Source organism: Nocardioides sp. Z13_37, from assembly GCF_058355585.1.
Map to the genome: position 1 here is coordinate 508,448 of NZ_JBZGDV010000001.1, position 55,546 is coordinate 563,993.

Below are 55,546 nucleotides of genomic sequence, written 5' to 3' on the forward strand. Positions count from 1 at the left end.
GAAGTGGTAAGGCGTCGCCGAGCGGGGCGTTCTCGGAGGCCGACGACGAGGAGCCCGAGGCCCCGACGCCCGGGAGGTGCAAGCGCTCGAGGTCGAGCGCTCGAAGACGGGGATGTCGAGCGGTGCCGGCCGCTCAGGACATTCGACAGATGGCCCCGCGCACGTGGCACAGGTCAACCATCCGGCGCATCGTCAGCGCGGTCGCGAACATGCTCAGGAACGTAACGTTCGCGGACCCCCCGTTTCCCGCATCCCGCTGGGTGAGACGCTGCCGCCCCGGTGGGGAACCGAGCTCGGCACCCGCACAGGCGTGCCGCTCGTGCGCCGTCCAGATGGATACTCATGGCGTGAAGCTCTTCACCAGGAAGCTCTCGTCCGGGCGCGGCTCGCAGGCTCCGCCTCCCCCCGACCCACAGACTGCTCCGCCAACCCCACCCGTCGCGGTGCCGTCGTACCCGCCGTCGCGGGAGGAGACCATCGGTGCGGGTGTGGCCTGGACCGCACGCTGGAGCCTGCGGCTGGCTGCCATCGTCCTCGGCGCGGTTCTCCTGGGATACGTCATCAGATATGCCTGGGTCATCCTCTTCCCGGTGCTGATGGCACTGGTCCTGTGCACCGTCCTGTCGCCCGTCGCCAGGTTCCTGCGGACCAAGGCGCACCTGCCGAACGCCCTGGCGGCCGCCGCGACGTTGCTCGGCGCAGTGGCGATCGTCGTCGCGGTGGGCTTCACCATCGCGCCGTCCGTGGCGGCACAGAGTGGGGACATCGTCGACAGCGCCAGTGACGGACTCGAACGCGTGCAGGACTGGGTCCAGGAATCGGACTTCGTGTCGAAGGAGCAGATCGACGCCGCCCTGCAAGCACTCCAGGAACGGCTCGCGGGCTCCGCCAGCAGCATCGCCTCCGGAGTCCTCACCGGCGTCTCAGCAGTCACGAACGGCGTCATCAACCTCGTGCTCGTTCTCATCCTCAGCTTCTTGTTCCTCAAGGACGGGAGGCGCTTCCTGCCCTGGGTCGGTCGCCTGGCGGGGCACACCGCGGGACACCACCTGCAGTCCGTCGGGCAACGGGCCTGGGACACCCTGGGCGGGTTCATCCGCACCCAGGCGCTGGTCTCGTTGATCGACGCCGTGCTGATCGGCGGCGGGCTGCTCCTCATCGGCGTGCCGCTGGCGGTGCCACTCGCCATCATCACGTTCTTCGCCGGATTCATCCCGATCGTGGGCGCGTTCGCGTCCGGCCTCCTCGCCGTGCTCATCGCGCTCGTCTCCAACGGCACGACCGGCGCTCTCCTCGTCCTGGCGCTGGTCGTCGCCGTGCAACAGCTCGAGGGCAACGTGCTCTCGCCGTTCCTCCAGTCGAAGTCGATGGACCTGCACGCGGCCGTGGTGCTGCTCGCGGTCACCCTCGGCGGCACCCTGTTCGGCGTCACCGGCGCGTTCTTCGCAGTCCCGGTGACAGCAGTGCTGGCTGTTGTCGTGCGCTACCTCGACGACGTCGTCACCCAACGCTCCCGAGAACGACCCCCGCCTGCCGTCGCACCGCCTCCCGCCCCCTAGGAAGGGTCAACGGCGCAGGCGAGGCATCGGTCCGCCCTGCCCGCGTACGGCCTCAGCGGACCTCGACGGGATCGCCGACGCTGATCTGACCGGTGGTGTCCGGGATCAGGTTGACCGCGAACAGGGTCTTGCGACCGACCCGCCGGTGCTTGGCCAGGGTGCGGATCGGCTCCTTGCCCGTCTGCAGCGAGTCGGGATCGAGCGTCGTCATCACGCACCGGGCATTGAGCTTGGCGGCCCGGAACCGCACGTCGCCGATGACCACCGAGCTCCAGTGGTCCTCGGCGAAGGGCTGGTCGCCGTCCACCACGATGTTGGGCCGGAAGCGCTCCATCGGAAGCGGCGGGGGCGGGTCCTCGCCGCGCTGGACCGCACCCTCGGCGATCCAGTCGTTGAGCTGGCGCAGGGAGGCGAGCGACGCGATGGTGACCGGATAGCCGTCGGCGAACGCCGTGAAGTCCTCGGGTCGGGAGTGCTCGGGGTCCAGGCTGCGCCGGGTCGGCTCGTCGCACCAGAGCAGGCGGACGTCCTCGCGGCCCAGCACCGCCCGGAGCCACGCGTCAGCCTCTCGGCCGGCGGGAACGCCCTCGAGCTGCTGGCCGAACAGCCGGGTGCGCACTCGCTCCCCGCTCGGCCGGTCCAGGAGCAGGTCCGGCATCTCGTCGGCGCGCAGCCGCAGCCCTCGCTGCAGCGCGGGATCGGTGGCCGGCGTGTCGGCAACGATCCTGAACAGGGAGTGCGCCTCGCGGGCGGTGACCATCGTCCCGTCGCCGTCGACCACCATCCACGTCCGGTCGCTCTCGAGGCCGCCGAGCAGGACCAGGGCGCTGTCCACCGGCCGGATCGCCGTGCTCTTGACGGGGTGGATGGCGAGGCCGCTCACGAGCATGGCGTCAGCGTAGGCGAGAGCGGAGTCGCGAGCCGTGGTGCGACGCTCCCCGCAGATCCGTGGGCGGCGGCCGATGCGTCACTTCACCGCGTTCCGGCTCTAGGCTGCCATTCCTCACAGGACAAACGATGTCGAGCCGAAGTGACGGTCAGGACGTCCCGGGGGCAGGGTCGGCATCCGCAGGTTCCCCAGCACTCCTGGCGTCGGCGACCTCGACTCCGTCCTGGGAGGAGTAGTCGGTCGACGCCAGCGCTGCAGGGACGCTGTCGTCGAGCTCAGGCGGAGTCACCGTGGCGGGACGAAGCTTGGGCGGCGCTGCGGACCAGGCCCGCAAGGTGCCGAGGACTTCGGCGTAGAAGTCGTCCACTGCAGTGAGGACGGAGTCGATGAAGGATCCGCGACCACGGCCTCGCTTGGTCCCGAGCGTGCCGGTGCTCGCGAGGCGGAACGACCGCAACTCCTTCGTCGGGTCCAGCACCAAACTGGCGGGGTTCTCGCGCACGACCGACAGCAGCTCGGCTGCATGCGAGCCGCGTGCGTGCGCGACGAAGGCTTCCACCCTGGTGCTGTCCGGTGCGTTCTTCAGCTGCCGGACCAGCCAGTTCACCCGCGTCGTAGCCCGCCCCTCTCGCGGCGCATCGACATCGACGTGGCACGAGATCTTTCCCGCCCGGAGATCCGCCGTGACGACGAGGTGCCCCACGGTGTCGGGGATGCGGATGGCGCCGGACAGTTCGCCGGTCGCACACAACGACTGAGCCAGGGCCTGCGCGCGCACCACGGGGTCAGCCGCTTCCTTGCGGGACAGCACGGGCACGACCTCCGTGCCAAGCTGGCGGCCCAGCTGCAGGCTCGCGAACCTGAGGAGCGCATCGAAGCGCGCGACGACCTCTCCGATGCCCTTGTCGGTCGTTCGCAAGGTTCCAGCCGCAACCTGATCCCTCACGCCGACCCAGGACTCCCCCATGTCATCGAACTCGAGCGCCCCCGACTTGCGGTGCTCGAGGTAGCGGATGAGCTCGCCGAGGATCCAGGCCTGCTCGGGATCAGCAACGCCCCGGAACTCTTTCTGCATCACAGCTTCGGCGAGCACTTGCGACCACGACACGTGGTGCAGCCCCACCTTCTTGAGCTTTCGCTTGTCCACCTTCGTCGGGTGCTGCCCGGCGACGGCGGGGATCTCGTTCGAGATGGTGATGACGGCGTCGAATCCGTTCTCGCGAGCGATATCGAGGTAGTTCTCAAGCTGCTCGACAGCGAGCCGGTTTGGACCGGTCTTGACTTCGACCAGGGCCGTCCAGGACTTCGAGCCGCGGGAGACGCGGATGAGTCCGTCCGGGTAGAGCCGTTGCTCTCCGAGCATGAATGGCACTTCGATGAAGCACTCAAGCGTGCCGGCTGGGGCACCGAATGGGCGGACGAAGCCTCTACCGAACTCCTTGACCGCTGACAGGACCGCGAGCAGAGCCGACGTCGCACGTCTCTCCTGCTCCTCCGCCCCGTTGATGCCCGAGGTCGGAATCAGTCGTGCCTCGTGCCATGACTCCTCAGCCATGATGTTCCCCCGTCGAATCGTCGATCCCATTCACCGCAGGGTCGGTGCAGACCCGCGCGATGGTGACGTTAACCAACAGCGGCCGGATTCGCCGGGCATTCATGTCTCGTGGCGAGCGAACAGGGGGTGTTTCGGCGCGTGAACAGCCGCCAGTCGTCGGATCCCGACTCAGGAAGAACTCGTGGCCGCAGCCGATGGAGGGGGCGTACCGCTGCCCCCGCAGCTCGGCACCTCCGCCGGTGCCTAGGCTGGGACGGCCATCCCCGAGCACGAACCGAGGTCCGCTGTGCCCGCCACCCGATCTGCCCGTCAGAGGAAGGCCAGCGCCGAGGCGGGACCGCTGGCCGTGGTCCGCATCGACGAGAGCCCAGACGGCTCGTACGCCTACACGATCTCGTGCACGCAGTGCGAGGTCCCGCGACCCGGGACCGGCACCCGTGCCTGGAGCACGCGCCGGCCGGGCGAGGACAACGGCTACATGGCCGCGATGGATCGATGGATCCTGCACCTCACGTCGAAGCACCCCGACGCCGAGGCGCCGTGCCTGGCCTACCTGCCCGAGGCCCGCGCGCGTCTGCAGGAGCGACGCGACGCCAGAGGCTGACGCTCAGTCCAGGGCGGTGACGCAGATGGCACGGACCACGAACCGGGTGACGACGGCGCCGCTGCCGTTCTCCACGATGGCGCCCCACGTGGATCCGTCCGCCGACGGGTACTCGGCGCGGACCAGGAAGGTGCTCGTCCCGACGTCCCGTCCCGCCGCGTCGAGCGCGCTGACGCCACCGCCGACCACCCTCTTCCCGGCGGGACAGGCGACCGCGGCGCTCCCGAGGAAGGACCCGCTGACCGGCGTGGACCGCTCGACGACCTGGTAGCCGGACACGCCCGGGGCCCCTGCAGGCCCCCGCTCGCCGGCAGGGCCGGCGGCGCCGGCAGCACCGTTGGTCCCGTCGACGCCCGGGACGCCCCGCTTGTTCCAGGTGACCGCCCGCTCGCCCTTGCGGCACGACTTCTTCGTGTCGACGAGGCGGAGGGAGCCGTCGCTCTTGCTGGCGCACGCCTTGACGACAGCGGGCGTACGACCGGCGCCGGTCGCAGCACCGACCGCCACGGTCAGCGTGGCGACGAGCCCCAGGAGCAGGGCCGTGACGACGGTGGAGGTGGCGGGCGTCCAGGAGATGCGCATCGTGAGCTCCGGTGCTCGAAGGGCCAGATGCCCGAACCTACGCCCGGGCAGCACCCGGTCGCCATCACCCAAATCGGTCACCGCGATGCCGGGGCGGGGGGCGGCGCACCCCGCGGCCCTTGCACGATCTCGCCCGGACGTGTCGACTCGAGGCCGGCTCGCCCGTCACCAGAGCAGACGGCCGCGGCAGGCGCCGTACCCATCGCTCCCCCACGAGGAGGCACACCATGAAGCTCCTGCTCACCTCCGGAGGCGTGACCAACGCCAGCATCCGCGACGCGCTCGTCGGGCTCCTCGGCAAGCCGGTCGAGGAGTGCACCGCGCTGTGCATCCCCACGGCGATGTACGGGCATCCGATGCTCGGGCCGGGGGTGCGGGCGTGGAGCTTCATCGCCGGCACGTCGGAGAACCCGATGGTCGGCCTGGGCTGGAGGTCCGTCGGCGTGCTGGAGCTGACGGCGCTGCCGAGCATCGACGAGGAGCGGTGGGTGCCGGCGGTCCGCGAGGCCGACGTCCTGCTCGCCGCGGGCGGCGACGTGCTCTACCTGTGCCACTGGATGCGTGAGTCGGGACTGGCGGACCTGCTGCCGTCGTTGAGCGAGACCGTCTGGGTGGGGCTCAGCGCGGGCAGCATGGTGCTGACCCCGGCCGTCGGCCACGACTTCATCCAGTGGCGGCCACCGAGCGGGGACGACAGCACGCTGGGTGTCGTCGACTTCTCGATCTTCCCCCACCTCGCGCCCGACGGCATGCCCGGCAACTCGATGGCCGAGGCGGAGGAGTGGGTGTCCGGCATCCCCCACGCGGCCTACGCGATCGACGACCAGACGGCGATCACGGTGGTCGACGGGGAGGTCGGTGTCGTGTCCGAGGGGCACTGGACGCAGCTGCGGACCTGACCCGGCACCCCAACCCCCTTGACGCCACACTTGCATTTTGCAAGTGTCATCGCATGAGCCTCTTCATCACCTGCCCGGTCGACAGCGTCGAGCGCGCGACCGCCTTCTACACCGCCCTCGGCTGGACCCTGAACCCGGAGATGTCCGACCACAACGTGTCGTGCTTCGCGATCGCGCCCGAGCAGTACGTCATGCTCGGCAGCCGCGAGATGTACGCGAGCGTGGGCGGGGCCGAGGAGCTGGTCGGCGGCTCCGACACCCCGTCCAAGGTCACCGTCTCGTTCGACCTCGGCAGCCGCGAGGCGGTCGACGAGATCGTCGAGCGCGCCGGGGCCGCCGGCGGGCGGATCGGGGACACCGACAACTATCCGTTCATGTACCAGCGCCAGTTCGACGACCCCGACGGCTACCACTACTCGCCGTTCTGGATGAAGCCGGACGCCGACCCGACCGCGTGAGCGACCTCGCCGCGGCCCTCGACGTGGTCGGGGCCCGCTGGGCCCTGCTCATCGTGGAGCGGTTGCTCGACGGTCCGCAGCGCTACGGCGACCTGCAGCGCGACCTCGGCGTGCCGACCAACGTCCTCGCGACGCGGCTGCGCGAGCTCGAGGCGGCCGGCGTCCTGTCCCGCCTGCCGCTGCGCCACAACACCCGGGCGTACGCGCTCACCGACCGTGGGCTGGCGTTGCGCGAGGCGGTCGTCGCGCTCGGCCGCTGGGGCGGGGAGAACGCCCGGGCGAGCGTCAGCGAGCCGCCGGAGGGTCCACGTTGACGGTCGGGAGGCCGCCGCCGACCCGGGCGATCACGGCCAGCGAGGGCTGCCGCCCGGGGTTCGACTCCCGGTGGACGGTCCACGCCGGCACGTGGACGAAGTCGCCGGGGCCGGCGTCGAGGTAGCCGTCATGGCCCTCGAACTCGAGTCGCAGCACGCCTCGCACGACGTAGAGGCTCGACTCGTTGCGCTCGTGGTGGTGCCAGCCCGACACCGCTCCGGGCTCGGTCTCGACCTGTCCGGCCCACAGCAGCGGCAGCTCGAACGCCAGGTCGCGGTGCATGCCGGGCGTCGGGTCCGCCGGCGCCAGGTCGGCCGGCGTGAACACTCGTACGGGCCGAGGCAGCTCACCGCTCACGGCCCCAGCGTGCCATGACGCGACGTTCCCCACGACCGCTCCGCGTGCCCGGATCCGTCCCGTGCCGGGACACGGATCGGCGCCCGGGCTTGTGTGCACGGCCGGTGGGGGTAACGGTAGAGCGAGAGCCCCGCCCACGAACCCACCCAGGAGAGCCCGTGTCCCTCACCCAGATCCCGCTTCGCCTCGCCACCGGCGCCTACATCCTCAACTCGGGCGTCAGCAAGCTGGGTGCCGACGAAGGCACGGCCCAGTTCCTCCACGGCGCGGCGGCGAGCACCTACCCCACCCTCTTCAAGGACATGGAGCCGGCGAAGTTCGCCCGACTGCTGGCCTACAGCGAGATCGGCGTCGGTGCCGCGCTCCTGGCGCCCATGGTCCCGGCGACCGTGGCCGGGGCCGCGTTGACCGGCTTCGGCTGCAGCCTGGTCGGCATGTACCTCAGGACCCCGTCCATGACGTTGGACGACGGCATCCGCCCGAGCCAGGAGGGCACCGCCCTGGCCAAGGACGTGTGGCTGGTCGGTGCCGGACTGACGCTGTTCAGCCAGGGGGTCGTCTCGGCGGCCAAGGCGGGCGCGAAGACCTCCAAGCGGGCCCTCCGCAAGGCCTCGCCGCTGTCGAGCTGACCGGGTGGACGTGGACCTCGCGTTCCCGTTCACCGGGCTCTGGCTGACCCAGAACAGCCCCGCCGACCGGGTGCCCAGCCACGGCACCGCGCTGCTGGCCACGTCGTACGCGATCGACTTCGTCCCGGTCGACGAGCGCGGGCGGACCGCACCCGTCACGATCGGGTCGCTGGTGCGCCCCGAGCCGGCCGGGCGGTTCCCGGGCTTCGGCCGTCCGATCCTCGCCCCCGTGTCGGGCGTGGTCGTGGGCGTGCACGGCACGGCGACCGACCACCCGTCCTACCGCGGCCTGCCGTCCGTGGGCTACGCCCTCACCCAGCGCCGCCGGGTCGCTGCGGGGTGGGAGGCGCTGGCCGGCAACCACGTCCTCGTCCGGACGGCCGAGGGGCCGGTGGTCGCGGTGTGCCACCTGCAACGCGACAGCCTCCAGGTACAGCCGGGCGACCGGGTGGAGGTGGGCGAGGTGCTCGGGCGGTGCGGCAACTCGGGCAACAGCACCGAGCCCCACGTCCACCTCCAGGCGATGGACCGCGCGGACGTCGTGCAGGCCGCGGCCGTGCCGATCACGTTCGGCGGCCGGGTGCCCCGCAACGGCGAGGTCGTCGACGCCGGGTAGCCCTCAGCTCACACCGGGGCACCCGTCGTACAGTCGCGACATGGCACGCCTCCCCCTCCGCGGGCACCACCTCCTGGCGGCCGCCGGCACCCGCTCGCGGGCGCGGCACCACGCGGACACCGCGGGTCTCGGCCTCCCGGGCGGACCACCGTCGGCGCGTACGACGCTCGGCGAGCTGGGCTCGGCGCTCGACGCCGCCCGCCTGGTCGGCGCCCTCCCGCGGCTCGCCACGGCGCCGCGCGGCGACGGCCACCTCGTGGTGGACATCCCGGGGTGGAAGGCGCCCGAGCTCACCGGCGCACCCCTGCGCGGCTACCTCGCGCGGCTCGGGTACGACGCCCGCGGCTGGGGCTTCGGCACCAACACCGGCGACCCGCGGCGCGACGTCGAGCGACTCTCGCGCCGCGTGCTCGAGCTCGTCGACGAGTTGGGCGCCCCCGCCTCGCTGGTCGGGTGGAGCCTCGGCGGGGTCATCGCACGCGAGGTCGCCCGCCGCCACCCCGACGCCGTACGCCGCGTGGTCACCTACGGCACGCCGGTGACCGGTGGTGCGCGCCACACCAGCGTCGCCCGGGCCTCCAGCACCGGAGCCGATGCGGACGCCGACCGGGTGTCGCGCCGTCTCGATGCGTCCTCGCCGATCCGCGTGCCGCTCACGGTGCTGTTCTCCCGGCGCGACGGGGTGGTGGCGTGGCAGGCGTGCATCGACCGGTCCACGCCCGGGGTCGAGCACGTCGAGGTGGGCTCGACCCACCTCGGGATGGGCGTGGACCCCGACGTGTGGACGGTGGTGGCCGACCGGCTGGCCCGGCCCGTGGAGCTCAGCCGCTGACCACCGGGTTGACCAGACGGCCGATGCCCGGGATGCGGCACTCCGCGACGTCGCCCCCGCGCACGTGGATCGCGCCGGGCGTGCCGGTGGAGATGACGTCGCCGGGGAACAGCGGCATCACGGCGCTGTGGAAGGCGACGAGGAACGCCGGGCTGTAGCGCATGTGCGCCACCGCGTTGGTGCGCGTCTGGTCGCCGTTGACCACGGTGGACACCTCGACGTCGCCGATCGAGCCGAACCGCCCGAGGACCTCGGCCATCGGCACGATCTCGGGGCCGAAGGAGAAGAAGCCCGGGAAGTTCTTGGAGCGGGTGAGGAACCGCGGGTTGCGCTGGAGGATGTCCTCGGCCGTCTGGTCGAGGATCGTGGTGACGCCGAAGACGTGGTCGAGCGCGTCCTCCTCGGAGACGTTGCGGCACTCACGCCCGATGACCAGGCCGAGCTCGCCCTCCGCCGTGGTGCGCTCGCTCTGCGACGGGATCGGGATCTCGTCGCCAGGGCCGATGATGGTGTGGTCGCCCTTGATGAAGGAAGCCGGCTCGTCGGGCACCGACTCGGAGAGGTCGGCGGCGTGGTCGACGTAGTTGAGCCCGATGCCCCAGATCTTGCGGGGCCGCCGGTAGGGCGCGGTCCACGTGACGTCGGCGGCCGGGCGGAAGCGCTCGGCGCCGGCCGAGGCGGCCGCGGCCACCAGGTCGTCGTAGAGGTCGTCCTCGAGCACGGTCAGCAGCGAGGGCACCGGCCGGTCGGTCAGCGACGCGATCGGCACGACGCCGCGGTCGGGGTCGACGAGGACCGGCACGTCGGTGCCGTTGTCGAGGATGGTGGCGAGTCGCACGGGTGGTCTCCTGGGGTGGTGGGGGTCAGTAGGCGCCGACGAGTCCGCCGTCGACGCGGACCTGCTCGCCGGTGAGGTAGGCGGCCCGCTGCGAGGCGAGGAACGCGACGACCGCGCCGAACTCCGCGGGGTCGCCGTAGCGCCGGGCGGGGATGGTGGCCTCCGACGCGGCGCGGGAGGCGTCGGGCGTGGTGCCGGTGCGCTCGGCCGCGGCGCGGTCGAGCTGGGCGACGCGATCGGTGTCGATCCGGCCGGGAAGCACCATGTTGACCGTGACGCCGTCGGCGGCGACGGTGCCCGCGAGCGTCTTGAGGTAGGCCGCGAGCGCGGCGCGGCCGACGTTGGACGCGGTCAGCGTGGGGATCGGCTGCTGCACGCCGCTCGACCCGATCGCCACGATGCGGCCCCACCGGCGCTCGCGCATCCCCGGCAGCACCTGGCCGACGAGGCTGACGTGCTGCTTGAGGAGGAGGTCGAACGCCGCCTGCGCGGCCTCGGCGGTGAACGCGTCCGCCGGGCCGGGGGGCGGGCCGCCGCCGTTGAGGACCACGACGTCGACCTCGCCGAACTGCTCGCGGGCGCGGTTGACGAGCAGCGCCGGGGTGTCGGGGTCGGTGACGTCCGCGACGACGCCCGCCGCGGACGGGAGCGAGTCGACGAGCGCGTCGACCAGCTCGGCGCGGCGCCCCGCCACGACGACGTGGGCGCCCTCGGCGGCCAGCGCCTCGGCGGACGCGCGTCCGAGTCCGGCGGTCGAGCCGAGGACGAGGGCGACCTTGCCTGTCAGGCCGAGATCCATGGGGTTCCTCCTGGGGAGTGGGGCAGGTGGGCGAGGTGCTGCTCGAGCAGCGGCACCAGGGTGGGGGGAAGGGTGGCGGCGGGCGGGCGTACCCGTCCGGTCGCGAGCACGCCGCGACGACACAGGATCTCCTTGCGGATCGCGAGCCCGATCCTCAGCTGGCCCTCGAAGTTGGCCAGCGGCAGCCACGGTGCCCACGCCCGGTGGGCGTCGGCGAACCCGCCCGCCGCGTGGGCGTCGAGCGCGGCGCGGAGGCCCTCGGGGTGGCTCATCCCGGTCATGGCGCCGGCGGCACCGCAGCCGAGCTCGTCGACGAGACCGACGCCGCCGAGACCACCGAAGACCGGCGCCGCGACGGACGCCGTCAGGGTGGCGACCGCGGGCGGCGTCGGCGCCGCCTCGGCCTTCACGGCGGAGACGAAGCCCTCGCACTCGCGGACCACCTCGACCAGCACGTCGGCGGCGACGGTGACACCGGATGCGGCGGGGTAGTCCTGCACGACGACCGGCAGCCCGGTCGCCTCGTGGATCGCGGTGAAGTGCTCCACCAGCGCCCCGGCGCGGGGCGTGTTGGCCTGCACCATCAGCGCCCGCGGCGGCCGCTGCGCGGCGTCGAGGCACGACAGCGCCTGGTCGACCGCGACGGCCGTGGTGCGGGCCGGCAGCCCGATCACGACCGGGAGGTCGGAGGCGGTGGTCACGGTGCGGACGACGTCCTGCTGCTCGGCGCGCGTCAGCGCGTCGGCCTCGCCGAAGACGCCCAGCGCGACCACGCCCTGCGCCGAGACCGAGTCGGCCAGCGCGAGCTGCCGCTCGAGCGAGGCGGTGTCGAGGGCGAGGTCGTCGTCGAACGGCGACGCCAGGACCATCCAGAGGCCGCGGTCGAGGTGGGGGCCGCTCACCGCGCCACCTCCCGGCCCAGCACGACGTCGACGACGTGCTCGGCGATCGCCAGGCTGGAGGTGGCGGCCGGTGACGGGGCGTTGCGCAGGGCGGTGACCCGGTCGCGGGTGGTGATCCGGAAGTCGTCGACCAGCGCTCCGTTGCGCTCCAGTGCCTGGGCCCGGATGCCGCTGGGGCCGGAGACCACGTCCTCGAGCCGGAGCTCGGGGACGTAGCGCCGTGCGGCGGCGACGAAGCGGCGCCGGCTCAGCGAGCCGGCCATCTCCATCACCCCGGTGCGCCAGTGCTGCCCCGCGAAGCGGCGGAACCCGTCGTACGCCGCGATCTCGCGCAGGTCGCGCGGCGAGACGGTGCGCCAGTCGTAGCCCTCGCGGGCCAGGGCGAGGACGGCGTTGGGACCGACCATCACCTCGCCGTCGACGCGGGGCGTGAGGTGCACGCCGAGGAACGGGTAGCGGGGGTCGGGCACGGGGTAGACGAGGCCGTTGACCAGCGAGCGGCGCTCGGGACGCAGGAGGAGGTACTCACCGCGGAACGGCACGACCTGCGGCTCACGGCTGTCGCCCGCGCGCTCGGCGGTGTGGTCGGCCCACAGCCCGGTGCAGAGGACCACCCGGTCGAAGCGCTCCTCGAGCGTGCCGGCGGGAGTGCGGCCGGTGAGCACCACGCCGGTGCCGTCGTGGCGGATGTCGGTCAGCTCGGTCGAGAGCCGGACCGAGCCGCCGTCCTGCTCGACGAGCTCGGCGAGCCGGCGGGTGACGCCCGGGAAGTCGACGATCGCCGTCGACGGCGAGTGCAGCCCGCCCACGCCCCGGACGTGGGGCTCGATCTCGCGGAGCTCGCCGCCGGAGAGGCGGCGGATGCCGGGGACACCGTTGGCGAGAGCCTTGGCCTCGATCGCGTCGAGCCGGCCCTCCTCCACCTCGTCGAGGGCGACGAGCACCTTGCCGCACGCGTCGTAGGCGATGTCGTGCTCGGCGCAGAAGTCGCGGAGCAGGCCGACCCCGCGCCGGCACAGGGTCGCCTTGAGCGAGCCGGGCTCGTAGTAGAGGCCGGCGTGCACGACGCCGGAGTTGCGGCCGGTCTGGTGCGCGGCGAGCCGGTCCTCCTTCTCCCACACGGTCACGGACGCGTCGGGGTCGACGACCTGCAGCCGCCGCGCGACGGCCGCGCCCAGGATCCCGCCGCCGACCACGGCGTACGACACGGCGCTCATGCCGCACCCTCCGCGGAGTCGCGCTGGTCGAGCCAGGGCCGGTCCCACGCCAGGTCCTCGTGCTCGCCGAGCAGGGGCGGCGGCACGGGCGAGGCCGAGGCCGCGCCGTCGTAGCGCAGCGCGCCGCCCGGCACGGCCACCTGCCCCAGCGTCGTGTGCTGGAGCTGGTGGACGAGGCCGAGGTGGTGGACCTGCTCCCACTCGTAGACCTCGGGGATGCTGCGGATCCGGCCCGCGGGGACGCCCTCGCGGGCCAGCTCGGCGAGGACGTCCTCGGCCGCGCGGTCGGCGAGCAGGCCGTCGATCTCGGCCTGGAGGGCGTCGACGTTGCCGACGCGGTCGCGGTTGGTGGCCACGTCGGGTCGCGCCGGGTCGATCTCGACGACCGCCGCGAAGCGTCGCCACAGCGACTCCGAGCCGACGGCGATCACCAGGGAGGCGTCGGCGCACCGGAAGGTGCCGTAGGGCGCGATGGAGGGGTGCCGGTTGCCCGTGCGGGCGGGCACCCGGCCGCCGTTGAGCCACCCGGAGCCGTGGAAGGCGTGCACCGAGGCGACGGCCGCGAGCAGGCTGGTCTCGACGGCCCGGCCGACGCCGGTCGCCTCGCGCTCGCGCAGCGCCGACATGACGCCGAAGGCACCGAACATGCCGGCGAGGATGTCGGCGATCGGCAGCCCGACGCGCGTCGGGTCGCCGTCGGCGTCGCCGGTGAGGCTCATCAGGCCGGCCTCGGCCTGGACGATCTGGTCGAAGCCGGGACGTGCGCCATCGGGACCGCCCGAGCCGAAGCCGGTGATGGAGAGCGTCACCAGCCGCGGGTTGGCCTCGCGCAGCGAGGCGGGATCGAGCCCGAGGCGGGCCAGCAGCCCCGGGCGGTAGTTCTCCACCAGCACGTCGGCGTCGGCGCACAGGTCGCGGAGGCGCTGGGCGCCCTCGGCGGACTTGAGGTCCAGGCGCACCGAGCGCTTGCCGCGGTTGGCGGAGAGGAAGTAGGCCGACTCCTCGGTGGTGTCCGGTGCGGCGTCGGGGCCGGGCGGCGCGAAGGGGAGCCAGCCGCGGCTGTCGTCGCCCGAGGGCGGCTCGACCTTGAGCACGTCGGCGCCCACGTCGGCCAGCATCATCGTGGCGTAGGGACCGGCCAGCGCCCGGCTCAGGTCGACGACGCGCACGCCGTCGAGGGAGCGGTGGTGGTGTCCGGACGGGTTCATGATCGTCCTCCCATCAGCTTGAGTCCCAGGCTCATCAGCACGATGACCGACGTGATCCTCAGGACGTGGATCGACAGCACGACGGGGACGTTGGCGTTGGCCTCGGCCGACAACGCTCCCATCTGGGCGATGCCGCCCGGTGCCGTGGAGAGAAGTGCGGTGTGCACGTCGAAGTCGGTGAACCTCCACAGTCCCCAGGCGAGGGCCAGCCCGAAGAGGAGGAACAGCACGACGGTGATGACGATGGGCACCGCGGCGGAGCGGAGCGCCACGAGCGACTCGCGGGTCACGGACTGCCCGAGCAGCGCACCGATCGCCACGTAGACCACCCACTTGGCCGCGCCCGGTGCCTGCCAGCTCAGCTCGCTGGACAGCGAGAGTGCGGCGACCCCGATCATCGCCCCGAGCAGCGGGGCCGCCGGGAGCTTGAGCACGGTGGCCACGCCGGCGCCGACCAGGGCCGCCGCCGACGTGGCGAGGATGCTGGCGATCACCGCGAGTCCACGCGTTCGGGCGCGGGTCCGCGGTCACCGTCGTCCGTCGGGCCGTCCGTGGGACCGTCCGCCGACCCGTCCGTGGGACCGTCCGCGGGCGCGTCACCGGACGGGCCGGCGAGGTCCTCGGGCGGCGGGACCGGGCTACCGCCGCGGGCGTGACGGCGCCGCATGGCGCCGAGGCGCGCGACGGTCCGGGCGGCCGCCCGCTTGATCAGCCGGGTGAGCAGCGGGAGCACCAGGAGCAGGACGATGAGCGCGATCAGGACCTGCGAGGTGGTGCGGTCCCAGAAGATGCCGAAGCTGCCGCCCGAGATGATCATGGTCTGGCGCAGGGACTCCTCCGCCATCGGGCCGAGCACCAGCGCGATGACCAGGGCCGCCGGGGAGAGCCCGAAGCGGCGCATGAAGAAGCCGAGCACGCCGCAGGCGAGCATGATCGCCACCTCGACGATCGAACCGTTGACCGTGAAGGTGCCCAGGACGCAGATCACGATGATCGCCGGGCCGAGGACCCGGAAGGGGACCCGGGCGATGCTGGCGAAGGCCGGGATGCAGAAGACGTTGACCAGCAGCAGCATGATGTTGCCGAGGAACATGCTGGCGATCAGGCCCCACGCGAACTCGGGGTTCTGCGTCATGAGGAGCGGGCCGGGCTGGAGGCCCCACATCATGAAGCCGCCGATGAGCACGGCGGTCGACGCGGAGCCCGGGATGCCCAGCGTCAGCAGCGGCACCATGGCGCCCGAGGACGCGGCGTTGTTGGCCGCCTCCGGGCCGGTGAGGCCGGCCATCGCGCCCTTGCCGAACTTCTCGGGCGTCTTGGAGACCGACTTCTCCAGGTTGTAGGACATCAGCGAGGCGACGGTGGCGCCGGCGCCGGGCGTCGCGCCGACGAAGAAGCCGAGGAACGATCCGCGCGTGATCGGGCCTGCCGACTCGCGCAGGTCGGTCCTGGTGGGCCAGAAGCCGCGCGTGCGCGCGGACACGTTGAAGTACGCGAGCTTCTCGAGGTGACCGCCGCGCCACAGGGTGTGGAGGATCTCGCCGACACCGAAGAGGCCGATGGCGACCGGGATGAAGTCGATGCCGTTGATCAGCTCGACCGAGCCGAAGGTGTAGCGCTGCTGGCCGGTGCCGATGTCGATGCCCACCGTGGCGATGCCGAAGCCGATCAGCGCCGACAGCGCGCCGAGGAGCCGGTTGCCGCCGATGATGACGATGAGCGTGAGCAGGCCGAGCACGACGACGAGGAAGAGCTCGGGCGGACCGAAGGTGGCCGCGAGCGAGGCGGTCGCCGGCGAGGCGATGCTGATCAGGACGGCGCCGATGGTGCCGGCGACGAAGGAGCCGATGGCAGCCATCACCAGCGCCGGTCCGGCCCGGCCCTGCTTGGCGAGCGGATAGCCGTCGAAGGTGCTGGCGACCGTCGCCGACTCCCCCGGTGTGTTGATCAGCACCGAGGTGATCGTGCCGCCGTACATCGCGCCGTAGTAGACCGCCGCCAGCATCACCACCGCACCCGTCGGGTCCAGGGTGAAGGTGAGGGGGAGCAGGATCGCGAGCCCGGCCGAAGGCCCGAGGCCCGGCATCACGCCCACGATCATGCCGAGCATGACGCCCGCGAACAGCAGCAGCAGGTTCATCGGGGTGGCGACGGCGACGATGCCGTTGGCCAGGTTGTCGAAGATGTCCATGTCGGGTCTCCCCGGTGTCAGAAGCGCGGCAGGATGCCCTCGGGCAGCCCGGCGTTCAGGAGGGTCTGGAGCAGGATGTACATCACGAGCGGCAGGCCGATGGCGACGACCGCGTTGGCGACGTGGTGCCCGCGGTTGAGCAGGCTCAGCATGACGCCGAGGAAGATCGCGCACGAGATGATGGTGCCGAGCCAGAGCAGGGTGGCGACGAGGGTGGCGGCGGCGAGCACCATGATCGCGAGCAGTCGCGGGTGCTTGCCGAGGTCGGCGTCACCGACCTCGTCCTCGAGGGCCACCACCTCGTCGTCCTCGGGGGTGCGGATGGCGGTGACCAGGGCCCACAGGGTGATCAGCAGGCCACCGGCACCGACGATCCGCGGGAAGAACCCGGGACCGATCCGACCGGCCTGGGTGCGCCAGTCGAGGCCGAAGGCCATCTCGGTGTAGACCGCGAGCACGACCAGCAGGCCCGCCAGGAAGACGGTCTTGGGCCGGACCCAGCCTGCGACCCGGCCCTGGGGCCGGGCCGCAGGCGTCGCGGCGTCCGTGAGCGTCACAGGGCACCGAGGTCGGTGAGCTGCTCCTCGAACGCGGTCTGCGTGTCCTCGAGGTAGGTGGTGAAGTCCTCGCCCCAGCGCTCGTCCTCGAGCAGGAAGTTCTCGTCGAGGTACTCCTGCCACTCGGGGGTCTCCACGACCTCCTGCATCGTCTCGATCCACCACTCCTGCGCCTCCTTCGGGGCCTCGGGGGGCAGGATCAGGCCGCGCGGCATCGACGGGATGTCGGAGATGCCGTTCTCCTCGCCGGTGGGCACGTCGGGCAGCGCGTCGAGCCGCTCGGGCCCGGTGAAGAGCAGCGGCGTCACCTGGCCGGCCTCGACCTGGCCCATGATCGAGCCGGGGTTGGAGATCATCGTGTCGATGGCGCCGGAGAGCAGCGAGGTCTGCATCTGGCCCTCCTCGTTGTAGGGCACGTAGTCGATCTCGTAGCCCTCGGCGTCGGCGATCATCTGCTGGATGATGTAGTCGACGTTGACCGTGCCGATGCCGCCGACCACGACCGTGCCCTTCTCGGTGGCGTAGTCGACCCACTCCTCGTAGCTCTGGAAGTCGGCCTTGCCGGACGCGATGAGCAGCGCGTTGTCGGCGGCGAGCAGGCCCACCGGGGTGAAGTCGGTCGGCTCCCAGCCGGTGTCGGCCTGCAGGGGCGTGGTGATGAACGATCCGGAGGTCGTCGAGATGCCGTAGCCCTCGCCGGACTGGTTGAGCAGGTATCCCCACCCGGTGGCGCCCGATCCGCCGTCGCGGTTCTCGACGCGGATGTTCTCGGGGTAGAGGTCCTGGCGCTGCAGGATGTCGACCATCGTGCGCGCCATGATGTCGTTGCCGCCGCCCGGCCCGAACGCGATCGTCCAGTCCATGTCCTCGGACGGGTAGGCCCCGCCGGACCCACCGCCCGAGTCGCCACCACAGGCGCTCAGGGTGAGCATCAGCGCCGCCGCTGACGCGACTGCGATCCTCGTGTGCTTCATGGTTCCTCCTGGTTGCGGGGCACGACGCTGCCGTGCCGGTTCGAGAGTGGTCGGTGGGTGGGTCACACCGCGTCGAGGCGGTGCCACGACCCGGTGCCGAGAGCGGTGAGTCGTCCCTGGTCGTCGGTCATGCGCGACTCGAGGTGCACGATGCGGCGACCCGCGCGGATCAGGCGGCCGGTGCAGGTGCCCGTCCCGGTGAGGGGACGGAAGAAGCGCATCTGCATCTCGATCGTCACGGCCGGCGACAGGAACTTCTTGCAGAGGTGGCCCATCGAGATGTCGAGGGCCGTGGTGATGACACCGCCGTGCACCGATCCCTGCGGGTTGCACAGGTGGGGGCCGTACGGAAGGACGACGGTGCAGGTCTGCTCCGGCTCGTCGTAGGAGATCTCGAGCTGCAGGAACCGGCTGAGGAAGAAGGAGCCGAACTCCCAGGCCGGGTCGGACGCCGCCTGCCGCGCCAGGGCCGACACCTCGTCGGGGTCGACGCGCGGCACGGCGCGTCCGGTCGCTGTGGTCGTCATGTCAGGACCAGGTGAAGCTGGGCGGACGCTTGGCCATGAACGCCCGGACGCCCTCGGCGAAGTCCTCGGTGTCGAACGAGGAGTTGCGCAGGTCGAGGGTGGCCTCGTCGTCGCGCACCTGCCCGGCCACGACCTTGTCGGCCATCACCTTGCCGGCTCGCACGCTGAACTGGGCCCGGCTGCACACCGTCTCGGCGAAGCCGTAGGTCAGCTCCTCGAGCTCCTCGGCGTCGACCACCTCGTCGAAGAGGCCGAGCTCGTAGGCGCGGGCGGCGGGCACCTGCAGGCCGCTGAAGAGGATCCACTTGGTGCGCGAGGGGCCGACCAGGTCCACCATCCGCTTGGTCGACTCGAGGCTGTAGACCAGGCCGAGCTTGGCGGGGGTGATGGCGAACTTCGCCGCCCGGTCGGCGAACCGGATGTCGCAGGCGAGGGCGAGGCCCGCGCCGCCACCGATGCAGTAGCCGTGGATCATCGCGATGGAGGGCTTGGTGAGCCCCTCGATGGCGTGCTCGGCCGCGGCGACCTTCTCGTTGTAGGCCTTGGCCTTCACCGCGTCGCTGCGCTCGGCCGCGAACTCGGTGATGTCGGCGCCGGAGGCGAACGAGCGGGTGCCGGCGCCGCGCAGCACGATCACCTTGACGCCCGGGTCGGCGTCGAGGTCGCCGACGACGTCGGGCAGGTCGCGGTACATCGCGACGTTGATCGCGTTGTGGCTCTCGGGACGGTTCAGGACGACGGTCGCGATCGCGTCGCGCCGCTCCACCAGGATGTGGTCGGACATGCTCAGGCTTCTTCCTCGAGTCGGTGGTGCAGGTCGGGGCGGGCGTCGAAGACGACCTCGTTGGCGAACAGGGCGGCGATGGACTCCTCGCTCTCGCCGATCTCGCGCAGCAGCTCGGCGGTGTGCTGGCCGAGCCACGGCGCGGGGCCGCGTACGGAGTAGTCCATCGCGGAGAACTTGGTCGGCGGGGCGATCGTCCGCATCTCGCCGATGACCGGGTGGTGGAGCTCGGCGATCATGCCGCGGGCCTGGACGTGCGGGTCGTCGAGCGTCTCGTCGAAGGTGAGCACCGGTCCGCAGGGGACGCCGACCGCGTCGATGGCCTTGATCCACTCCTCGGTGGTGCGCGTGATCGTGATCGCCTCGATCTCGGCCTCGAGCTCGTCGATGTGGGCCATCCGGTCGGGGAGCGTGAGGAAGCGCGGGTCGTTCTCCCACTCGGGGCGGTCGAGGGCGCCGAGGAGCCTCAGCCACAGCCGGTCGTTGGCGGCGCCGATGGTCACGTAGCCGTCGCTGGTGCGGTAGGCCTGGTAGGGGGTGGACCGGCGGTGCCGGGTGCCCGTCGGCTGCGGCACCTCGCCGGCGCCGAAGTAGGCGCCGGACTCCCACACCGCCCAGGCGAGCCCCGCGTCGACGAGGGAGATGTCCATGTACTGGCCCTCGCCGGTGGCCATCCGCTGCATCTGGGCGGCCAGGATGGAGTAGATCGCCGTGGAGCCGGCCGCGATGTCGTTGACCGCGATGCCGACCTTGGCGGGTCGCCCGCCCGGCTCCCCGGTCATCCGGAGGAAGCCGACCATGCCCTGCGCCATGATGTCGAAGCCGGGGCGCTCACGGTAGGGACCGGTCTGGCCGAACCCGCTGATCGAGCAGTAGAGGATGTCGTCGCGGACGGCCTTCACGCCCTCGTAGCCGATGCCGAGCCGGTCGGCGACCCCCGGCCGGAAGTTCTCGATGACCAGGTCGGCCGTCGCGGCCATCGCGAGGAACAGCTCGCGGGCCTTGTCGGTCTTGAGGTCCAGCGAGACCGACCGCTTGCTGCGGTTGGGCATCGCGAACGGGTAGCTCTCGCCGTCGATCTTCGGCGCCATGCGCCGCGAGTCGTCACCGGTGTGCGGCTGCTCCACCTTGATCACGTCGGCGCCGAGCTCGGCCAGCACCATCGTGCAGTAGGGGCCGGAGAGGAAGCGGGTCAGGTCGAGGACGCGGAAACCTTCGAGTGGACGTCCCGAGGGGTTTTCCCGTATTGTGGGATTGCTTGCCGTCATGTGGGAACTGTGGCACACGCCACACACCTCGTCAAGGGGATCCGGGGACGTCCGGCAGACTGACCACCGTGGACGAAGGGAGCCCGACCGTGGCCGAGCGCAGCGCCGTGCAGTCGATCGATCGAGCGGTCGCGATCCTGCGGTGCTTCGACGCCCACCACGACGCCCTGGGGATCACCGACATCGCCCGGCTGACCGGGCTGTCGACCAGCACGGCGCACCGGCTGCTCGCCTCGATGACGGTCAACCGCCTGCTCAAGCAGGGCCCCGACAAGCGCTACCGTCCCGGGCCGCTGCTGGTGCAGCTCGGGCGCTCGGGGGCCGTGCCGTCCGGCCTGCGCGAGGCCGCCCGCCCCTACATGGTGGCGCTGCGGGACGAGGTCGACGAGACCGTCGGCCTGCACGAGCTGCTCGCGACCTACGAGCGGGCGGTGGTCGACCAGGTCGAGTCACGACAGGAGCTGCGGCGCCACTACTCCGACCTCGGGGCCCCCATCGCGCTGACCCACGGAGCGCCCGGCAAGGCGATGCTGAGCCGGCTCCCGTGGTCGATGCAGCAGGCGGCGCTGGCGCGCGGCATCGAGCCAGTGACCGACAAGACGGTCACCGACCCGGTGGTCCTCGCGGACGAGCTGGCGCTGGCCCGGACCCGCGGCTGGGCGGGGTCCGACGCCGAGCGCACCCCCGGCATCCGCGCGGTCGCAGCGCCCGTCTTCGACCACACCGGGGCGGTCGTGGGTGCGCTCGGCCTCTCCGTGCCGACGGTCAGGATGGACGACGCGCGCAACGAGGAGCTCGGCGCGCGGGCCGCCGAGGTCGCCTGGGAGGTCTCCGAGGCGCTGGGGGCGACCCGCGAGCTGGTCGACCAGAGGCTGCTCCTCGCCCAGGAGCCCGGCGCCGGCGCCTGAGCCGGCTCGACGGTCAGGGCTCGACGGTCAGGGCTCGACGGTCAGGGCTCGACGGTCAGGCTCGACGGTCAGGCTCGACGGTCAGGGCTCGACGGTCACGGCTCGAGCGCGAGCTTCCCGCCCGGGTGCCCGGCCATCAGCAGCTCGGCTGCCTCGAGGGCGTCGGCGAGCGCGTAGGTGCGGGCGACGGGGACGACGAGCTCCCCCGCCGCGGCCAGGTCGACGAGGTCGGCGCGCACCGAGGCGCGGTAGGCCTTGCTGGCCGGCAGCGCGCCGGCGATGGCGATCACTCCCTCGCGCCGGGCCCGCTCGGGTGCGGCGATGGTGACGATGCGGCCGCGGTCGGCGACCAGGGCGAGCGAGGTGTCCAGGGCCTCGTCGGTGCCGACGCAGTCGAGCGCGGCGGCCACGCCCTCGGGAGCGGCGTCGCGCACCCGCTGCTCGAGGCCGTCGCCGTAGGGCACGGGCACGCCGCCGAAGCCGGCGACGACGTCGTGGCGCGCCGGGCTCGCCGTGCCGACCACCCGCGCGCCGAGACGAGCCGCCTGCTGCAGCACGCTCACGCCCACCGCGCCGGACGCGCCGTGCACCAGGATCGTCTCGCCCGCGGCCACGCCGGTGACGTGGAGCATCTCGGCGGCCGTCGTGCCCGCGAGCAGGAGGTTGGCCGCCTCGGGGAACGACAACGCCGCCGGCTTGGCGAAGACGTCCTGTGCCGGCACCGTCACCTCGCTCGCCCAGCCGCCGCTGATCCGGAACGCCAGCACCTCGTCGCCCACCGCCACGGGTCCCGTGGCGATGTCGGTGTCGGGCCCGACCGCGTTGACCACCCCGGCGACCTCGTAGCCGACCGCCCGGGGAAAGTCGCCCGCCCCGCTCGCCACGTGCTTGGCGTCGGCCGGGTTCATCCCGGCCGCATGGACCGCGATCGTGACCTCCCCGTGGCGGGGCGCGGGCACCTCGTAGGCCTCGAAGGCGAAGACGTCGAGCCCACCGGGCCCCGTGGCGATCCAGTGGTGAGCCATGGCCCGAAACCTAGCCCGCGAGTCCTCGAAGGGACCCGGGCGGGTCTCAGCCGCCGAGAGGCGGGATGGTCACGACCTGGCTGGCGTAGCTGAGCCCGGCGCCGAACGCGATGAGCAGGGCGGTGTCGCCGGCCGCCGCCTCGCCGCCTCGCAGCATCGCCTCCATCGCGAGCGGCACCGACGCCGCCGAGGTGTTGCCGGAGTCGACGACGTCGGTGGCGATGGCGACGCTGTCGGGCAGCTGGATGTTCTTGGCGAGCGTCTGGGTGATCCGCAGGTTGGCCTGGTGCGGGATGAACGCGTCGAGCTCCGCGACCCCGACGCCGGCCAGGTCGAGCGCCTCGTGGGCGACCTTGGCCATCGCGAACGGCGCCCAGCGGAAGACCGCGGTGCCCTCCATCTGCACCACCGGGTGCTCACGCTCGGAGTGGCCACCGAGGCAGCTCGGCGTCTGCGTGATGACGTGCGCCTGCGAGCCGTCGGACCCCCAGGCGGTCGGGCCGATCCCGGCCGTCTCCGACGGACCCACCACGACCGCGCCCGCGCCGTCGGCGAAGATGAACGCGGTGCCGCGGTCGGCGGGGTCCATGAAGCGGCTCAGCTGCTCCACCCCGATCACCAGCACGTGGCTCTCCGCGCCGGCGCGCACCATCGACGCGGCCAGGTTGAGCCCGTGGCAGAAGCCAGCGCACCCGGCCGAGATGTCGAACGCCGCGGCTGTGATGCCGAGCGCGCTGGCGACCTGCGGCGCGGCGGCGGGGGTGTGCTCGGGGTGGGTCGACGTGGCGACGATGACGCAGCCGACCTGGTCGGCGGCGACGCCGGCGGCGGCCAGGGCCTTCTCCGCCGCCGAGATCGACATGCCGATGAGGGTCTCGTCGTCGCCGGCGAAGCGGCGGGTGCGGATGCCGGAGCGGCTCTGGATCCACTCGTCGGAGGAGTCGAGGACCTCGCAGATCTCGTCGTTGGTGACCAGCCGCTCGGGCCGGTGCACGCCGAGGCCGAGCATCGCGGCGTGGGCGAGGGCGGTGGGCTGCTGGATCGTCATGTCGCGAGCATAGGCAGCCGGGGTGCGGGCGCTACTGCTCCGTGTCGGGGCGGGTCTCGGGGATCGGCGAGTCGGGCACCGCGCCCGGGTCGATCGGGTTGATGGAGGGGTCGCCGGACGGCACGATGTCGGGGTCGGCGTCGGGCTCGATGGGTGTGGTGGTCATGCACCAGTCCTACGCCCGACCGGGCGGGCGTGGCAACCGTCTCGTCCCGGGCGAAGCCCTGGCGCGCCCGGGACGCGGGACGGCCGGGGCTACGGTGGCGTGGTGGCCAGGCCGCCTCAGTAGCGCTTGCCGCCGCGGCGCTCCTGGACCTTCTGCACGGCCGAGCGGATCTTGGCCTGGTTGTGGGGCTTGCGCGCCTCGTCGTAGACCTTCTTCGCGATGCCGAGCGTCGCGAGCTTCTTCATCATTCCCATGGACCCACCCTGCCAGTCCCGACCAAGCGCCCGCCACGCCGCCGCCGAGCCGCCCGGACAGCCACCCACCGCCTTGTTTGACCCGCACCGGGAGGGGAATCCTCGTCGCAGGGAGGCACCATGACCGTCGAGCTCGACCCCGCGGCGATCCGCGCCGGTGGCACTACGGCGACAACGCGCGCGCCGAGGTGCAGGACGCCCTCACGCGCACGGGCGAGGCCGCCGGCAACGCCCTCGGCGACCTCGCCGGCGCCCTGGCCGACGCCGCCGGCGACATGGAGGGCGTGCTGCGCGTGGTGCGGGGCGTGATCGACGAGCACCGCACCAACACCGAGCAGTGCATCGCCGACTTCGAGGCGACCGACGGCAGCTCGGCGGGTGAGTTCCATGGGCTTGCTCGATGACACCGTCTCCCGGCTGAGGGGCGTCCTGGCCACCGTCGAGGACATCGACCTGTGGCCGCCGTGGGACGCCGCCCAGACGATCGTCGACGCCGTCGCGACGGCCGTGGGGATCGCCACCGATCCCCCCGCCCCCGACCCGCGCGACCTCACGGCCGCGGCCGCCGCCTGGCGCCACATCGCCGGCTCCGTCGAGCGGGGCTGCGACGAGCTCGACGCCTGCCGCGACCGCATCGACGCCACGGTCTGGCGGGGCACGTCGGGCGACGCCTTCCGCGCCTCCGTGCGGCGGCTGGGCACGCGTACGGCGACCGTCCCGCCCGCCGCGGGCGGCGTCGTCACCGCGCTGGAGACGCTCGCCGACTCGATGGCCGACGCGCGTGAGCGGCACGCACGGGCCGACGACGTGCTGCGCGACAACCTCGAGCTCTCGTGGGGCGACCTCATGCCGTGGGAGCTCGTCGACCACCTCCGCGGCGTCGTCGCGGGAGTCGTCCACGCCGTGCGGGAGGCGATCGGCTCCTACGCCGACGCACGCGACGCCGTGCAGGTGGCGCGCTCCGCGATCCGCCGGGCGATGGACGAGATCGACCTGCCCGACACGCTGCCCGACACGCTGCCCGAGGGCATCAGCGCGGTGTCGCTGGTCAACGCCTGGGAGGACGAGGAGGGGCCGCTGTCGGGCTCGGCCCTGGCCGCCTACGACGACGCGTTCGACCGGCTGACGCCCGCGCAGCAGCAGGCGGTGCGCGACGCCCTCGCCGGCGCCCGGAGCGACGAGGAGCGCGCGTGGGTCCTCGCCGGGGTCGCCTCGGGGCTGACCGGTGCCGCCCTGGCCAACTACCTCGCCAAGCTCCACACGATGAGCCCCGCCCAGCTCGACGCCCTCAGTCCGCCGACCGACGGCTCCTACTCCCAGCCCGACCAGACGACCTGCGGCTCCTCGAGCCTGGTGATGTCGCGGATGCTCAACGACCCGGCCTACGCGCTGTGGATCGAGACCGGCTACGACCCCGCGACCGGCGTCACCGACCCGCGCACCCCCGACCAGCGCTTCGCCGACGAGTCGATCGCGATGCACGAGCGCACCAACGCCGTCCGCGACCGTGACGGCGACCTCCAGCTCCCGTGGCCGGAGGCCGCCGGCACCCAGCCGTGGGCGCTCGCCAACGAGATGTCCGCGCAGGACGGCAGTGGCGCGCCGGGTCGCGACTACGAGGTCCAGACGGTGGCCCCGGGCGACCGCGGCGCGACCTACGACCGCATCGCCGACTCGGTCGAGGACGGCCACCACGTGCCGCTCTACGTCGGCGACACCACCCGGCCCGGCCACGTCGTCCTCGTGACCGGCAGCGACGGCGACTCGCTGAGGATCTACGACCCCGCGACGGGCCGCGAGCAGACGGTCTCGCGCGACGACTTCGCCAGGGGCGACCTCGGCGTCTCCGGGTGGGACGAGCCGTGGTTCGCCGTCACGCCGTCCTGAGCGCCGTCGCCGTCGTGACGGTGGCGGTGCTCGCCGGCTGCTCCGACGACCCCGGCATCGTCTCCGACCGCAGCGACGTCGACACGGCGGTCGTCGTGTGGTCCGACCCCTGGGTCGCCCCCACCTCGGCCACGGTGGCCGGCCCGGCGCTCGGCAGCAGGGGGCAGGTCGACCGGGTCGTCGCTCAGCGCACCACGCCCTACGCCGCCCCCGTCGAGCGCGCCGCCCGGGCCGAGCTGCGGGTCGCCTGGTCGGCGGGCTGGGCGCCCGCATCGAGCACGTGCGGCGACACCGTCCAGGTCGCGCTCGTCGCGCCGACCCAGGATGCCGTGGCCCAGCTGGTCGTGACGCCCGAGGGCGACGGCGCGAGCGCCGCGGTGCAGGTCGTCGGCCGCCACCACCTCGACACCGCCTGGGAGGTGCCCGACCCGGTCGAGCGGACGTGCCTCGACGCCGAGGCACCGCCGTTCGAGGCACCGCCGTTCGAGGCACCGCCGTTCGAGGCACCGCCATTCGCCTCGGCGCCGATCGGCGACGCGGACGCGACCGACGACGCCGACGCGGCGTGGGAGGACGACGACGCCGACGCGGCCGAGGCGTCGCTCGAGCAGGCCGCCGCCGACCCCGCGCTCGCTGACCTCGGGCTGCGGGTGGCGCCGGTGCGCCTCGAGGAGGGCGTCAACCGGCGCCGAGCACCCGCCGCGGAGGCCACGGCCGACGTGACGACGCTCGAGGAGCTGGCGGCCCGACTGCCCGGCTGGCGACTCACCTACGCCGCCTGCGGCGGAGGCGGAGCCACCCTTGCGACCTTCGTCCGCGAGCTCGACCCCTGGCCGGCCGTGGTCACCGCCGAGCTCGACGCTGGCGGCACGGACCTGCGAGTCACGCTGCCGCTCGCCGGTGGACCCGACCCGACCCGCGTCGTGGAGCTGGACGAGCTCGACGACCCGGCCTGCACGGGCGAGACGACTCGGGTGCCCCGCCAGGCGCTGGGCGTCCCCGCCGTGCTGCCCTCCGACCTGACCCCGGTCGCCGGGTGACCCGGCCGCCCTACCCATGACGCGGGAGCCTCGCCGTCTCCCTCCCGTCGCCGGCGTGGGGCAGACTGCTCCCGTGACCACGAAGATCTCCGTCGCGGGCCTCGGATACGTCGGCCTGTCCATGGCCGTGCTGCTCGCCCGGCACAACACCGTCGTCGGCCTCGACCTCGACGCCGAGCGGGTCGAGCGGCTGCGCCGCGGCGAGAGCCCGATCCACGACGACGACATCTCCCGCTTCCTGGCCGAGGAGGAGCTCGACGTCACCTTCACCACCGACGCCGGGGAGGCGCACGCCGGCGCCGACTTCGTGGTCATCGCGACGCCCACCAACTACGACCCGGTGACCAACTACTTCGACACCAGCTCGATCGAGGCCGTCATGCGCGACGTGCACCGCATCGCGCCGGGCGCCACCATGGTCGTGAAGTCCACCGTGCCGGTGGGCTACATCGAGGACGTACGGGCGCGCCTGGGCATCGAGGCCGTGATCTTCTCCCCCGAGTTCCTGCGCGAGGGACGCGCCCTACACGACAACCTCCACCCCGCGCGCATCGTGGTGGGCGAGGACTCCGCGCGGGCCCGCGCGTTCGCCGAGCTGCTGGTCAAGGGCGCCGACGCCGACGACGTGCCGGTGCTGTTCACCCAGCCCACGGAGGCCGAGGCGATCAAGCTCTTCGCCAACACCTACCTCGCGATGCGGGTCGCCTACTTCAACGAGCTCGACTCCTTCGCCCTCTCCCGCGGGCTCGACAGCCGGCAGATCATCGACGGGGTGGGGCTCGACCCGCGGATCGGCACGCACTACAACAACCCGTCGTTCGGCTACGGCGGCTACTGCCTGCCCAAGGACACCAAGCAGCTGCTGGCCAACTACTCCGACGTGCCGCAGACGCTGATCTCGGCCATCGTCGAGGCCAACACCACCCGCAAGGACTTCATCGCCTTCGACATCCTCGACCGCGCGCCGCGGGTGGTGGGCATCCACCGGCTCATCATGAAGGCCGGGTCCGACAACTTCCGCGAGTCGTCGGTGCAGGGGATCATGAAGCGGCTCAAGGCCAAGGGCGTCGAGGTGATCGTCTACGAGCCCGAGCTCGGCGTCGACTCGTGGTTCGGCTCGGAGGTCACCAGCGACCTCGTCGGCTTCAAGGAGCGCGTCGACCTCATCGTCGCCAACCGGATGGTCGAGGAGCTGCGCGACGTGGCCGACCGGGTCTACACCCGCGACCTGTTCGGCGGCGACTGACGGTTCATCACGGTATGCAGACGAACCAGCGCTTCCCTCGATCAATTGACCGTGGGAGGTGCGGGTTCACCGACATACCTTGGTGAACCGTCAGCGGCGGCGGCCGCAACCGTCAGCGGCGGCGGCCGAAGATCCCCCGCCGGTGGTCGGCCTCGGCGTCCGGCGCCTCGCCCCGCTCCGGCTCGACCGGCCGTCCCGGCCCGTCCTGGCCGGCGGTGCCCTGGCCGGCGGTGCCCTGGGACTCGGTGTCCTCGGCACGGCGCAGCGCCTTGCGCAGCCGGTGCTCCGACTTGTCGGGGTCCATCGGCGGGCGCGCACCGAGCACGAAGCGCTCCACCACGCGGTCGGCGACCGGCACCCAGCCCACCGACGTGGCGGGATAGGTCTTCACGCCGAACGACTCGTCGAGCAGGGCCTCGGGGTCGTCGCCGTCCTCGACCAGGCGCGCCACCCGTGCCAGCGCCGACGTGCGCTCCAGGCGCGCGGCCGCGCCGGTGTCGTACGCCAGCACGCGGGCACCGTGGTGGGTGCGCTCGAGGTCGTCGAGCAGGGCCGACAGTGTCGCCGGCAGCGGGGCGAGCGAGACGTCGGGCAGCGTCAGCACGAACTCGGCGTCGGAGCTCGCGGGAGCATGCTCGACCAGCCGGACCCGCGGCTCGTGGAGGTAGGAGCGGTGCACCAGCCGGGTCTCCAGCACCGGGTCCTCGACGGGCTGGACGCGGTCGTCGTGCACCGACGACCACGGCCCGACGAGGGTGATCCGGAGGTCGGGCACGTCGCCGTCGAGCAGCGAGTCGACCAGGTGGATCGTCTCGTCGGCGGGCCCGGCCGCGAGGACGACCTCGAGGTAGGGCACCTGGTAGGCGCGGCCGCGGCGGTTGCGCTTGGGGCGCATCGTCGGGACGAGGTCGGCGAGGTAGGGGTCGTTGAAGCGGTTGACCTGCTCGGCACGGCGCAGCACCTGAGAGCGGCCGAGGTGCCAGCTGCGCGCCTCGCGGTCGACGACGAAGACGCCGCCGGCCTGGGCGAGGGAGTGGCCAAGGTGCATGTCCTCGCCGAGCCGCAGGGTGCGGTCGAAGCCGGCGGAGTCGCGGTAGAGCGCCTTCGTCACCGAGCCGGTCATGCCGATGTGGTAGCGCTGGGCCCGCGGCCCGGCCTGGCGCAGGTCGTCGGTCTTGGCCCAGTAGTCCTCGACCCACTGGTGCGGCTCGTGCTCCTGGCCGGGGAACAGCTCGGCCGCCCCGCCGGCCGCGACCCGGTCGCGCACGGCAGCCGGGTCGAGGTCGAAGAGGGACGCGGGGTCGACGAAGAGCTTGTGCCCGCCCGGCACGGCGTAGTCGACGAGGTGGTGCCAGCGCGCGTGCGCCTCGACCTCCTCGCGGTGGGCGAGCATGTCGGCGTCGTACCAGTGCAGCACGTCGCCGTCCGCGGCCAGCGCCCCGAGGTGGCAGGCGTTGGCGCGGCCCCAGCCCTCCTCGACGCGGATCAGCCGGGTGCGCTCGGGACGCACCTCGGGCAGCTCCTGCGGCGGCGAGCTCTGGTCGTCGACGACGAGCACCTCGAGGAGGTGGGCGGGGTAGGACTGCGCGGCCAGCGCCGCGAGCACGTAGGGCAGGGTGCGCTGGTAGTTGAAGGTCGGGACGACGACGCTCACCGACAGCGTCGGCTCCCAGTCGCCGAGCGTCGCGGGGGTGAGCGATCCCCAGTCGTTGTGCCGCACCACCGGCTGCTGCGCCATGTCCTAGCTCCCCCCGTCGGGACGGTCGACCGGGTCGACCTCCAGCGCCGAGCTCGGCCGGAACCCGGGCCACTCGGTCGCCACGATGTCAGGTCGGCGGAACTCCTCGTCGTCGCGCTGCCAGGTGTGTCCCGCGCCGGTGCGGCGCAGGATGTAGCCGAGGCCGTGCGTGCGGTAGATCCGCCCGCCCGCCGCCTCGACGCCCGCGAGCAGCTGGGCGTCGACGTACCTGCGCACCCGGCGGAAGTCGCCGAGGGCGTGCAGCAGGCCGCGGTCGAGCAGCAGGGTGCCGCCCGCCACGAAGCGGGCGAAGATCTCCGAGGGGTGGTTGCGCCGCACGGTGAGGTCGCCGCGCTGGTCGGTCGCGTGGAGGTAGACGAACTCCGAGGGCATCCCGACCACGTCGGCGCCGGAGAAGCGTCGGGCCATGAGCAGGTCGTGCACGGCGTCGGGTGAGTACCAGTCGTCGTCGTCGACCTTGAGCAGCACCTCGCTCGACGCGGCCCGCGCCGCGGCGGTGAGGACGTCGCCGAAGAACTCCCCCTGGTCGAAGGTGAGCACCTGGTGCGGGCGGTCGCCCAGCACGCGACGCACGACCTCCCGGTCGGGCTCGAAGCCGTGGGCGGCCAGCACCAGCTCGACGTCGGCACCGCGCTGCCGGGCGACCTGGCGCAGGGCGAACTCGAGCATCTCGGGGCGCCGGGTCGCCAGCAGCGCGCTGACCGGCTGCAGCCCCACATGGCGTACGCCGGCGCGCGAGGCCAGCGCCGACCGCCAGGCCAGCGTGGAGTGGTGGTCGAAGGCGGCGCGGCGCACGGCGAGGCTGTGCTCCTCGCGCCGCAGCGCGTCGTCGAGGTCGACCTCCGCGTCGAGTGCCTCGGCCAGTGGCGGTGCCACGTCGACCACGCCCGAGGTCACCAGCGGCACCCCGGAGATCGCGAGCGCGAGCAGGTCGGCCGTGGGGGTGTCGGCGGGCAGGCGCACGCCCTGGAAGGCCCGGGCGGCCGCGACGACGCCCTCGGTGACCGGACCGCGGCTGATGCGGTCCAGGTCGACCACGGGGTGGTCCCAGTCCTTGCGGAATCCGATCGGGTTGAAGACCCGCTCGTCGACCGGCTCGGGGCCGGGGTCGGTGACGACCGTGGGGGCGCGGTCGATGACGTGGTGTGCGGCGACGCCCTGCTGGGAGGTGGTGCCGCGGCGGGCGACCACGACGTCGGGCGGCACGTCGCGCTCGGTGGCACCGGCGTCGGCCACGTCGGGGAGCAGCACCGCGCGGGCGTCGAGCCCGGGTGCCGCCGGCCGGCCGGCGTAGGACACGACGAGGCCGCCGTGGGTGGCGTCGCCCTGCCCCGCGGCCTGGCGGGCCATCTCCATCACGACGAGCTGGGCGCGGGCGCCGGCGGCGAACCGGACGACCGTCAGCACGCCGCGGTCGCCGGCCTCGCGGGCGGCCAGGTGCACCATCCGCGGCCACTCCGGGCGCGGCACCAGCACCCAGGGCGTGGGGGCGTCGGTGAGCCAGCAGGCGACGGCCTTGCACTGTCCGAGCGCCGGCACGGCACTGGCCATCCGGCGCAGCCGCGCCCGGTCGGCGGCGACGACGAGCACCGAGCCCCAGCCCTTGCGCGGCCCGGTGAGCGAGGACAGCGCGACGATCGTGGGCTCGATGCCGGGCAGGTCCTCGATGCCGCGCAGGGCGTCGAGCGCCAGGCTGTCGGAGTCGTCGACCACGACCAGCGTCGGGCCCGGGAGCCGGAGGTCGTGGAGCGGGTGCTGGGCAGGGAGGTTCACGGTCGCACGCGCTCCTTGAGCGAGGCGGGCAGCGAGTGCTGCACGAGCGGTCGGGGCTGGCGCCACAGCCAGTCGCGGCTGACGTGGTCGATGATGTGCACGCCCGGGGGCGCGGTCACCTTGACCAGCCCGCCGAGCGCCTCGGGGTCGCCGTGGCGGATCGCCTCGTCTACCTCGAACTCCCGCAGCTTGCGGTAGAGCCGGGTGTTGGTGAAGTCGACCCCGTCGCGGCGCCAGTGGGCGTACTCGTCGGCGTCGAGCCACCTGACCTCGACGACGAGGCCCTGCTGCAGCACGATCCGCTCGATGCCGGGCGGCTGCTCGCGCAGCTCCCAGTCGAAGGCCTTCACGAAGGTGGTGTCGGGGCCCATCGGGTAGACCCACGGCTCGAGGAAGCGCAGCGACAGGTCGAGCCAGCCGGTCGTCTCGTCGACGACGGTCAGCGGGTGGCGCGGGATCGCGACGATCGCGCGGGTCGCCTCGAGCTGCCACGCGAGGTCGCGCAGGATGCCGGACCCCTCGGGGGTGAGCACCATGTCGCCGTCCCACTTCATCGAGTAGGCCGTGCGGACGTGGGAGAAGCACCAGTTGTAGAAGTGGGTGAGCGAGTGGACGCTCGTGGCCGGGGTGGCGAGGTGCTCCCCGCCGGCGCGCGCCACGCGGTGGGGGTAGTCGAGCACGGTGAGCCGGTCGGACGCGCCGCACCGCTCGGCCACGTCGCGGGCGACGTCGGCGGTGCCGTCGTCGGAGGCGTTGTCGACCAGCAGGACGTGCTGCACGGCGTCGAAGACCGGCGGCAGCACCCACGGAAGGTTGCGCGCCTCGTTGCGGACCCGGAACACGCACGTCAGGCCCGGGGCCAGCGGCTCGCCGGACGTCCACGGCCACGTGACGTCGTACGCCGGGTCCCCCTCGAGGGAGGCGATGTCGGGCATCAGCGCGTCCCTGGCCCCTGCTCGCGCTCGCGGCCGATCGCCTTGCGCAGCCGCTGGCGCGCCGCGGGCGGCACCATCGCGCGCACGGCGTGGGGCACCCGGTCGGCGGCGCTGCGCGCGGGCTGCCCGCCGGCCTCGCGCCGCGCCTCCGCGGCGGCGGCCCGCCGCTGGGCGACGACCGTCGAGTGGGCGAACGCCTCGGCCTGGGCGTACTGCTCGGCGTAGGCCAGGCGGAGCTGGTCGCACCACTCCCGGTGTGCGGGAGTGTCGTCGGAGGCGATCGCGTCGAGCGCCTGCCACGTCTCGTCGGCCAGCTCGCGCAGCCGGTCGGGCACGGGGATGTCGTCCCACGTCATCGTCACCCGGCGCAGCGAGGGGTCGATGAAGCGGTGCACCTCGGCGATGTCGACGGCCATCGCGGTCTTGACCCCGGCGAGGTCGAAGGACTCGCCCAGCGCGAACACCGGCTGCGTCCAGTCGTCGAGCAGGTCGGCGTAGTGGACGAACGCGCGCTGCTGGCCGCGGGTGGCGCGCTCGGTGTGCAGCATCATGTTGACCCACGCAGCGGTGCGGGTGATCGCGCCCTGGTCGGCACCGGCTCCCCCGGTCCCCGCGCCGTAGTAGGTCTGCTTGGAGCCGACGACCTCGGTCACCGGCCGCAGCATGGTGACGTAGGACGACGTGGCGCCGCACCGGTCGGCGGCCGCGCGCCACAGGCCGAGGAACCAGGAAGCGCGGGGGTCCTTGATGACGAGCTCGTCGCCGACCGCCAGCTGCTCCTCCAGCCAGGCCGCGACCCGCGCCCGGGTGGCGTGGTCGCCGCTGGTGGTGCCGGTGTCGAGCCAGGCCCGCGGGCGGGCGTCGGAGACCTGCACGTTGCTGCGAGCGAGGAGCTCGGTGTGGAGGTCGACGACCCAGCGCGGCTCGCCGAAGCCCTTGGGGTTGGTCGCGTCGGCGACCACCTCGGGCTGCGGCACGTGCAGGCCGAGCGTGCGCAGCGTGCCGGCCATCGTGCTCGTGCCGCTGCGGCCCGAGCCGACGACGAACACGACGCGGCGGCGGGTGGGCTCGGTCATGCTGCGGAGCCTATCGGGGGCCTCCGGCACCGATCAGCGCTCGGGGGTGGCGCGCTCCTGCTGGGCCTTCGCAGCGGCGTCGGCCTCCTGGAACGCCTCGTCCTGCTCGAGCTCCTCGCGCAGTGCGGTCAGGCTCGCGCCGAGGTGCACCCGGGCGGCCTCGGCGGACGGGTCGTCGTCGGCGCCGGAGGCGATGTCGCGCCACGACGTCTCGCCCGCGTCGACCCGGCGCTGGAGGCGCTCCTGGTCGGGGCCGAGCTCGCCGCGGCGGGCCTGCGCCTGCAGGTCCTGGATGCGACGCGCCGACTCGGCGCGGAACTTGTCGCGCTCGGCGCCGAGGTGGGCGGCGAGCTGGCGCAGCGACGCGGTCGCCTCGCGCGCCTGCCGGCGGGAGTCCTGGAGGGCGGCCTGCAGGCCGGGGTCGTCGGAGAGGGCCATCAGAATCCTCGCGTCGCGGAGTCGTCGGTGCGGTTGCCGGCGGCGGCGTGCTGGGCGGTGTTGATGGAGGACAGTACGGCGTTGGCGCCGCCCAGGCCGGCGTTGACGTAGCGCAGCACCTTGAGCAGTGCCTGCGCCGCCTGGGTGAGCTTCTCGATCGCGCGCAGCCCGTCGTGGATGAGCTCGACGATGCGGCGCGCCTTGCCGGGCGCCGAGACGCCGGCCTTGAGCCAGCCGATCGGTCCGGCGAGGCCGGAGATGATGAGCTCCTGGATCACCCCGTCGATGAAGTCGATCGCGATGACCAGCACGTCGAGGGTGGCCTTGCCGACCTCGATGACGTGGCCGAGCTGCTCGGCGATGTAGCCCGAGGCCTCCTGCTGGTCGGCGTGCATCTCGCCCACGTCGGCCATCCGCGAGCGTGCCGAGCTGCCGGCCGGGCCCTGCCACACGGCGGGGAGCTGCTGGCCCAGGGAGCTGTAGTTCTGGCCGACCGCGCCGCAGGCGTTGCCGACGTTGCCCCAGGCGAGCTGCATCGACGACACGGCGTTGAAGTCGCCCGCGACGGGCTTGAACAGCGCCTCGAGCAGGCTCCAGCCGGTGATCTTGTCGACGATGCCGTCGATCGCCGGGATGATCAGGCCGCACTCGCCCTTCTTGTCCTCGATGTACTGCCCCTGGGTGCCCGGCGGGGTGCCGCCGGAGACCGCGGAGACGGGGTTGGCGTGCTCGGTGATCGTCGTCATCGGCCGGCCCACTCCTGTGCGCTCTCGTCCTCGTGCTGGGACTGGTAGTCGTCGTACCGGTCGAGGTCGTCGGCGTTGTCGCCGATCTCGCCTACGGTGTCGACGATGTCGTTGACGTTGTCGACGACCTTCTTGCCCTCGTCGTAGAGGTCCGTGTAGGTCGAGACCGTCTCCCCGACGTCGCGGCGCCGGTCGTGGTCGGCGGAGTCGCGCGAGCGGGAGTCGGCGTAGGCGTCGTTGGCGCGGTCGCGGGCGTCCTGGGGGCTGGCGCCCTCGGCGATCGCCCGGTCGTACTCGCGGTGGTAGGCGCCCTCGGCGGTGCGGTTGATCCGGTCGTGGTTGATCGTGTCGGCGCGGCCGTCGATGCCGTCGGTCTTGGCGTAGGCCAGCGCCTCGGCGTCGGAGTAGCCGAGCGAGCGGTAGTACTTGTACTCGTCGGTGCGACGCTCGAACGCGTCGGAGACGTGGTCGCCGGCTGCCTTCGTGGGATCCATCCACGGCGGCACGTCGCCCACGTCGTTGCCGGGCTTGACCTTGTCGCCCACCGCGGAGGCGCCGTCGGAGATGCCGGGGTGCTTGTCCTCGAGGTCGGGGATCTTGGTCCCGTCCTGCGGGGCGTCGGACAGCGGGCCGCCCGGGGTGTCGTTGCCGCTGCCCGCGGGGGAGTAGGGCGGGAAGCTCGACGGGTCTGGCGCGAGCGCGCGGAAGCGGTCGTAGGTCGCCTCGTCGGTCGCGAGGTAGTCGTCGCGCGAGTCGAGGAAGGCGTCGCGCACCTTGTCGGCGACGGCGCGCGAGTCGCGCAGCCCGTCGTGGGCCGTGGCCACCGCCGACTCGTAGCTGCCCTGGAAGAGGTTGAGCACGCCGGAGAAGGCGCCGAAGTTGCTGCACGAGGACGAGATGTAGTCGTCGATCGTGCCGATGTGGTCGCGCTGCTTGGACGCGAGTCGCGACGCCGCGGTCAGCGCGTCGGGGTCCACCTGGAAGCTCACGGTCGGGTCCTTCGTCGAGGGGCTCGGGTCGGGGTCGGTGACGGCACCCCTCCTACCCGGAGCGGTCGCCGTCAAACCCGCGCAGGCGCGTCAGGCAGGGGTTTCCTGCCGCTTCGCGCGGGACCGGACGCGGAACCAGCCGACGATCATCGCCAGCAGTGCGACGAGCCCGAGGGCCCACCCGAGCGTCGAGCCCCAGGCCCGCTCCGCCGTCGTACGCCACTCCCCGCCCTGCTGGTAGACGGTGATCTCGTCGCCCTTCTCGACGTCGCCGAGGCGGCGCAGCTCGTAGAGCGCGGAGGCCTGCTCGCCGTCGGGCAGCTCGAAGACGACCGAGGTGTATTCCGTGGACTTCGAGCCGGCGCGGCTCGGGCCGAGCTCCTCGAAGCCGAGGACCGTCGCCTGCTGCGTCTGCACGCCGGACGGCGGCTGGCGGCTGTCCCAGAAGTCGTAGAGCCGCCACCCGACCACGACCACCATCACCAGCAGCAGGACCAGCGCGACCCAGGTCATGCCGTGGTTGTCGCGCGCCGCTCCGCCGGAGAAGCCGCTGCCCTCCGCACCGGGGCGGTCGGGGACGGGACGCTCGGGGACGGGACGGTCGTCGGCCATGGCCCGCAGTGTGCCAAACCGCCGCTCAGAGGTGCTGGGGCTGGGCCCTGATCAGGTCGGCGTACCAGTGGAACGACTTCTTGCGCGTGCGCTCGAGGGTGTCGTAGTCGACGTGCACGAGGCCGAAGCGCTGGGTGTGGCCCTCGGCCCACTCGAAGTTGTCGAGCAGCGACCAGCAGTAGTAGCCGCGCACGTCGACGCCGCGCTGGACGGCCTCGGCGACGGCGTTGACGTGGGCGCGGTGGTAGTCGATGCGCGCCTGGTCGTCGACGACGCCGTCCTCGTCGGGGCCGACGCCGTAGGCGCAGCCGGACTCGGTGATGACGATCGGCGGGAGCGCCGCGCGGAACCGGGCGCGGAACATCACCAGCCACTCGCGCAGGGCGTCCGGGACGATCGGCCACCCGACGTCGGTCGTCGGGTAGCCGACGACCTCGCGGATCGCGAAGGGGACGTCGGAGTCGGCGTCGGCCGCCGCGACCTTGAGCGGCTGGTAGTAGTTGACGCCGTAGAAGTCGAGGGGCTGGCGGATGGTGGCGAGGTCGCCGTCGGCCATCACCCCCTCGAAGAGGGGCATCAGGTCGACGGGGTAGCGCCCGAGGAGCATCGGCTCGAGGTACGCGCCGTTCCACAGGGCGTCGAAGATCTTGCTCATCCCGACGTCGGCGTCGTCGTCGCTCGCGGGCCAGATGGGCGAGTGGTTGTTGGCGCAGCCGACCGACGTCGCGCCGGCCCGGCGCAGCTCGATGGCGGCGCGGCCGTGCGCGAGCAGGAGGTGGTGGGCGGCGGGCAGGCAGTCGAAGAGCAGCGTCTTGCCCGGCGCGTGCGTGCCGAGGCCGTAGCCGAGGATCGCGGCGACGTTGGGCTCGTTGACGGGGACCCAGTGCGCGACGCGGTCGGCGAACCGCTCGCCCACGATCGCGGCGTACTCGGCGAACCGCTCGACGGTGTCGCGGTTGAGCCAGCCGCCGTCGTCCTCGAGCGCCTGCGGCAGGTCCCAGTGGTAGAGCGTGACCATCGGCTCCTGGCCGTTGGCCAGCAGCGTGTCGATGAGCCGGTCGTAGAACGCCAGGCCCTTCTCGTTGGGCGCGCCGCGCCCGGTCGGCTGGATCCGCGGCCAGGCGATCGAGAAGCGGTAGCCGCGCGTGCCGAGCTCCTTCATCAGCGCGACGTCCTCGTCCACGCGGTGGTAGTGGTCGCAGGCGACCGCACCGCTGCTGTCGTCGGCGATCCGACCCGGCTCCGCGGCGAAGGTGTCCCAGATGCTCGGGCCCCGGCCGTCCTCGCCCACCGCCCCCTCGATCTGGTAGCTCGCCGTGCTGGTCCCGAAACGGAAACCGGGCGGGAGCAGGGGGAAGTCGTGCGGGGAAGCCACACCAGCGAAGATATCGCCATGGGCATGGCCGTGTACGCCGCTTCGCAGAGGTCGTCGGAGACCGACGCGGGCCGGGTCACGCGGCACTCGTTCTCGTTCGGGCCGCACTACGACCCGGCAAACCTGGGCTTCGGCCCGCTGGTGTGCCACAACGACGACCTGCTCGACCCCTCCGCCGACCAGACCGCGGGGGTCGCGGGCTACCCCGAGCACCCGCACACCGACCTGGAGATCGTCACCTGGGTGCTCGAGGGCGCGCTCGTGCACACCGACTCCTCCGGCGCCCGGCACGTCGTGGAGGCCGGGCGCGCCCAGGTGCTGTCCGCCGGCAGCGGGGTGCGCCACAGCGAGGTCGCCGACCCTCGCTCGGGGCGCTGCCGGTTCGTCCAGGCCTGGCTCACCCCGTCGACCCCCGGCACCGCGCCGTCGTACATCCTGGGCGAGGCGCCGCCGTCGTCGTCCGGGATGGTGGAGGTGGCCGGCGGCGACGGCCTGCCGGTCGGCACGACCGGCGCCCGGCTGCTCGTCGCGCGACTGGCGCCCGGCGAGTCGGTCTCCCTGCCCGACGACCCGCGCCAGCACGTCTTCGCCGCGACGGGTGCCGCGTCGCTCGACGGTCTCGATCTGCGCTCCGGTGACGCCGTACGCCTCACCGAGGAGCCCGGCCGCGTCCTGCGCGCGCGCGAGGCCACCGAGCTGCTGGTCTGGTCCTTCCCCGGTATCTAGGGACGATCTGGTCGGTCTTCGGCCCGCCGACCTACCAGTCCGTCCCTAGATACCCCGGGGGTCGGGGGTCGGGGGGCGGGGGGCGGGGGTCGGGGGGCGGGGTCGGGTGGCTACCCGGGGACGGGCGGGGTGGCTAGGGGATGAGGACGCCGGGGTTGAGGATCCCGCGGGGGTCGAGCTCGGCCTTGACCGCGCGGAGCACCCGCACCCCGACGTCGCCGATCTCCGCGGCTAGCCACGGCCGGTGGTCGGTGCCGATGGCGTGGTGGTGGGTGATCGTGGCGCCGGCGGCGACGATCGCGTCGCTGGCCGCGTCCTTGGCCGCCTGCCACTGCGCGAGCGGGTCGTCGCCCTGGCGCGCGGCGACGGTGAAGTAGAGCGAGCAGCCGGTCTCGTAGACGTGCGAGACGTGGCACAGCACGAGCGTGCCCTCCCCGAGCGAGGACGTCAGCGCCGCCGAGACGTCGGCGTGCAGGCGCTCCCGGCCGGACCAGAAGCAGGCCGTCTCGAGCGTCTCGACGAGGACGCCGTGGTCGAGCAGCGCGTCGCGGAGGTAGGGGCCGTCGAAGCGCCCGTGCGCCCACCGCTCCCCCGGCTCGGTGCCGAGCGGCGTCCCGCCGAGGTCGGTCAGCACATCGGCGACGGCCGCGCGCCTGGCCTCCACGAACGCCTCGGTGCCGTCGTAGCCGGTCACCATCAGGCAGCCGGGGTCGTCGGTGGCGCCGATGGCGGAGGGGTCGGCCAGGTTGATCGCCGTCTCGGCCTCGTCGGAGAGCCGCAGCACCGTCGGCAGCAGCCCGGACTGCGCCAGCACGCGCATCGCCTCGGAGCCGGCGCCGAACGACGGCCAGCGCCAGCCCTCGTACGCCGTCACCGCGGGCGCCCGCCGCACCCGGACGGTGACCGACGTGAGGACGCCGAAGGCCCCCTCCGACCCGAGCAGCAGCTGCCGCAGGTCGGGACCGGCGGCGCTGGCGGGCGCCGACCCGAGGTCGAGCGAGCCCGTGGGCGTGGCGGCCGTGAGGCCGACCACCATCGCGTCGAAGCGGCCGTAGCCCGCGCTCGACTGACCGCTGGAGCGGGTCGCCGCGAAGCCACCGATCGAGGCGTGGCGGAACGACTGGGGGTAGTGCCCGAGCGTCAGGCCGCGCTCGGCGAGGAGCGCCTCGGCCTCCGGTCCGCGCAGGCCGGGCTCGAGGGTCGCGGTCATGGAGACCTCGTCGACGGCGAGCAGGCGCCTCATCCGGCCCAGGTCGAGGCTGATCACGCCGGCGAAGCCGTCGCGGCGTGCGGCGAGGCCGCCGGTCACGCAGGTGCCACCGCCGAAGGGCACCACCGCGACGCGGTGCTCGTCGGCCCACAGCAGCACGGCCTCGACCTCGGCGTGCCCGTCCGGCCGCACGACCGCGTCCGGCGCGTCGGCGAGGTCGCCGGCCCGGGCACGGAGCAGGTCGGGCGTCGACTTGCCGCGCGTGCGCAGCGAGCGGGTGGCGTCGTCGACCAGCACGTGCTCGGCACCCACGAGGCCGCGCAGCCCGTCGAGCAGGGACTCCTCGAGCGCGCACACCGGGGGCCGCGCCCCGCTCACCGGAGGCCGGTCCTGCAGCCCGAAGGCCAGCTCGACCAGGCCGAGCGCCGAGTCCGGCAGGACGGTGGCGGACGCCGGGTCGCCCCAGCGCTGGGGGTGCATCTCGGGGACGGTCGACTCGGCAGGCATGCGTTACAGTGTGACAGATGTCGTCACGTCGTCACACCGCGGATCCCCGCCTCGACGGCTACCTCGACGCCGCGCGCGAGTGCATCCTCGACGTGGGCTGGCGGCGTACGACGCTCACCGAGGTGGCCCGGCGCGCCGAGGTCTCGCGCATGACGATCTACCGCGCCTGGCCCGACATGGGCTCGCTGCTCGGCGATCTGATGACCCGCGAATGGGTCGGCATCGCCGCGGCCATCGGCCGCGCGGCCACCGACACCACGACCCCCGCCGGCATCGCCGAGGCGGCGCTCGCGACCGTGCGGGCGCTGCGCGACAACGAGCTCTTCGTCAGGATCGTCGAGCTCGACCCCGACCTGATGCTGCCCTACCTCCTCCACCGGCGCGGCCGCTCGCAGGAGGCGCTGATCGAGATCCTCGCCGCCGAGATCGAGAGCGGCCAGGCCTCCGGAGCGATCCGTGACGGCGACGCCGTGCTGATGGCGCGGGCGCTGACGCTGGCCGGCCACGGCTTCGTCTTCTCGGCGCTCACCATGACCGACGACCGCGTCTCGCTGGGCGACCTCGACGCGGAGTACGTCCGCGCCGTCACCCGCGCACTGGAGCCGTGATGCGCCCCGCCCGGCGCATCGTGCCCGGCCTGGACGGCGTCCCCGGCGAGGTCGACGTCGTCGTCGTCGGGCTGGGCATCACCGGCGCGGGGGTCGCGCTCGACGCCGTCACCCGAGGGCTGTCGGTGCTCGCCGTCGACGCCCACGACATCGCCTTCGGCACGTCGCGGTGGTCGTCCAAGCTCGTCCACGGCGGCCTGCGCTACCTCGCCCAAGGCCAGCTCGCGATCGCGCGTGAGAGCGCGGTCGAGCGCGGCATCCTGATGCACAGCACGGCTCCCCACCTCGTGCGGGCGCTGCCGATGCTGACGCCGCTCGACGACGCGATGCCCCGCGGCCGTGCGGCTCTCACCTGGGGCGGCCTGCGGGCCGGCGACGCGCTCCGGCGCTCCGCCGGCACCACCACCCGCACCCTCCCCCGGCCGCGGCGGCTCAACGCCACCGAGGCACTCGCCCTCGCCCCCGCGCTGCGTCCCGACGGTCTCCGCGGGGGGCTGCTCGCCTGGGACGGACAGCTCGAGGACGACGCGCGGCTGGTGGTCACCGTCGCGCGCACGGCGGCGTCGTACGGCGCCCACGTGCGCACCCGCGCCCGCGTCACCTCCGCGACCGGCACCGCCGTGACGCTGCGCGACGAGCTGACCGGCACGACGTACGACGTCCGCGCCCGCGCCGTCGTCAACGCCACCGGCGTCTGGGCCGGCGACCTCGACGAGCGCGTGCGGCTGCGCCCGAGCCGCGGCACCCACCTCGTCCTGCGCGGGACGGCGCTGCCCCGCACGCGGGTGGCGGTGATGGTGCCGATCCCCGGCACCAGCGCGCGCTTCGCGATGGTGCTCCCGCAGCCCGACGGCACGATCTACGTCGGCCTCACCGACGAGCCCGCGTCCGGGCCGGTGCCCGACGTGCCCGTGCCGAGCGAGGGCGAGATCGAGTACCTGCTGGCGTTGGTGGCGTCCACCTTCGCCGTCCCCCCGACGCGGGCCGACGTCGTCGGCGCGTTCGCGGGCCTGCGACCGCTGCTCGAGGTCGCCGGCACCGATGCCACGGCCGACCTGTCGCGCCGCCACGCCATCCTCACCTCGCCGACCGGCGTGACGACGGTCGTGGGCGGCAAGCTCACCACCTACCGGCGGATGGCGCAGGACTCCCTCGACGCGCTCGTCGCCGCCGGTCGCCTCGACGCCGCCCCGTGCCGCACCGCGTCGCTCCCCCTGCTCGGCGCCGGGTCTCCCGAGGAGCTGCGCCGCGTCGACGCGCCCGCCCGCCTCGTACGCCGCTTCGGCACCGACGCCGCGCTCGTGCTCGCCACCGCCCGCGAGGTCACCGGCCTGGCCGAAGACGAGCTGCTCGCGCCGGCGTCGGAGGACGTCCCGGTGACGCTGGCCGAGCTGGTCTTCGGCGTCACCCACGAGGGCGCCCACGACGTCGACGACCTGCTCGACCGGCGTACCCGCGTGGGCCTCGTCGCCGAGGACCGGGCGGTCGCCGCGCCGCTGGCTCGCCGGGCGCTGCAGCTCGCCTCCTCGTACCCCGTCTCGGCCGGGCGCCCGCGGCCTTGATCCGGCGGGTGATCCTCCCGACAGCAAAATCCGCGGGCCACTTCGGGGGAACCTCGGACAGGACGTGGAGCGGGTGGGAAGGTTCTCCACGGCGCGCCCCTTGCCGACCCCATGCGGCAAGGGGCGCCCAGTCCATTTCTGGACGGTGGATCACTCCACGGTGACCGACTTGGCCAGGTTGCGCGGCTTGTCGATGTCGTGACCGAGGTGCTGGGCCGCGTGGTAGGCCAGCAGCTGCAGCGGGATCGTCAGCAGGATCGGGTCGAGCTCGGGCTCGTTGCGGGGCACGACGATCCGGCGCGCGCCGACCTCCCCGAGGTCGACGTCCTCGTGCGTGATGACGACCAGGGGCCCCTTGCGCGCCTCGATCTCGTGCAGCGCTCCCACGTTGCGCTCGCTGAGCTCGTCGTGGGGCACCAGTGCGACGGTCGGCACCTCGGGATCGATCAGGGCGAGCGGGCCGTGCTTGAGCTCGGAGGTCTGGTAGGCCTCGGCGTGCCGGTAGCTGATCTCCTTGAACTTCTGGGCGCCCTCACGCGCCACCGGGAAGCCGCGTACGCGGCCGATGAAGAACAGGCTGCGCGCCTCGGCGAGGTCGCGGGCGACCTCGACCAGGTCGGCCTCGCCGGCGAGGATCTCCTCGATCTGCCCGGGCAGTCGCTCGAGCCCCGCGACCAGGCGCTTGCCGTCCGCGATCGACAGGTCGCGCACGCGGCCGAGCTGGAGGGCGAGCAGCGCGAAGCCCAGGAACATGTTGGTCAGCGCCTTGGTGCTGGCGACGGCCACCTCCGGGCCGGCGTGCAGGTAGATCCCACCGTCGCACTCACGCGCGATGGCCGACCCCACGACGTTGACCAGGCCGACGCAGCGCCCGCCCTTGCGGCGCACCTCCTGCACCGCCAGCAGCGTGTCGATGGTCTCGCCCGACTGGCTGACCGCGACGTAGAGCGTGTCGGGCTCGATGACCGGGTCGCGGTAGCGGAACTCGCTGGCCGCCTCGGCGTCGGCCGGGATCCTGGCCAGCTCCTCGATCAGCGCGGCGCCCATCTGGCCGACGTAGTAGGCCGAGCCGCACCCGAGGATCTTCACCCGACGCACCGCCCGCAGCTCGCGCGCGTCCATGTCGAGCCCGCCGAGGTGGGCGGTGCCGAAGCGCTCGTCGAGCCGGCCCCGCAGCACCGCCTGGGCGGTGGTGGGCTGCTCGAGGATCTCCTTGCGCATGTACGACTCGTGCTCGCCCGCGTCGTACGACGCCGCGTCGACGTCGAGGACCGCCGCGGTCTTGCCGGTGGCGACGAGGTCCCGGTGGCGCATCGTGCTGAACCCGGCAGCCGTGACGGTCGCCATCTCGCCGTCGTCGAGCACGGCGACGGTCGTGGTGTGGCGCACGATCGCGGCAAGGTCGGAGGCGACGTACATCTCCTTGTCGCCGACGCCGACCACGAGCGGGCTGCCGTTGCGTGCCACGACGATGCGGTCGGGGAAGTCGGCGTGTAGCACGGCGAGCCCGTACGTCCCGACGACGGCGCCGAGGGCGTCGCGGACCTTGCCCTCGAGCGTGTCGGCGTCGCTGCGCGCGACGAGGTGGGCGAGCACCTCGGTGTCGGTGTCGCTGGCCAGCGTGACGCCTTCGTCGGTCAGCTCGGCGCGCAGCGCGGCGGAGTTGTCGATGATGCCGTTGTGCACGACCGCCACCCGGCCGGCCTCGTCGGCGTGCGGGTGCGCGTTGGCGTCGGTCGCGGGGCCGTGGGTCGCCCACCGGGTGTGACCGATGCCGGTGGTGCCGGCGAAGCGCTTCGGCAGCGCGTCGGCGAGGTCGCGCACCCGCCCCGCCCGCTTGGCCACCCGGACGCCCCGGGCGCCCAGCACCGCGACCCCCGCGGAGTCGTAGCCGCGGTGCTCGAGCCGGGTGAGGCCCTCCAGGACGATCGGGGCCGCCTCCTGACGGCCGATGTAGCCGACGATTCCGCACATGTCGTTGCGTCCTATCCGTAGATGATGCGTCGCAGCTGGCGCTCGGTGAGCTCCGGTGCCGCCACGACGCGATGGGTGAGCTCCTCGGCGATGCGCGCGAAGATCTCCGGGTTCTTGGCGCCGTACGTCTTGAGGCGCGCGTGGCGCGCCCTGACGTAGTCCTCCACCGGCTGGGCGTGGAAGGCGATCACATCGTCGATCACGCGCGCCGCCTCGCCCGGCGTCAGCGACGTGGTGGCGACGACGTGGGCGACGAGATCGGGGTCCGGCACCCGGGGATCATGACCGCTTGGCTGACCATACGGCCACTTCCTGCCCGAAATCGGGCAGGACCGCGACACTCGCTCCGCCTCCGAGTGCCCGTGTGCGGATCAGTCCACCGCGTCGGTGGAGCGCGGCGCCGGGTTGCGACGCGCTCTGCGGGCCGGAGTGGGGCGCGTGCGGCATGACGACAGCTTGACCCGCCCTCAGGTGGGGACCTGCTAGATTGGGTGAACAGCAGGTGAACGAGAGGTGTCCCATGAGCAAGCAGACGATGACCGACAGCCTGGTCTGCACCTGGATCCCGGTGACCGACGCGTCTGGTCGCACCCGCATGGAGGCGCACTGGTCGACCTCCTCGGTGGTCTCCGCCCAGGTCGCCTGACTCCGGTCCACCCGCCAGCCGCGCCCCCGCCGGGGCGCGGCTCGCGTCATGTCCGGACGCCGATCGCGGTGTCCGTCGCGGAAACCTGCCGGGGTCGGGAATGAACCTGCGGCGCGCGTCGTTAGGTTGGTTGAAAGTTCTACCAACCACCTCGACGAGGAGCCTTCATGACCACCGGATTCGACGCCCCCACCACCGCCATCGACAACATCTCGGGCGACTACACGATCGACGTGACCCACAGCCGCCTCGGCTTCGTGGCGCGTCACGCCATGGTGACCAAGGTCCGCGGCCAGTTCAGCTCGTTCGACGGCACCGCCCACATCGACGAGGCCGACCCGTCCGCCTCCAAGGTCGACATCTCCATCGACGTCGCCTCCATCGAGAGCGGCACCGCGGACCGCGACGGCCACCTCCGCTCCGGCGACTTCTTCGACGCCGAGACCTACCCCAAGCTCACCTTCACCTCCACCGACGTCACGCGCGACGGCACCACGTGGACCATCACCGGCGACCTGACCATCAAGGACGTCACCAAGCCGGTCACGATCGACTTCGAGCAGACCGGTTCGGCCCGCGACCCCTTCGGCAACGTCCGCGTGGGCTTCGAGGGGGAGACCACCGTCAACCGCAAGGAGTGGGGCCTCACCTGGAACGCCGGCCTCGAGACCGGCGGCGTCCTCGTCTCCGACAAGATCAAGCTCGAGTTCGACGTCTCGGCGATCCGCAACGCCTGAGCCTCGAGTGGGCGCGTCCTGACGCGCTGAGCCCCTCGAGTCGGCGCATCCTGACCGCCCTCAGCCCGTCGAGTGGGCGCGTCCTGACGCCCTCAGCCCGTCCGAGTGGGCGCGTCCTGACGCGCTGAGCCCCTCGAGTCGGCGCGTCTTGACGCGCTGAGCCCCTCGAGTCGGCGCTTCCTCACCAGTTCACGGTGCGGAGGCGCCGACTCAGTGCGTTCAGGCCCGTCAGAACGCGCCGATTCAATGCGTTCAGGCAGTCACGACGGGCCGACTCGACGCGCTCACCCGGTCAGGACGCGCCGACTCGACGCGGTTGTGCGGTCAGGACGCGCCCACTCGACGTACGTACGCCGTCAGAACGCGCCGACTCGACGGGACTGCGCTGTCACGACGCGCCCACTCGACGGGATTGTGCGGTCAGGACGCGCCCACTCGGCTCAGCGGGGGTTCTTGCCCTGGTAGCCGCCGCCCTTGCGGTGGCCGCCGCCCGCACGGCCGCGGAAGGGGCCGTTGTCGGGCTTGATCTCGATCAGCTTGCCGGAGATCCGGGTGCTGGCCAGGCGCTCGAGGGTGCCGGGCGGGAGGTCGGCGGGGAGCTCGACGACCGAGAACTCGGGCTTGATCGAGATGTAGCCGAAGTCGCCGCGCGACAGGCCGCCCTCGTTGGCCAGGGCGCCGACGATCTGGCGCGGCTCGACCTTGTGCCGCTTGCCGACCTCGATGCGGTAGGCCGCCATCGGCTGGCCGCTGCGCGACTCGCGCGGGCTGCGGTCGGCCTTGCCGGCGTGGCTCGAGCGCTCCTCGAACGAGCGGGTGCGCGGCTCGGGCTCGGGCTCGAGGAGCAGCGGCTGCTGGCCGTGCATGACCGCCGCGAGGGCTGCGGCCACGTCGACCTCCGCGACGCCGTACTCGCTGACGTAGTGCGAGACCACGTCGCGGAAGAAGTCGATGCGCTCCGGCTGGGTCAGCGCCTCGGTGATCTGGTCGTCGAAGCGGGAGAGCCTCGTGGCGTTGACGTCGTCGACGCTCGGCAGCTGCATCTGCGTCAGCGGCTGCTTGGTGGCCTTCTCGATCGCGCGGAGCAGGTGCCGCTCGCGCGGGGTGACGAACGCGATCGAGTCGCCGCTGCGACCGGCGCGGCCGGTGCGGCCGACGCGGTGGACGTAGGACTCGGTGTCGGTCGGGATGTCGTAGTTGACGACGTGGCTGATCCGCTCGACGTCGAGGCCGCGCGCCGCGACGTCGGTGGCGACGAGGATGTCGAGCTTGCCGGCCTTGAGCTGGTTGACCGTGCGCTCGCGCTGCACCTGCGCGACGTCGCCGTTGATCGCCATCGCGGAGTAGCCGCGGGCGCGCAGCTTCTCGGCGAGCGTCTCGGTCTCGTTCTTGGTGCGGACGAAGACGATCATCGCCTCGAAGTTCTCCACCTCGAGGATGCGCGTGAGCGCGTCGACCTTCTGGGGGTAGGAGACGATCAGGTAGCGCTGGGTGATGTTGGAGGCCGTCGACGTCTTGCCCTTGACCGAGATCTCGACGGGGTCGTTGAGGTACTTCTCCGCGATGCGGCGGATCGCCTTGGGCATCGTGGCGGAGAAGAGGGCGACGTCCTTGTCGGCCGGGGTGTCGGCCAGGATCGTCTCGACGTCCTCGGCGAAGCCCATGTTGAGCATCTCGTCGGCCTCGTCGAGGACGAGGAAGCGCAGCGCGCTGAGGTCGAGCGTGCCCTTCTCGAGGTGGTCCATGACCCGGCCCGGGGTGCCGACGACGACGTGGACGCCGCGACGCAGGGCCGAGAGCTGCACGCCGTAGCCCTGGCCACCGTAGATCGGCAGCACACTGATGCCCTTGATGTGGGCGGCGTAGCGCTCGAAGGCCTCCGAGACCTGCAGCGCGAGCTCGCGGGTGGGCGCCAGCACGAGGGCCTGCGGGGTCTTCTGCGAGCGGTCGAGCCGGGAGAGGATCGGCAGCGCGAAGGCGGCCGTCTTGCCGGTGCCGGTCTGCGCGAGCCCGACGACGTCGCGGCCCTCGAGCAGCGGCGGGATGGTCCGCGCCTGGATCGGCGAGGGGGACTCGTAGCCCACGTCCGCGAGGGCCTTGAGCACCTCAGCGGAGAGGCCGAGGTCGGAGAAGGTCTGCTCGGGCGCTGCGGGCTGCTCGTCGTTCACGCTCACCACGGTAGGGCCTCAGGCGGCAAAGTGGGATTCCACGCAGGCCCGCGCGGACAACGATAAGCGCGCGACAGCAGGCGACGTGAGGCAGCACACTCCCCTGCATGCCGACTCGCACCGCCACCCTGCCCGACGGCCTCACCACCCGGCCCCTCCGCAGGTCGGACGCCGGGACCGTCCACCGGCTCATGGTCGCCCAGGAGCTCGAGGACATCGGACAGGTCGCGATCGAGGAGGCCGACATCGTCAGCGACTGGGCGCGACCCAGCCACGACCTCGCCGCACGCTCGGTGGGCGTCCTCGACGCCGACACCCTCGTGGCGTACGCCGAGCTGATGGGCGCCGACCGCGCCGACACCGCCGTGCTCCCCTCCCACCGCGGTCGCGGCATCGGCACCTGGCTGGCCCAGTGGCTCGTCGACCTCGGCCGCGACCTGGGCTCGTCGGTCGTCGGGATGCCGGTCCCGCAGGGCTCGCCCGGCGACCGGCTGCTGGAGTCGCTCGGCTTCCGCGTGCGGTGGACGAGCTGGGTGCTCCGCCTGCCCGAGGGCGCCGCCGTGCCGGAGCGCCCGCTGCCCGACGGCTACGTCGTGCGCACCGCCGCCGACGACGAGGTGCGCGCCGCCCACGACGTCCTCGAGGACGCCTTCCTGGAGTGGTCGGTGCGCGAGCGCGAGCCGTTCGAGGACTTCGAGGCAGCAACGAGCGGGCGACCCGGCTTCGAGCCGTGGAACCTGCGCGTGGTCCTCGACCCCGACGGCGCGGTCGTCGGCGCGGCGGTGGTCCTGGTCTCCGACGAGGGCGCCACGGCGTACGTCGACCGGCTCGCCGTGCGGCGCGACCAGCGCCGGCGCGGGATCGCCCAGGCGCTCCTCGTCGACTCCTTCGCCCGCGGTCGCGAGCACGGCACCCGGACCTTCGAGCTGAGCACCGACTCGCGCACCGGCGCGCTGCCGATGTACGAGCGGGTCGGGATGGCGGTCGAGCAGGTCTGGGTCAACCGGGGGATCGACCTGGCCTGAGCCGGGCCGTGGGGCGACACGTGACGCCCGGCGGAGCCCTGTCCATACCCGGTCTAGACAGCCTGCTCACCCGTCAGACCGTCTCTATGTCTGGACATGTGATGGCATTAGCATCGAGCGACGCCGTTCGGGCGGCGCATGGCCAGGGCGTGGGGCCCTTGTCTTCGCATCTGTGGGGGTTTGACGTGCAAGAACTTCATGCTTTGGTCGTCGAGGACGATCCGGACATCTCATCAGCGCTGGTGGAGACCCTCGAGGGGGCGGGTTTCCGGGTGACCTCGGCGCTGGACGGACGGCAGGCGGTGCGGGTGGCGGCCAGCGACCCGCCCGACCTGGTCACCCTCGACCTGACGCTGCCGCACATGGACGGCATCGAGGTGTGCCGTCGCATCCGCGAGACCAGCGACTGCTACATCGTGATCGTGTCCGCGCGCTCCGACGAGGTCGACAAGCTCATCGGCCTCGAGGTCGGGGCGGACGACTTCGTGCTCAAGCCGTTCTCGCCGCGCGAGCTGCGCGCCCGCGTGGCCGCGCTGTTCCGCCGACCCAGGACGTCGCCGGGGCCCGACGAGCCGGCATCCGGACGCGATGCGCAGGCGCCGAGCCAGGCACAGCCGGCCGACGAGCAGCCCACGATCTCCGCGGGGGCGGGGCTGGTGATCAACTCGGCCCGCCGCGAGGTGCAGGTCAACGGCACGATCGTCGAGCTGACCCGCATCGAGTACGACGTCCTGGAGTACCTCGCCACCCACCTGTCGCGGGTCTGCACGCGCGAGGAGATGGTGCTGGCGATCTGGAGCAGCGCCCTGACCCACGACCACCACCTCGTGGACGTGCACGTGGCCAACCTGCGCGGCAAGCTGCGCCGGCACTCCGACGCCACCTGGATCCACACCATCCGCGGCATCGGCTACCGGATGGACCGCGAGGAGGGCGACGACCAGGAGCGCCGCTCCGGGGGAGGACCCTTCCTCGTGGCCCGCATCGACTCCGAGGACTGGGCCCGGGGCCTGGACTTCTGATCCGCTCCTGATCCACTCCTGATCCACCTCTGAGCCCTCCGCTCCCCCACCCGCCGGTGCGATCCGGCGGATGCATGGGGCCGAATCACCACGTGGCCCACCTGCTGCCGCCTAGCATCTGCACAGGGGGTCGTGCGCGCCGACCGGTTTGGGCCGCCCGCGCGCGGGGTAGGTGAACGGTCAACCAGGGAGTGGATTGATCATGGATGCACGCACGGCCGTCGTCGTCGAGGACGACCGCGACGTCGGCGACGCCATCAGCCAGCTGCTCGACCAGGCCGGCTTCGACGTCACCGTGGCGACCACCGGCGCCGACGCCCTCGCCCACATCGCCGAACGACACCCCGACCTCGTCACGCTCGACCTCACCCTCCCCGACATCGACGGGGTCGAGGTCTGCCGCCGGATCCGCGCGGTCAGCGACTGCTACGTGATCGTGATCAGCGGCCGCACCGCCGAGCTCGACCGCCTCATCGGCCTCGAGGTGGGCGCCGACGACTACGTCGTCAAGCCGTTCTCCATGCGCGAGCTGCAGGCCCGCGTGGCGGCGCTGTTCCGGCGTCCGCGCAGCACCGAGGCGGCGAACGTGCCCGTGACCACCCTGGTCGCGGTGCCCGATCCCCCGGAGGCCAGGACGGAGGGGTGCCGCGACCTCAGCATCAACCGCGACGCCCGCGAGGTCCTCGTCGAGGGCCGCGAGGTGGGCCTGACCCGCACCGAGTTCGACCTGCTGGCCCACCTCGTGGCCAACCCGGGCGTGGTCGTGCCCCGCGAGGAACTGATGCGCGCGGTCTGGGACAGCGACTTCGTGCCCGACAGCACCCACGTGGTCGACGTCCACCTCGCCAACCTGCGTCGCAAGCTCCGCGCCGCCGCCACCGGCAACGAGTGGATCCGCACCATCCGCGGGGTCGGGTTCCGCTTCGACCCCTGCTGCCCCTGACCGGGGGCGCCGGACGGCTCAGCGGGCCGACTCGCGCAGCGTCGCGCCGCGCGCGCCGCGCACCGTCATCGACGCGCTGACCAGGGCGACGGCACCGAGGACGGCCGCCGCCAGCAGCGTCAGCACGACCAGGCGCAGCGGCGAGATCGACGCCACGAGCGCGGGCGTGGTCGGGTCGTCGGCGTAGCCCAGCGTGATCGTGCGCAGCACCACCCACTGCGCCAGGGAGCCGGCCAGGATGCCCGCCAGCGCCGCGCTGCCCAGCACGACGCCGAGCTCGCGCACCACGGCCACCATCACCGCGGAGCGGGGTACGCCGACCACGCGCAGCGCTGCGGCGTCGCGGCGGCGGGCCGGCAGCTGGACGGCCGCGCTGACGAAGAGGCCGGCCAGCGCCATCAGCAGCACCAGCGCCGCGACCACGCCGTAGAGGCGGAGCGCGAGGGCGTACGCGCTCTGGTCGAGCACCTCTCGCTCCTGCTCGAGGGTCGTGCCGACGGTGAGCCCGGCGCTCGAGAGCGCCTCGGTGATCGAGGACGGCGTGCCCTCGCGCGCCAGCACGTGGGTGGTGACCAGGTTGTCGTAGACCGGGCGGTCGGTGACGAACGAGCTGTGGTCGACCAGCAGCCCCGACGGCCCGGTGAAGGGCATCCCCTCGATGGCGCCGATGCCGCCGATGGGGTCGACGGGGATCAGGCCGAAGCCCTCGTCGAGCTTGGCGATGGTCCGCGCCTGGACGCCCGGTCCGGCCAGCGCCGGCCGGTCGCGGGTGATGCCGCCGGCGGTGAGCCGCGCCATGCCGACGGAGTCGCCGGTGTCGACGTCGAGGTCGAGGGTGCCGTCGACCTCCCGCATGTCGGTGATCGAGGTGCGCACCGCCGGGTCGGGGGTGGGCGTCCAGCCCGCGCCGGCGATGGCGGCGGGCACGGGGGTGCCGTCGACCGCGATCTCCTCGAGGCGGATCGTGCCCGACATGCGGGCGTTGGTGCCGGCGCCCCCGCCGAGGGTCATCCCCTCCAGCGTGCAGCCCTCCCGGCAGAACGGGACCCGGACCGACCGGCTGCTCTCGCCCGGCGGGAACGGCCCGACGTAGGCCTTGAGCGGGACCCCGGCACGGCTGCCGAAGCGGAGCTCGACGGACAGGCCGTCGTCGAGGTCGGCCCGGTTGTCGATGGTGAGCGTGATCCGCCGGCCCTCGAGGGTCGGCACCTCACCGCCGGGCGTGATGGTCTCGGCGACCTGCTCGACGTCGCGCCCCGGGCTCCACGTGGGCGGCCACGTCGCCACGCGCGCCAGCCGGCTGCTGTCGACGACGGAGAAGTTGGCCCCGGGGTTGGCGACGCTGGCCGCGGCCATGATCCACTCCCCGTCGGGGTCGACCCGGCGGGTCAGGTCGACCGCCTCGGAGATGGTGAGGTTGGTCGACCACGTCGTGGCGGCCGGTGAGGAGGTGGCGGCGACGCTGGTGCGCCAGGTCGCCGCGGAGTCGTAGACCCCCGCGCCGAAGACCGCGACGGCGATGGCCGCGGTGATCGGCAGGATGACGAGGGTGCCCTCCTGACGTCGTGAGATCGCACGCGAGGACACGAAGCCGCTGAGCGAGCGCCCCCGCGAACGACCGGTCCACCACGTCGCGAGGACGGCCGTCAGCCGGGTGGCCGCGAGGCCGGCCACGACGGCGAGCAGCACCGGCAGGACGAGGTCGGTGGCGTCGGGCTCGGCCGGTCCGCTGGCCGACAGCTTGCTCGCCAGCGTGGCGACGGCGAGGGCGAGGAGGGTCAGCTGGGCGATGACCGACCAGCGGCGCGCGGCCACCGGGCGGCGTACGCCGGAGAGCTGGGAGGCGAGCGACTCGCGGACCACCAGGCCCACCGCCACGCAGGCCACGGCCACGGCCGCGACGAGCACGAGGGCGGCGGCGACCCAGCTGGCGGCCGGCATCGGCAGCGGCAGGCCGGGCACCAGCCAGCTCCGCACGAGCACGACGGCGAGCCCCAGCCCGAAGGCGATGCCGATCGGGGTCGCGACGAGCAGCAGGGTGAGCGGCTCGGCGAGCCCGAGTCCCCACAGCCGGCGGGAGGTGACGCCGCGCAGCGACGCCAGCGCCAGCTCGGGCACCCGCAGCTCGCTGGCGGCGTTGAGCAGGCGCATCAGCAGCGCCAGCGCGACCAGCACCAGCGACAGCACCGCCGGCGCGATCGAGCTGCGCGCGGTGGACTGCTGGAAGCGGACCTCCTCGACGACGTCGGCGAGCGAGTTGGTGTCGTCGGCGCGCAGGGTGCCGCCCACGACCTCCAGACCGCCCTCGCTGGGCACGGCCGAGGCGGACGCCGCGGCCTCGTCGAGCTGCTCGGGCGTGAGGTCGGCGGGCACGGACAGGTGGGTGTCGACGCGCACCGTCCAGCCGCCGGCCGCCGTGATCGTGTCGTCGGTGGTGATCAGCGGGGCGGGCGCGAAGGGCTGGTAGCCGCCGCTGATGCTCTCCTGCTCGTTGGTGCTGGTGAGGCGCCCCGGGATGAGCCAGTCCTTGCTCGTGCGCGGGGTGAGGTAGGTGCCGACCACGACGACCTCGTCGATGCCGGGACGCGGCAGGTCGAGGGCGGCCACGCCGTTGGGCTCGAAGATCGCGAGGTCCAGCGGCCGGCCGATCTCGGCCCCGGTCTTCTCCAGGTCGGAGGCGAGCATCAGCACCTCGCCCTGCGCCTGCGGGCAGCGTCCCTCGACCTCGAGCGTCTCGCACGCGTCCGCCCGTGCCCAGAAGGTCACCACGCCGCGCAGGGCGCTGAACCGCTCGGACTGCACGATCGGCACCGGCTCCTGCCACGGGCCGGTGGTGAGCTCCTCCGACGCGGCGACGGCGTCGTCGCGGGCCTCGCCGACGGACGTGCCGGGGCCGGGGGTGAAGACGCGGCTGAGGCCGGTGAGGCCGGCCGGGGTCTCCTGCAGGCGCGTCACGACATAGGAGTTGGTGACCGCCTCGGAGAACACCGGGCCGAGCACCGCCGAGCCGATGGCGAGGGCGCTCAGCAGCACCGAGCCCGCGGACAGCAGGGCCCGGGCCCGCAGCCCGCGGACGATCGCGCCGAACAGCTGGATCATCGCGGGGTCCCCTCGGCGTCGTTCACAGGAGCACAGCGGAGGAGGAGAACGTCGTGGGGTGGGTTCACTGGCCCTCCTCCTCGCGCAGCAGGCTGGGACGGGTGGTGGAGGCGCGTACGGCACGGGCGCGGCCGCCGACCACCACGACCGCCAGCGCCGCCAGCACGGCGGGGACGACGAGCGGCCAGGCGTGCGGCGCGGTGTCGAGGGGCAGCCCGGCCACCGGGACCGCGAGCAGCGGCAGGCCGTCGAGCAGCAGCCGCACGGCCAGCCAGCCGCCCGCGACCACCGCGGCGAGCACGAGCACGGTCAGGCTGGCCAGCTCGGCGCGGCCGGCGCGCCGGGCGGTGCCGGTGGAGATGCCGAGCACGCGCAGCGACGCCACGTCGCGGCGGTAGTCGCGCAGGTGGCGCGCCACGCCCGCGCCCAGGGCGAGCAGGGCGACCAGCGCGCACGCCAGGGCGGTGAGGGCGTACGCCACCGACTGGGCGCCGCCGAAGCGCTCGCCGAGCGACTCGCGCACGGCCGCCCGGGAGCGCCAGCGGGTGCCGGTCGCCTCGGCGACCCGGTCGAGGACCTCCTGGGGCGTGTCCGCGCGGGCCACGACCTGCACCTCGGCGGAGGGGACGGTCGGTCCCGACCCGGCCGCCGCGGTGCGGATGTCAGCGAGCGTGCCGATGCTGCCGAGCTGCGGCAGCGACCGGGCGACCCCGACCACCTCGGTCACCCGGTCGTCGCCGCCGAGGTCGAGTGCCTGCGGCGCCGGCTCGTCGGCGACCAGCACGGGCACGTCGCTCGCACCCAGGTCGAGGTGGAGCTCGAGCGCGGCGGCGGGCAGCATCGCCACCTGGAGGCCGTCGGCGCGGTTGACCACGATCACGGCGGGGGGCTCGTAGTTGCGGAAGAACTGGTTGGAGAGCGCGGCCTCCACCGACGAGCGGTCGGGCACCCACGAGCTGTCGAGCAGGTCGGTGCCGCCGAGGGTGAGCTGCTCCACCAGCACCACGAAGTCGTTGCCGTCGATGAGGCCGCGGCTGTCGCGGTCGACCGAGAGCCCGGTGATGACGCAGCCGTCGGCGCACTCGCGCACCCGCACGTCGCGGCGGGCGGGGGTGCCGTCGGTGGGCACGTCGAGGGTGACGGTGACGGCACCCGAGCTGTTGGCCGCGGTGACGTAGGACAGCGTCAGCACGGCGCGCGCGCCGCCGACCTGCGTGTCCTCGCCGTCGGGACCGCGGAAGGTGCGCACCGGCGGCACGTCGATCCCCGAGACCGCCACCGTGAGCCGGTCGCCGGCGACGCGCACGGGGGCGAGGCCGGTGGCGAGGCGCCCGACGGCGTCGGACGCCGCGCGCGCGGGGGTGTCGTCGTAGAAGTCGCCGACCACCCGCTCCCAGCGGCCGGCGTCGACGTAGGCACGGCGCTCGGCCAGGCGGTTCTCGTTGCGGACGATCGCGGTGGCGACGAGGTGCTCGCCCTCGG

The 55,546-nt window shown here is 73.1% G+C and carries 56 protein-coding genes (1 of these 56 only partly in view); 21 read left to right on the top strand and 35 right to left on the bottom strand.

Annotation, left to right across the window (positions count from 1 at the left end):
* The first annotated feature begins 149 nt into the window (after positions 1–149).
* Positions 150–1,559 carry an AI-2E family transporter gene (locus AC4H2S_RS02420; protein ID WP_491495365.1) on the top strand — a complete coding sequence of 470 codons (1,410 nt, stop codon included), beginning with the start codon at positions 150–152 and terminating at the stop codon, positions 1,557–1,559.
* A gap of 52 nt (positions 1,560–1,611) precedes the next feature.
* On the opposite strand, the gene AC4H2S_RS02425 is transcribed toward AC4H2S_RS02420, so the two are convergent.
* Together AC4H2S_RS02425 and AC4H2S_RS02430 are read right to left on the bottom strand one after the other, a co-directional pair.
* The gene (locus tag AC4H2S_RS02425) at positions 1,612–2,448 is read right to left on the bottom strand and encodes an MOSC domain-containing protein (protein WP_491495366.1); all 837 of its coding nucleotides are present in this window, start codon (positions 2,446–2,448) and stop codon (positions 1,612–1,614) included.
* A gap of 148 nt (positions 2,449–2,596) precedes the next feature.
* Positions 2,597–4,003, bottom strand: coding sequence for a hypothetical protein (locus tag AC4H2S_RS02430; RefSeq protein WP_491495367.1), 1,407 nt, complete (start codon positions 4,001–4,003; stop codon positions 2,597–2,599).
* A 286-nt stretch (positions 4,004–4,289) separates the two neighbouring features.
* On the opposite strand from AC4H2S_RS02430, the gene AC4H2S_RS02435 reads away from it, so the two are divergent.
* Positions 4,290–4,607 (top strand): hypothetical protein, encoded by a 318-nt coding sequence (locus AC4H2S_RS02435; protein ID WP_491495368.1) that lies wholly within the window; start codon positions 4,290–4,292, stop codon positions 4,605–4,607.
* 3 nt (positions 4,608–4,610) lie between these two features.
* On the opposite strand, the gene AC4H2S_RS02440 is transcribed toward AC4H2S_RS02435, so the two are convergent.
* Positions 4,611–5,189, bottom strand: coding sequence for a hypothetical protein (locus AC4H2S_RS02440; protein WP_491495369.1), 579 nt, complete (start codon positions 5,187–5,189; stop codon positions 4,611–4,613).
* 227 nt (positions 5,190–5,416) lie between these two features.
* Here AC4H2S_RS02440 and AC4H2S_RS02445 point away from each other — a divergent pair, with 227 nt between their 5' ends.
* Genes AC4H2S_RS02445 through AC4H2S_RS02455 form a run of 3 tightly spaced genes read left to right on the top strand, consistent with a single transcriptional unit; the run spans position 5,417 to position 6,860 of the window.
* Positions 5,417–6,088, top strand: a complete 672-nt coding sequence (locus AC4H2S_RS02445; protein ID WP_491495370.1) for a Type 1 glutamine amidotransferase-like domain-containing protein — start codon at positions 5,417–5,419, stop codon at positions 6,086–6,088.
* Positions 6,089–6,141: 53 nt separating this feature from the next.
* The gene (locus AC4H2S_RS02450) at positions 6,142–6,546 is read left to right on the top strand and encodes a VOC family protein (protein ID WP_491495371.1); all 405 of its coding nucleotides are present in this window, start codon (positions 6,142–6,144) and stop codon (positions 6,544–6,546) included.
* Positions 6,543–6,860 carry a winged helix-turn-helix transcriptional regulator gene (locus AC4H2S_RS02455; RefSeq protein WP_491495372.1) on the top strand — a complete coding sequence of 106 codons (318 nt, stop codon included), beginning with the start codon at positions 6,543–6,545 and terminating at the stop codon, positions 6,858–6,860. The genes AC4H2S_RS02450 and AC4H2S_RS02455 overlap by 4 nt, the downstream gene beginning before the upstream one ends.
* Here the strand turns inward: AC4H2S_RS02455 and AC4H2S_RS02460 are convergent.
* Complete coding sequence (locus AC4H2S_RS02460; RefSeq protein WP_491495373.1) at positions 6,832–7,218, bottom strand: cupin domain-containing protein; 387 nt, start codon at positions 7,216–7,218, stop codon at positions 6,832–6,834. The genes AC4H2S_RS02455 and AC4H2S_RS02460 overlap by 29 nt on opposite strands.
* 158 nt (positions 7,219–7,376) lie before the next feature.
* On the opposite strand from AC4H2S_RS02460, the gene AC4H2S_RS02465 reads away from it, so the two are divergent.
* The 3 genes from AC4H2S_RS02465 to AC4H2S_RS02475 are packed head-to-tail and all read left to right on the top strand — an operon-like array spanning position 7,377 to position 9,295.
* Positions 7,377–7,847 carry a hypothetical protein gene (locus AC4H2S_RS02465; protein WP_491495374.1) on the top strand — a complete coding sequence of 157 codons (471 nt, stop codon included), beginning with the start codon at positions 7,377–7,379 and terminating at the stop codon, positions 7,845–7,847.
* 10 nt (positions 7,848–7,857) lie between these two features.
* Positions 7,858–8,463 carry a M23 family metallopeptidase gene (locus AC4H2S_RS02470; RefSeq protein WP_491495375.1) on the top strand — a complete coding sequence of 202 codons (606 nt, stop codon included), beginning with the start codon at positions 7,858–7,860 and terminating at the stop codon, positions 8,461–8,463.
* A 40-nt stretch (positions 8,464–8,503) separates the two neighbouring features.
* A complete protein-coding gene (locus tag AC4H2S_RS02475) occupies positions 8,504–9,295 on the top strand; it encodes an alpha/beta fold hydrolase (protein WP_491495376.1) in 792 nt (263 codons plus the stop codon).
* Here AC4H2S_RS02475 and AC4H2S_RS02480 read toward each other — a convergent pair.
* From AC4H2S_RS02480 to AC4H2S_RS02535, 12 genes are all read right to left on the bottom strand, one after another.
* On the bottom strand, positions 9,285–10,133 hold the full coding sequence (locus AC4H2S_RS02480) for a fumarylacetoacetate hydrolase family protein (RefSeq protein WP_491495377.1): 849 nt from the start codon (positions 10,131–10,133) through the stop codon (positions 9,285–9,287). The genes AC4H2S_RS02475 and AC4H2S_RS02480 overlap by 11 nt on opposite strands.
* A 25-nt stretch (positions 10,134–10,158) precedes the next feature.
* On the bottom strand, positions 10,159–10,932 hold the full coding sequence (locus AC4H2S_RS02485; protein WP_491495378.1) for an SDR family oxidoreductase: 774 nt from the start codon (positions 10,930–10,932) through the stop codon (positions 10,159–10,161).
* Positions 10,917–11,834: a dihydrodipicolinate synthase family protein gene (locus AC4H2S_RS02490; RefSeq protein WP_491495379.1), complete on the bottom strand. Its 918-nt coding sequence runs from the start codon at positions 11,832–11,834 to the stop codon at positions 10,917–10,919. Before AC4H2S_RS02490 ends, AC4H2S_RS02485 begins: the two co-directional genes overlap by 16 nt.
* On the bottom strand, positions 11,831–13,051 hold the full coding sequence (lhgO, locus tag AC4H2S_RS02495; RefSeq protein WP_491495380.1) for an L-2-hydroxyglutarate oxidase: 1,221 nt from the start codon (positions 13,049–13,051) through the stop codon (positions 11,831–11,833). The genes AC4H2S_RS02490 and lhgO overlap by 4 nt, the downstream gene beginning before the upstream one ends.
* Positions 13,048–14,259: a CaiB/BaiF CoA transferase family protein gene (locus AC4H2S_RS02500; protein ID WP_491495381.1), complete on the bottom strand. Its 1,212-nt coding sequence runs from the start codon at positions 14,257–14,259 to the stop codon at positions 13,048–13,050. The genes lhgO and AC4H2S_RS02500 overlap by 4 nt, the downstream gene beginning before the upstream one ends.
* Complete coding sequence (locus tag AC4H2S_RS02505) at positions 14,256–14,753, bottom strand: AbrB family transcriptional regulator (RefSeq protein WP_491495382.1); 498 nt, start codon at positions 14,751–14,753, stop codon at positions 14,256–14,258. The genes AC4H2S_RS02500 and AC4H2S_RS02505 overlap by 4 nt, the downstream gene beginning before the upstream one ends.
* On the bottom strand, positions 14,750–16,450 hold the full coding sequence (locus AC4H2S_RS02510) for a tripartite tricarboxylate transporter permease (RefSeq protein ID WP_491495383.1): 1,701 nt from the start codon (positions 16,448–16,450) through the stop codon (positions 14,750–14,752). The genes AC4H2S_RS02505 and AC4H2S_RS02510 overlap by 4 nt, the downstream gene beginning before the upstream one ends.
* Positions 16,451–16,467: 17 nt before the next feature.
* On the bottom strand, positions 16,468–17,007 hold the full coding sequence (locus AC4H2S_RS02515; RefSeq protein WP_491495384.1) for a tripartite tricarboxylate transporter TctB family protein: 540 nt from the start codon (positions 17,005–17,007) through the stop codon (positions 16,468–16,470).
* Positions 17,004–17,981: a Bug family tripartite tricarboxylate transporter substrate binding protein gene (locus AC4H2S_RS02520; protein ID WP_491495385.1), complete on the bottom strand. Its 978-nt coding sequence runs from the start codon at positions 17,979–17,981 to the stop codon at positions 17,004–17,006. Before AC4H2S_RS02520 ends, AC4H2S_RS02515 begins: the two co-directional genes overlap by 4 nt.
* 62 nt (positions 17,982–18,043) lie before the next feature.
* A complete protein-coding gene (locus tag AC4H2S_RS02525; RefSeq protein ID WP_491495386.1) occupies positions 18,044–18,508 on the bottom strand; it encodes a PaaI family thioesterase in 465 nt (154 codons plus the stop codon).
* Between the two features lies 1 nt (position 18,509).
* Entirely contained in the window at positions 18,510–19,292 is a 783-nt protein-coding gene (locus AC4H2S_RS02530) for an enoyl-CoA hydratase-related protein (RefSeq protein WP_491495387.1), read from the bottom strand.
* A 2-nt stretch (positions 19,293–19,294) separates the two neighbouring features.
* Positions 19,295–20,560 carry a CaiB/BaiF CoA transferase family protein gene (locus AC4H2S_RS02535; RefSeq protein WP_491495388.1) on the bottom strand — a complete coding sequence of 422 codons (1,266 nt, stop codon included), beginning with the start codon at positions 20,558–20,560 and terminating at the stop codon, positions 19,295–19,297.
* Between the two features lie 68 nt (positions 20,561–20,628).
* Here AC4H2S_RS02535 and AC4H2S_RS02540 point away from each other — a divergent pair, with 68 nt between their 5' ends.
* A complete protein-coding gene (locus AC4H2S_RS02540; RefSeq protein ID WP_491495389.1) occupies positions 20,629–21,468 on the top strand; it encodes an IclR family transcriptional regulator in 840 nt (279 codons plus the stop codon).
* A gap of 95 nt (positions 21,469–21,563) precedes the next feature.
* On the opposite strand, the gene AC4H2S_RS02545 is transcribed toward AC4H2S_RS02540, so the two are convergent.
* From AC4H2S_RS02545 to AC4H2S_RS02560, 4 genes are all read right to left on the bottom strand, one after another.
* On the bottom strand, positions 21,564–22,493 hold the full coding sequence (locus AC4H2S_RS02545) for an NADP-dependent oxidoreductase (protein WP_491495390.1): 930 nt from the start codon (positions 22,491–22,493) through the stop codon (positions 21,564–21,566).
* Positions 22,494–22,539: 46 nt separating this feature from the next.
* Positions 22,540–23,541: a beta-ketoacyl-ACP synthase III gene (locus AC4H2S_RS02550; protein ID WP_491495391.1), complete on the bottom strand. Its 1,002-nt coding sequence runs from the start codon at positions 23,539–23,541 to the stop codon at positions 22,540–22,542.
* A gap of 31 nt (positions 23,542–23,572) precedes the next feature.
* Positions 23,573–23,707 (bottom strand): hypothetical protein, encoded by a 135-nt coding sequence (locus AC4H2S_RS02555; RefSeq protein ID WP_491495392.1) that lies wholly within the window; start codon positions 23,705–23,707, stop codon positions 23,573–23,575.
* Positions 23,708–23,823: 116 nt separating this feature from the next.
* Positions 23,824–23,961 (bottom strand): hypothetical protein, encoded by a 138-nt coding sequence (locus tag AC4H2S_RS02560; protein ID WP_491495393.1) that lies wholly within the window; start codon positions 23,959–23,961, stop codon positions 23,824–23,826.
* 188 nt (positions 23,962–24,149) lie between these two features.
* Between AC4H2S_RS02560 and AC4H2S_RS02565 the strand changes: the two genes are divergently transcribed.
* The 4 genes from AC4H2S_RS02565 (at position 24,150) to AC4H2S_RS02580 (ending at position 28,134) form a co-directional block, all read left to right on the top strand.
* The gene (locus AC4H2S_RS02565; protein ID WP_491495394.1) at positions 24,150–24,365 is read left to right on the top strand and encodes a hypothetical protein; all 216 of its coding nucleotides are present in this window, start codon (positions 24,150–24,152) and stop codon (positions 24,363–24,365) included.
* Positions 24,349–25,848 (top strand): cysteine peptidase family C39 domain-containing protein, encoded by a 1,500-nt coding sequence (locus AC4H2S_RS02570; RefSeq protein ID WP_491495395.1) that lies wholly within the window; start codon positions 24,349–24,351, stop codon positions 25,846–25,848. The genes AC4H2S_RS02565 and AC4H2S_RS02570 overlap by 17 nt, the downstream gene beginning before the upstream one ends.
* Positions 25,824–26,888, top strand: coding sequence for a hypothetical protein (locus AC4H2S_RS02575; RefSeq protein ID WP_491495396.1), 1,065 nt, complete (start codon positions 25,824–25,826; stop codon positions 26,886–26,888). Before AC4H2S_RS02570 ends, AC4H2S_RS02575 begins: the two co-directional genes overlap by 25 nt.
* Before the next feature lie 115 nt (positions 26,889–27,003).
* Positions 27,004–28,134, top strand: a complete 1,131-nt coding sequence (locus AC4H2S_RS02580; protein ID WP_491495838.1) for a nucleotide sugar dehydrogenase — start codon at positions 27,004–27,006, stop codon at positions 28,132–28,134.
* Positions 28,135–28,246: 112 nt separating this feature from the next.
* On the opposite strand, the gene AC4H2S_RS02585 is transcribed toward AC4H2S_RS02580, so the two are convergent.
* The 9 genes from AC4H2S_RS02585 to AC4H2S_RS02625 form a co-directional block, all read right to left on the bottom strand.
* On the bottom strand, positions 28,247–29,872 hold the full coding sequence (locus tag AC4H2S_RS02585) for a glycosyltransferase (protein ID WP_491495397.1): 1,626 nt from the start codon (positions 29,870–29,872) through the stop codon (positions 28,247–28,249).
* Positions 29,873–29,875: 3 nt separating this feature from the next.
* Entirely contained in the window at positions 29,876–31,666 is a 1,791-nt protein-coding gene (locus AC4H2S_RS02590) for a glycosyltransferase (protein WP_491495398.1), read from the bottom strand.
* Positions 31,663–32,601 (bottom strand): hypothetical protein, encoded by a 939-nt coding sequence (locus AC4H2S_RS02595; protein ID WP_491495399.1) that lies wholly within the window; start codon positions 32,599–32,601, stop codon positions 31,663–31,665. The genes AC4H2S_RS02590 and AC4H2S_RS02595 overlap by 4 nt, the downstream gene beginning before the upstream one ends.
* Positions 32,601–33,677 carry a sulfotransferase family protein gene (locus AC4H2S_RS02600; protein WP_491495400.1) on the bottom strand — a complete coding sequence of 359 codons (1,077 nt, stop codon included), beginning with the start codon at positions 33,675–33,677 and terminating at the stop codon, positions 32,601–32,603. Before AC4H2S_RS02600 ends, AC4H2S_RS02595 begins: the two co-directional genes overlap by 1 nt.
* Before the next feature lie 33 nt (positions 33,678–33,710).
* The gene (locus AC4H2S_RS02605; protein ID WP_491495401.1) at positions 33,711–34,115 is read right to left on the bottom strand and encodes a hypothetical protein; all 405 of its coding nucleotides are present in this window, start codon (positions 34,113–34,115) and stop codon (positions 33,711–33,713) included.
* Positions 34,115–34,861, bottom strand: coding sequence for a hypothetical protein (locus AC4H2S_RS02610; protein ID WP_491495402.1), 747 nt, complete (start codon positions 34,859–34,861; stop codon positions 34,115–34,117). The genes AC4H2S_RS02605 and AC4H2S_RS02610 overlap by 1 nt, the downstream gene beginning before the upstream one ends.
* Positions 34,858–35,850: a hypothetical protein gene (locus AC4H2S_RS02615; protein WP_491495403.1), complete on the bottom strand. Its 993-nt coding sequence runs from the start codon at positions 35,848–35,850 to the stop codon at positions 34,858–34,860. Before AC4H2S_RS02615 ends, AC4H2S_RS02610 begins: the two co-directional genes overlap by 4 nt.
* Positions 35,851–35,940: 90 nt before the next feature.
* Positions 35,941–36,462, bottom strand: a complete 522-nt coding sequence (locus tag AC4H2S_RS02620; protein WP_491495404.1) for a hypothetical protein — start codon at positions 36,460–36,462, stop codon at positions 35,941–35,943.
* A gap of 25 nt (positions 36,463–36,487) precedes the next feature.
* Complete coding sequence (locus AC4H2S_RS02625; protein ID WP_491495405.1) at positions 36,488–37,837, bottom strand: GH1 family beta-glucosidase; 1,350 nt, start codon at positions 37,835–37,837, stop codon at positions 36,488–36,490.
* Positions 37,838–37,855: 18 nt separating this feature from the next.
* Here AC4H2S_RS02625 and AC4H2S_RS02630 point away from each other — a divergent pair, with 18 nt between their 5' ends.
* Positions 37,856–38,563 carry a pirin family protein gene (locus AC4H2S_RS02630; protein ID WP_491495406.1) on the top strand — a complete coding sequence of 236 codons (708 nt, stop codon included), beginning with the start codon at positions 37,856–37,858 and terminating at the stop codon, positions 38,561–38,563.
* 133 nt (positions 38,564–38,696) lie between these two features.
* On the opposite strand, the gene AC4H2S_RS02635 is transcribed toward AC4H2S_RS02630, so the two are convergent.
* Positions 38,697–40,280 (bottom strand): FAD-binding oxidoreductase, encoded by a 1,584-nt coding sequence (locus AC4H2S_RS02635; RefSeq protein WP_491495407.1) that lies wholly within the window; start codon positions 40,278–40,280, stop codon positions 38,697–38,699.
* A gap of 17 nt (positions 40,281–40,297) precedes the next feature.
* On the opposite strand from AC4H2S_RS02635, the gene AC4H2S_RS02640 reads away from it, so the two are divergent.
* Together AC4H2S_RS02640 and AC4H2S_RS02645 are read left to right on the top strand one after the other, a co-directional pair.
* Positions 40,298–40,888: a TetR/AcrR family transcriptional regulator gene (locus AC4H2S_RS02640; protein ID WP_491495408.1), complete on the top strand. Its 591-nt coding sequence runs from the start codon at positions 40,298–40,300 to the stop codon at positions 40,886–40,888.
* A complete protein-coding gene (locus AC4H2S_RS02645; protein ID WP_491495839.1) occupies positions 40,888–42,450 on the top strand; it encodes a glycerol-3-phosphate dehydrogenase/oxidase in 1,563 nt (520 codons plus the stop codon). The genes AC4H2S_RS02640 and AC4H2S_RS02645 overlap by 1 nt, the downstream gene beginning before the upstream one ends.
* Positions 42,451–42,600: 150 nt before the next feature.
* On the opposite strand, the gene glmS is transcribed toward AC4H2S_RS02645, so the two are convergent.
* The gene (gene glmS, locus AC4H2S_RS02650) at positions 42,601–44,424 is read right to left on the bottom strand and encodes a glutamine--fructose-6-phosphate transaminase (isomerizing) (protein ID WP_491495409.1); all 1,824 of its coding nucleotides are present in this window, start codon (positions 44,422–44,424) and stop codon (positions 42,601–42,603) included.
* A gap of 11 nt (positions 44,425–44,435) precedes the next feature.
* Positions 44,436–44,696: a hypothetical protein gene (locus tag AC4H2S_RS02655; RefSeq protein WP_491495410.1), complete on the bottom strand. Its 261-nt coding sequence runs from the start codon at positions 44,694–44,696 to the stop codon at positions 44,436–44,438.
* Positions 44,697–44,944: 248 nt separating this feature from the next.
* On the opposite strand from AC4H2S_RS02655, the gene AC4H2S_RS02660 reads away from it, so the two are divergent.
* Both AC4H2S_RS02660 and AC4H2S_RS02665 read left to right on the top strand, forming a co-directional pair.
* Positions 44,945–45,070, top strand: coding sequence for a hypothetical protein (locus tag AC4H2S_RS02660; RefSeq protein WP_491495411.1), 126 nt, complete (start codon positions 44,945–44,947; stop codon positions 45,068–45,070).
* A 167-nt stretch (positions 45,071–45,237) separates the two neighbouring features.
* Positions 45,238–45,807, top strand: a complete 570-nt coding sequence (locus AC4H2S_RS02665; protein ID WP_491495412.1) for a YceI family protein — start codon at positions 45,238–45,240, stop codon at positions 45,805–45,807.
* Between the two features lie 440 nt (positions 45,808–46,247).
* On the opposite strand, the gene AC4H2S_RS02670 is transcribed toward AC4H2S_RS02665, so the two are convergent.
* Entirely contained in the window at positions 46,248–47,975 is a 1,728-nt protein-coding gene (locus AC4H2S_RS02670; protein ID WP_491495413.1) for a DEAD/DEAH box helicase, read from the bottom strand.
* Positions 47,976–48,082: 107 nt separating this feature from the next.
* Between AC4H2S_RS02670 and AC4H2S_RS02675 the strand changes: the two genes are divergently transcribed.
* The 3 genes from AC4H2S_RS02675 to AC4H2S_RS02685 all read left to right on the top strand — a co-directional run bounded on the left by AC4H2S_RS02675 (position 48,083) and on the right by AC4H2S_RS02685 (position 50,965).
* A complete protein-coding gene (locus AC4H2S_RS02675) occupies positions 48,083–49,000 on the top strand; it encodes a GNAT family N-acetyltransferase (protein WP_491495414.1) in 918 nt (305 codons plus the stop codon).
* A gap of 185 nt (positions 49,001–49,185) precedes the next feature.
* Positions 49,186–50,022: a response regulator transcription factor gene (locus AC4H2S_RS02680; RefSeq protein ID WP_491495415.1), complete on the top strand. Its 837-nt coding sequence runs from the start codon at positions 49,186–49,188 to the stop codon at positions 50,020–50,022.
* A 202-nt stretch (positions 50,023–50,224) separates the two neighbouring features.
* Complete coding sequence (locus tag AC4H2S_RS02685) at positions 50,225–50,965, top strand: response regulator transcription factor (protein ID WP_491495416.1); 741 nt, start codon at positions 50,225–50,227, stop codon at positions 50,963–50,965.
* A gap of 18 nt (positions 50,966–50,983) precedes the next feature.
* On the opposite strand, the gene AC4H2S_RS02690 is transcribed toward AC4H2S_RS02685, so the two are convergent.
* Together AC4H2S_RS02690 and AC4H2S_RS02695 are read right to left on the bottom strand one after the other, a co-directional pair.
* The gene (locus AC4H2S_RS02690; protein WP_491495417.1) at positions 50,984–54,064 is read right to left on the bottom strand and encodes an FtsX-like permease family protein; all 3,081 of its coding nucleotides are present in this window, start codon (positions 54,062–54,064) and stop codon (positions 50,984–50,986) included.
* A 64-nt stretch (positions 54,065–54,128) separates the two neighbouring features.
* On the bottom strand, positions 54,129–55,546 hold the 3' portion of the coding sequence (locus AC4H2S_RS02695; RefSeq protein WP_491495418.1) for a hypothetical protein. 943 nt of this gene lie beyond the right edge of the window; 1,418 of the gene's 2,361 nt are visible here — the last part of the coding sequence; its start codon lies off the right edge, out of view; the stop codon is at positions 54,129–54,131.

Coding starts and splice junctions, on each gene's coding strand:
- AC4H2S_RS02535 (WP_491495388.1), bottom strand. CDS start 20,560: ATGACGGCAAGCAATCCCACAATACGGGAAAACCCCTCGGGACGTCCA.
- AC4H2S_RS02630 (WP_491495406.1), top strand. CDS start 37,856: ATGGGCATGGCCGTGTACGCCGCTTCGCAGAGGTCGTCGGAGACCGAC.
- AC4H2S_RS02690 (WP_491495417.1), bottom strand. CDS start 54,064: ATGATCCAGCTGTTCGGCGCGATCGTCCGCGGGCTGCGGGCCCGGGCC.
- AC4H2S_RS02610 (WP_491495402.1), bottom strand. CDS start 34,861: ATGACGACGATCACCGAGCACGCCAACCCCGTCTCCGCGGTCTCCGGC.
- AC4H2S_RS02450 (WP_491495371.1), top strand. CDS start 6,142: ATGAGCCTCTTCATCACCTGCCCGGTCGACAGCGTCGAGCGCGCGACC.
- AC4H2S_RS02475 (WP_491495376.1), top strand. CDS start 8,504: ATGGCACGCCTCCCCCTCCGCGGGCACCACCTCCTGGCGGCCGCCGGC.
- glmS (WP_491495409.1), bottom strand. CDS start 44,424: ATGTGCGGAATCGTCGGCTACATCGGCCGTCAGGAGGCGGCCCCGATC.
- AC4H2S_RS02675 (WP_491495414.1), top strand. CDS start 48,083: ATGCCGACTCGCACCGCCACCCTGCCCGACGGCCTCACCACCCGGCCC.
- AC4H2S_RS02595 (WP_491495399.1), bottom strand. CDS start 32,601: ATGCCCGACATCGCCTCCCTCGAGGGGGACCCGGCGTACGACGTCACG.
- AC4H2S_RS02525 (WP_491495386.1), bottom strand. CDS start 18,508: ATGACGACCACAGCGACCGGACGCGCCGTGCCGCGCGTCGACCCCGAC.
- AC4H2S_RS02570 (WP_491495395.1), top strand. CDS start 24,349: ATGGGCTTGCTCGATGACACCGTCTCCCGGCTGAGGGGCGTCCTGGCC.
- AC4H2S_RS02620 (WP_491495404.1), bottom strand. CDS start 36,462: ATGGCCGACGACCGTCCCGTCCCCGAGCGTCCCGTCCCCGACCGCCCC.
- AC4H2S_RS02645 (WP_491495839.1), top strand. CDS start 40,888: ATGCGCCCCGCCCGGCGCATCGTGCCCGGCCTGGACGGCGTCCCCGGC.
- AC4H2S_RS02640 (WP_491495408.1), top strand. CDS start 40,298: ATGTCGTCACGTCGTCACACCGCGGATCCCCGCCTCGACGGCTACCTC.
- AC4H2S_RS02550 (WP_491495391.1), bottom strand. CDS start 23,541: ATGACGATCCAGCAGCCCACCGCCCTCGCCCACGCCGCGATGCTCGGC.
- AC4H2S_RS02485 (WP_491495378.1), bottom strand. CDS start 10,932: ATGGATCTCGGCCTGACAGGCAAGGTCGCCCTCGTCCTCGGCTCGACC.
- AC4H2S_RS02560 (WP_491495393.1), bottom strand. CDS start 23,961: ATGGGAATGATGAAGAAGCTCGCGACGCTCGGCATCGCGAAGAAGGTC.
- AC4H2S_RS02665 (WP_491495412.1), top strand. CDS start 45,238: ATGACCACCGGATTCGACGCCCCCACCACCGCCATCGACAACATCTCG.
- AC4H2S_RS02430 (WP_491495367.1), bottom strand. CDS start 4,003: ATGGCTGAGGAGTCATGGCACGAGGCACGACTGATTCCGACCTCGGGC.
- AC4H2S_RS02440 (WP_491495369.1), bottom strand. CDS start 5,189: ATGCGCATCTCCTGGACGCCCGCCACCTCCACCGTCGTCACGGCCCTG.
- AC4H2S_RS02635 (WP_491495407.1), bottom strand. CDS start 40,280: ATGCCTGCCGAGTCGACCGTCCCCGAGATGCACCCCCAGCGCTGGGGC.
- AC4H2S_RS02660 (WP_491495411.1), top strand. CDS start 44,945: ATGAGCAAGCAGACGATGACCGACAGCCTGGTCTGCACCTGGATCCCG.
- AC4H2S_RS02555 (WP_491495392.1), bottom strand. CDS start 23,707: ATGACCACCACACCCATCGAGCCCGACGCCGACCCCGACATCGTGCCG.
- lhgO (WP_491495380.1), bottom strand. CDS start 13,051: ATGAGCGCCGTGTCGTACGCCGTGGTCGGCGGCGGGATCCTGGGCGCG.
- AC4H2S_RS02685 (WP_491495416.1), top strand. CDS start 50,225: ATGGATGCACGCACGGCCGTCGTCGTCGAGGACGACCGCGACGTCGGC.
- AC4H2S_RS02425 (WP_491495366.1), bottom strand. CDS start 2,448: ATGCTCGTGAGCGGCCTCGCCATCCACCCCGTCAAGAGCACGGCGATC.
- AC4H2S_RS02445 (WP_491495370.1), top strand. CDS start 5,417: ATGAAGCTCCTGCTCACCTCCGGAGGCGTGACCAACGCCAGCATCCGC.
- AC4H2S_RS02510 (WP_491495383.1), bottom strand. CDS start 16,450: ATGGACATCTTCGACAACCTGGCCAACGGCATCGTCGCCGTCGCCACC.
- AC4H2S_RS02545 (WP_491495390.1), bottom strand. CDS start 22,493: ATGGCTCACCACTGGATCGCCACGGGGCCCGGTGGGCTCGACGTCTTC.
- AC4H2S_RS02605 (WP_491495401.1), bottom strand. CDS start 34,115: ATGGCCCTCTCCGACGACCCCGGCCTGCAGGCCGCCCTCCAGGACTCC.
- AC4H2S_RS02530 (WP_491495387.1), bottom strand. CDS start 19,292: ATGTCCGACCACATCCTGGTGGAGCGGCGCGACGCGATCGCGACCGTC.
- AC4H2S_RS02420 (WP_491495365.1), top strand. CDS start 150: ATGGCCCCGCGCACGTGGCACAGGTCAACCATCCGGCGCATCGTCAGC.
- AC4H2S_RS02500 (WP_491495381.1), bottom strand. CDS start 14,259: ATGAACCCGTCCGGACACCACCACCGCTCCCTCGACGGCGTGCGCGTC.
- AC4H2S_RS02520 (WP_491495385.1), bottom strand. CDS start 17,981: ATGAAGCACACGAGGATCGCAGTCGCGTCAGCGGCGGCGCTGATGCTC.
- AC4H2S_RS02585 (WP_491495397.1), bottom strand. CDS start 29,872: ATGGCGCAGCAGCCGGTGGTGCGGCACAACGACTGGGGATCGCTCACC.
- AC4H2S_RS02600 (WP_491495400.1), bottom strand. CDS start 33,677: ATGACCGAGCCCACCCGCCGCCGCGTCGTGTTCGTCGTCGGCTCGGGC.